This is a genomic window from Sphingomonas psychrolutea, assembly GCF_014636175.1.
Classification (GTDB): domain Bacteria; phylum Pseudomonadota; class Alphaproteobacteria; order Sphingomonadales; family Sphingomonadaceae; genus Sphingomonas; species Sphingomonas psychrolutea.
The window spans coordinates 229,764-286,042 of sequence record NZ_BMDW01000002.1; the positions used below are offsets into that span (position 1 = coordinate 229,764).

General features: G+C 63.6%; 45 protein-coding genes and 1 pseudogene (1 of these 46 only partly in view). 23 read left to right on the forward strand and 23 right to left on the reverse strand.

All coding sequences use genetic code 11. The features are described from left to right. Nucleotides 1-1,603 carry the 3' portion of a xanthine dehydrogenase family protein molybdopterin-binding subunit gene (locus tag IEV62_RS02565; protein ID WP_188445264.1) on the forward strand. Its footprint begins 698 nt before the window's first position, so 1,603 of the gene's 2,301 nt are visible here — the last part of the coding sequence; its start codon lies beyond the left edge, outside the window; the stop codon is at nt 1,601-1,603. A gap of 527 nt (nt 1,604-2,130) precedes the next feature. Here IEV62_RS02565 and IEV62_RS02575 read toward each other — a convergent pair. Continuing rightward, nucleotides 2,131-3,045 (reverse strand): FecR family protein, encoded by a 915-nt coding sequence (locus IEV62_RS02575; RefSeq protein WP_188445266.1) that lies wholly within the window; start codon nt 3,043-3,045, stop codon nt 2,131-2,133. Next, nucleotides 3,042-3,698: an RNA polymerase sigma factor gene (locus tag IEV62_RS02580; protein WP_229732773.1), complete on the reverse strand. Its 657-nt coding sequence runs from the start codon at nt 3,696-3,698 to the stop codon at nt 3,042-3,044. The genes IEV62_RS02575 and IEV62_RS02580 overlap by 4 nt, the downstream gene beginning before the upstream one ends. A 56-nt stretch (nt 3,699-3,754) precedes the next feature. Between IEV62_RS02580 and IEV62_RS02585 the strand changes: the two genes are divergently transcribed. Genes IEV62_RS02585 through IEV62_RS02595 form a run of 3 tightly spaced genes read left to right on the forward strand, consistent with a single transcriptional unit; the run spans nt 3,755 to nt 10,344 of the window. Beyond that, the gene (locus IEV62_RS02585; protein WP_188445267.1) at nt 3,755-7,132 is read left to right on the forward strand and encodes a TonB-dependent receptor; all 3,378 of its coding nucleotides are present in this window, start codon (nt 3,755-3,757) and stop codon (nt 7,130-7,132) included. Beyond that, complete coding sequence (gene ggt / locus IEV62_RS02590) at nt 7,132-8,868, forward strand: gamma-glutamyltransferase (RefSeq protein ID WP_188445269.1); 1,737 nt, start codon at nt 7,132-7,134, stop codon at nt 8,866-8,868. Before IEV62_RS02585 ends, ggt begins: the two co-directional genes overlap by 1 nt. A gap of 12 nt (nt 8,869-8,880) precedes the next feature. Continuing rightward, nucleotides 8,881-10,344, forward strand: a complete 1,464-nt coding sequence (locus IEV62_RS02595; RefSeq protein ID WP_188445271.1) for an amidohydrolase — start codon at nt 8,881-8,883, stop codon at nt 10,342-10,344. A gap of 308 nt (nt 10,345-10,652) precedes the next feature. Here the strand turns inward: IEV62_RS02595 and IEV62_RS02600 are convergent, their stop codons facing one another. Further along, entirely contained in the window at nt 10,653-11,957 is a 1,305-nt protein-coding gene (locus IEV62_RS02600; protein WP_188445273.1) for a sensor histidine kinase, read from the reverse strand. Further along, nucleotides 11,954-12,628 (reverse strand): response regulator, encoded by a 675-nt coding sequence (locus tag IEV62_RS02605; protein ID WP_188445275.1) that lies wholly within the window; start codon nt 12,626-12,628, stop codon nt 11,954-11,956. Before IEV62_RS02605 ends, IEV62_RS02600 begins: the two co-directional genes overlap by 4 nt. 88 nt (nt 12,629-12,716) lie before the next feature. Here IEV62_RS02605 and IEV62_RS02610 point away from each other — a divergent pair, with 88 nt between their 5' ends. The 5 genes from IEV62_RS02610 to IEV62_RS02630 are packed head-to-tail and all read left to right on the forward strand — an operon-like array spanning nt 12,717 to nt 19,843. Continuing rightward, nucleotides 12,717-13,979, forward strand: a complete 1,263-nt coding sequence (locus IEV62_RS02610; protein WP_188445342.1) for an efflux RND transporter periplasmic adaptor subunit — start codon at nt 12,717-12,719, stop codon at nt 13,977-13,979. Then, nucleotides 13,976-17,167 carry an efflux RND transporter permease subunit gene (locus IEV62_RS02615; RefSeq protein ID WP_188445277.1) on the forward strand — a complete coding sequence of 1,064 codons (3,192 nt, stop codon included), beginning with the start codon at nt 13,976-13,978 and terminating at the stop codon, nt 17,165-17,167. The genes IEV62_RS02610 and IEV62_RS02615 overlap by 4 nt, the downstream gene beginning before the upstream one ends. Then, nucleotides 17,164-18,594 carry an efflux transporter outer membrane subunit gene (locus tag IEV62_RS02620; protein WP_188445279.1) on the forward strand — a complete coding sequence of 477 codons (1,431 nt, stop codon included), beginning with the start codon at nt 17,164-17,166 and terminating at the stop codon, nt 18,592-18,594. The genes IEV62_RS02615 and IEV62_RS02620 overlap by 4 nt, the downstream gene beginning before the upstream one ends. Then, nucleotides 18,594-19,235, forward strand: a complete 642-nt coding sequence (locus IEV62_RS02625; RefSeq protein ID WP_188445280.1) for a hypothetical protein — start codon at nt 18,594-18,596, stop codon at nt 19,233-19,235. The genes IEV62_RS02620 and IEV62_RS02625 overlap by 1 nt, the downstream gene beginning before the upstream one ends. A gap of 44 nt (nt 19,236-19,279) precedes the next feature. Further along, entirely contained in the window at nt 19,280-19,843 is a 564-nt protein-coding gene (locus tag IEV62_RS02630; protein WP_188445281.1) for a DUF4337 domain-containing protein, read from the forward strand. 196 nt (nt 19,844-20,039) lie between these two features. Here the strand turns inward: IEV62_RS02630 and IEV62_RS02635 are convergent, their stop codons facing one another. The 5 genes from IEV62_RS02635 to IEV62_RS02655 all read right to left on the reverse strand — a co-directional run bounded on the left by IEV62_RS02635 (nt 20,040) and on the right by IEV62_RS02655 (nt 28,425). Next, nucleotides 20,040-21,497 carry an MFS transporter gene (locus tag IEV62_RS02635; RefSeq protein ID WP_229732774.1) on the reverse strand — a complete coding sequence of 486 codons (1,458 nt, stop codon included), beginning with the start codon at nt 21,495-21,497 and terminating at the stop codon, nt 20,040-20,042. A gap of 304 nt (nt 21,498-21,801) precedes the next feature. After that, nucleotides 21,802-23,265: an aldehyde dehydrogenase family protein gene (locus IEV62_RS02640; protein WP_188445283.1), complete on the reverse strand. Its 1,464-nt coding sequence runs from the start codon at nt 23,263-23,265 to the stop codon at nt 21,802-21,804. A gap of 23 nt (nt 23,266-23,288) precedes the next feature. After that, nucleotides 23,289-24,086, reverse strand: coding sequence for an SDR family oxidoreductase (locus IEV62_RS02645; RefSeq protein WP_188445285.1), 798 nt, complete (start codon nt 24,084-24,086; stop codon nt 23,289-23,291). Then, complete coding sequence (locus IEV62_RS02650; RefSeq protein WP_188445287.1) at nt 24,083-25,903, reverse strand: flavin-containing monooxygenase; 1,821 nt, start codon at nt 25,901-25,903, stop codon at nt 24,083-24,085. The genes IEV62_RS02645 and IEV62_RS02650 overlap by 4 nt, the downstream gene beginning before the upstream one ends. A gap of 8 nt (nt 25,904-25,911) precedes the next feature. Continuing rightward, nucleotides 25,912-28,425 (reverse strand): TonB-dependent receptor, encoded by a 2,514-nt coding sequence (locus IEV62_RS02655; protein WP_188445289.1) that lies wholly within the window; start codon nt 28,423-28,425, stop codon nt 25,912-25,914. Between the two features lie 247 nt (nt 28,426-28,672). Here IEV62_RS02655 and IEV62_RS02660 point away from each other — a divergent pair, with 247 nt between their 5' ends. The 4 genes from IEV62_RS02660 to IEV62_RS02675 all read left to right on the forward strand — a co-directional run bounded on the left by IEV62_RS02660 (nt 28,673) and on the right by IEV62_RS02675 (nt 30,857). Beyond that, the gene (locus IEV62_RS02660) at nt 28,673-29,215 is read left to right on the forward strand and encodes a TetR/AcrR family transcriptional regulator (RefSeq protein WP_268234224.1); all 543 of its coding nucleotides are present in this window, start codon (nt 28,673-28,675) and stop codon (nt 29,213-29,215) included. Nucleotides 29,216-29,322: 107 nt separating this feature from the next. Beyond that, the gene (locus tag IEV62_RS02665) at nt 29,323-29,691 is read left to right on the forward strand and encodes a hypothetical protein (protein ID WP_229732776.1); all 369 of its coding nucleotides are present in this window, start codon (nt 29,323-29,325) and stop codon (nt 29,689-29,691) included. Nucleotides 29,692-29,803: 112 nt separating this feature from the next. Beyond that, nucleotides 29,804-30,178 carry a hypothetical protein gene (locus tag IEV62_RS02670; RefSeq protein WP_373868533.1) on the forward strand — a complete coding sequence of 125 codons (375 nt, stop codon included), beginning with the start codon at nt 29,804-29,806 and terminating at the stop codon, nt 30,176-30,178. Between the two features lie 430 nt (nt 30,179-30,608). Further along, nucleotides 30,609-30,857 carry a hypothetical protein gene (locus tag IEV62_RS02675; RefSeq protein ID WP_188445291.1) on the forward strand — a complete coding sequence of 83 codons (249 nt, stop codon included), beginning with the start codon at nt 30,609-30,611 and terminating at the stop codon, nt 30,855-30,857. 64 nt (nt 30,858-30,921) lie between these two features. Here IEV62_RS02675 and IEV62_RS02680 read toward each other — a convergent pair whose 3' ends face one another. The 5 genes and pseudogenes from IEV62_RS02680 to IEV62_RS02695 form a co-directional block, all read right to left on the reverse strand. Continuing rightward, nucleotides 30,922-31,059 carry a hypothetical protein gene (locus IEV62_RS02680; RefSeq protein ID WP_188445293.1) on the reverse strand — a complete coding sequence of 46 codons (138 nt, stop codon included), beginning with the start codon at nt 31,057-31,059 and terminating at the stop codon, nt 30,922-30,924. Between the two features lie 265 nt (nt 31,060-31,324). After that, a complete protein-coding gene (locus IEV62_RS02685; protein ID WP_188445294.1) occupies nt 31,325-31,522 on the reverse strand; it encodes a hypothetical protein in 198 nt (65 codons plus the stop codon). A gap of 218 nt (nt 31,523-31,740) precedes the next feature. Continuing rightward, nucleotides 31,741-31,884 (reverse strand): annotated as a pseudogene (locus tag IEV62_RS18180) (IS3 family transposase); the annotation flags it as partial. A gap of 49 nt (nt 31,885-31,933) precedes the next feature. Beyond that, nucleotides 31,934-32,524 (reverse strand): DedA family protein, encoded by a 591-nt coding sequence (locus IEV62_RS02690; protein WP_188445297.1) that lies wholly within the window; start codon nt 32,522-32,524, stop codon nt 31,934-31,936. 134 nt (nt 32,525-32,658) lie between these two features. Beyond that, the gene (locus IEV62_RS02695) at nt 32,659-33,027 is read right to left on the reverse strand and encodes a hypothetical protein (protein WP_229732777.1); all 369 of its coding nucleotides are present in this window, start codon (nt 33,025-33,027) and stop codon (nt 32,659-32,661) included. Between the two features lie 788 nt (nt 33,028-33,815). Here IEV62_RS02695 and IEV62_RS02700 point away from each other — a divergent pair. After that, nucleotides 33,816-35,069 (forward strand): hypothetical protein, encoded by a 1,254-nt coding sequence (locus IEV62_RS02700; protein ID WP_188445299.1) that lies wholly within the window; start codon nt 33,816-33,818, stop codon nt 35,067-35,069. Between the two features lie 488 nt (nt 35,070-35,557). Here IEV62_RS02700 and IEV62_RS02705 read toward each other — a convergent pair whose 3' ends face one another. Further along, on the reverse strand, nt 35,558-36,841 hold the full coding sequence (locus tag IEV62_RS02705) for a DEAD/DEAH box helicase (RefSeq protein WP_229732778.1): 1,284 nt from the start codon (nt 36,839-36,841) through the stop codon (nt 35,558-35,560). A gap of 442 nt (nt 36,842-37,283) precedes the next feature. On the opposite strand from IEV62_RS02705, the gene IEV62_RS02710 reads away from it, so the two are divergent. The 8 genes from IEV62_RS02710 to cobA all read left to right on the forward strand — a co-directional run bounded on the left by IEV62_RS02710 (nt 37,284) and on the right by cobA (nt 47,960). After that, nucleotides 37,284-37,862, forward strand: a complete 579-nt coding sequence (locus IEV62_RS02710) for an ANTAR domain-containing response regulator (protein WP_188445300.1) — start codon at nt 37,284-37,286, stop codon at nt 37,860-37,862. Beyond that, a complete protein-coding gene (locus tag IEV62_RS02715) occupies nt 37,859-39,073 on the forward strand; it encodes an ABC transporter substrate-binding protein (RefSeq protein WP_188445302.1) in 1,215 nt (404 codons plus the stop codon). Before IEV62_RS02710 ends, IEV62_RS02715 begins: the two co-directional genes overlap by 4 nt. Before the next feature lie 184 nt (nt 39,074-39,257). Continuing rightward, complete coding sequence (locus IEV62_RS02720) at nt 39,258-40,541, forward strand: nitrate/nitrite transporter (protein WP_188445304.1); 1,284 nt, start codon at nt 39,258-39,260, stop codon at nt 40,539-40,541. Continuing rightward, complete coding sequence (locus tag IEV62_RS02725; RefSeq protein WP_188445306.1) at nt 40,541-41,758, forward strand: alginate export family protein; 1,218 nt, start codon at nt 40,541-40,543, stop codon at nt 41,756-41,758. The genes IEV62_RS02720 and IEV62_RS02725 overlap by 1 nt, the downstream gene beginning before the upstream one ends. Beyond that, nucleotides 41,755-44,223 carry a nitrite reductase large subunit NirB gene (nirB, locus tag IEV62_RS02730; RefSeq protein ID WP_188445307.1) on the forward strand — a complete coding sequence of 823 codons (2,469 nt, stop codon included), beginning with the start codon at nt 41,755-41,757 and terminating at the stop codon, nt 44,221-44,223. Before IEV62_RS02725 ends, nirB begins: the two co-directional genes overlap by 4 nt. Further along, on the forward strand, nt 44,220-44,564 hold the full coding sequence (nirD, locus tag IEV62_RS02735) for a nitrite reductase small subunit NirD (RefSeq protein ID WP_188445309.1): 345 nt from the start codon (nt 44,220-44,222) through the stop codon (nt 44,562-44,564). Before nirB ends, nirD begins: the two co-directional genes overlap by 4 nt. Continuing rightward, complete coding sequence (locus IEV62_RS02740) at nt 44,561-47,143, forward strand: nitrate reductase (RefSeq protein WP_188445311.1); 2,583 nt, start codon at nt 44,561-44,563, stop codon at nt 47,141-47,143. The genes nirD and IEV62_RS02740 overlap by 4 nt, the downstream gene beginning before the upstream one ends. Continuing rightward, complete coding sequence (cobA, locus tag IEV62_RS02745) at nt 47,136-47,960, forward strand: uroporphyrinogen-III C-methyltransferase (RefSeq protein WP_373868534.1); 825 nt, start codon at nt 47,136-47,138, stop codon at nt 47,958-47,960. The genes IEV62_RS02740 and cobA overlap by 8 nt, the downstream gene beginning before the upstream one ends. 435 nt (nt 47,961-48,395) lie before the next feature. On the opposite strand, the gene IEV62_RS02750 is transcribed toward cobA, so the two are convergent. The 7 genes from IEV62_RS02750 to IEV62_RS02780 form a co-directional block, all read right to left on the reverse strand. Then, nucleotides 48,396-48,746 (reverse strand): response regulator, encoded by a 351-nt coding sequence (locus IEV62_RS02750; RefSeq protein ID WP_188445314.1) that lies wholly within the window; start codon nt 48,744-48,746, stop codon nt 48,396-48,398. A gap of 203 nt (nt 48,747-48,949) precedes the next feature. Then, a complete protein-coding gene (locus IEV62_RS02755; RefSeq protein WP_373868537.1) occupies nt 48,950-49,945 on the reverse strand; it encodes a glycoside hydrolase family 43 protein in 996 nt (331 codons plus the stop codon). A gap of 8 nt (nt 49,946-49,953) precedes the next feature. Next, nucleotides 49,954-50,604 (reverse strand): 2-dehydro-3-deoxy-6-phosphogalactonate aldolase, encoded by a 651-nt coding sequence (locus IEV62_RS02760; protein WP_188445318.1) that lies wholly within the window; start codon nt 50,602-50,604, stop codon nt 49,954-49,956. Beyond that, on the reverse strand, nt 50,601-51,476 hold the full coding sequence (locus tag IEV62_RS02765) for a 2-dehydro-3-deoxygalactonokinase (RefSeq protein WP_188445319.1): 876 nt from the start codon (nt 51,474-51,476) through the stop codon (nt 50,601-50,603). Before IEV62_RS02765 ends, IEV62_RS02760 begins: the two co-directional genes overlap by 4 nt. Continuing rightward, nucleotides 51,469-52,395 (reverse strand): Gfo/Idh/MocA family protein, encoded by a 927-nt coding sequence (locus IEV62_RS02770; protein ID WP_188445320.1) that lies wholly within the window; start codon nt 52,393-52,395, stop codon nt 51,469-51,471. The genes IEV62_RS02765 and IEV62_RS02770 overlap by 8 nt, the downstream gene beginning before the upstream one ends. Then, nucleotides 52,395-53,387, reverse strand: coding sequence for an AraD1 family protein (araD1, locus tag IEV62_RS02775; RefSeq protein ID WP_188445321.1), 993 nt, complete (start codon nt 53,385-53,387; stop codon nt 52,395-52,397). The genes IEV62_RS02770 and araD1 overlap by 1 nt, the downstream gene beginning before the upstream one ends. Before the next feature lie 44 nt (nt 53,388-53,431). Further along, nucleotides 53,432-54,997, reverse strand: coding sequence for an aldehyde dehydrogenase (NADP(+)) (locus IEV62_RS02780; RefSeq protein ID WP_188445322.1), 1,566 nt, complete (start codon nt 54,995-54,997; stop codon nt 53,432-53,434). A 128-nt stretch (nt 54,998-55,125) separates the two neighbouring features. On the opposite strand from IEV62_RS02780, the gene IEV62_RS02785 reads away from it, so the two are divergent. Next, nucleotides 55,126-55,872 carry a FadR/GntR family transcriptional regulator gene (locus IEV62_RS02785; protein ID WP_229732791.1) on the forward strand — a complete coding sequence of 249 codons (747 nt, stop codon included), beginning with the start codon at nt 55,126-55,128 and terminating at the stop codon, nt 55,870-55,872. Nucleotides 55,873-55,906: 34 nt separating this feature from the next. Here the strand turns inward: IEV62_RS02785 and IEV62_RS02790 are convergent, their stop codons facing one another. Beyond that, a complete protein-coding gene (locus tag IEV62_RS02790; RefSeq protein WP_229732779.1) occupies nt 55,907-56,209 on the reverse strand; it encodes a glycoside hydrolase family protein in 303 nt (100 codons plus the stop codon). Nucleotides 56,210-56,279: the final 70 nt, after the last annotated feature.

The following is a 56,279-nucleotide window of genomic DNA, read 5'->3' on the forward strand; positions in this document are numbered from 1 at the left end:
GGTGTATGCACGCCCGAAGCTGCCGCCGACACGCAACGGTTCAAAGGTCGTGTCGATCGATGACGCCGCAGCGAAGAAGGTGAAGGGCTATCTGCGCTATCTGGTGCTCGACGATCCGTCGGATACCGTGCCCGGCTGGGTGATGGTGATCGCCACGTCGTATTATGCCGCGCTCAAAGCGGCCGATCTGCTTGAGGTGACGTGGACCGCCGGCCCTGGTGCGGACATGACCGAAGCATCGTTGCAGGATCATGCCCGCGCGCTGGTCGGCAAGGCCGATGGCGGTGTCACGCTCGACATCGTCAACGCTACCCCCGCCCCCACCTCGGCGGCGAGCACGATCGAGCAGATCTACACCACGGCCACCGTGCTGCATTTCCAGCTCGAGCCAGTCAACGCGCTCGCGTTCGAGAAGGACGGCGTGTTCGAGATCCACACCGGCAACCAGTGGCAAAGCCTGATCCTGCCGACGCTCGCCAAGGCGCTCGGCGTGCCCGAGACCAAAGTGGTGCTGCGCAGCTATTTGCTCGGCGGCGGCTTCGGGCGGCGGCTCAACGGCGACTATACGATCCCCGCCGCGCTCGCGACCAAGGCGCTCGGCCGACCGGTCAAGATGATCCTCACCCGTGAAGACGATGCGCGCTTCGATTCGGTCCGCTCGCCGTCGGTGCAGCGCTTGCGCATGCAGTTCGACGGCAGCGGCCAGATTCAGGCGATGGAGCACCACGCCTGTGCCGGCTGGCCGACACAAGTGATCGCCGGGCCGGCGCTGCTCGCAAAAACCAAGGCAGGCGGCCAATATGATCCGTTCGCAATTTCGGGTGCGGACCATTGGTACGATGTCGGCCACCAGACCGTCCGCGCGGTCGCCAACGATCTCGCCAACGCGACATTCCGCCCGGGCTGGCTGCGCTCGGTCGGACCAGGCTGGACCAACTGGGCGCTTGAAAGCTTCATCGATGAGGCGGCGCACCACAGCAAGACTGATCCGGTGGCGTTTCGGCTCAAGCTGCTGACCGGTAAAGGCCGCAACGCCGGCTCCGCGCCAAACGCAGTCGGCGGCGCGCTGCGCCAGGCCGAGGTGGTACGCCGCGTCGCCGCGAGGGCTGGCTGGAGCGCAAAATTGCCTGCCGATACTGGGCTCGGCATCGCGACCAGCTTCGGGCAAGAACGCGACATGCCGACCTGGGTGGCCTGTGCGGCACAGGTCCATGTCGACCGCAAGACCGGGATCGTCCGCGTCGAGAAACTGACACTGGTGGTCGACGCCGGCACGATCGTCGATCCCGACGGCGCGCTGGCACAGGTGCAGGGCGCCGCGCTATGGGGCCTCAGCATGGCGCTGCACGAAGGCACCGAATTCGCCGCGGGCCAGGTGAAGGATACCAATCTCAACACCTACACCCCGCTGCGCATCGCCGACGTGCCGGAACTCGACATCGGTTTCGTCGAAAGCGGGAACGTGCCCGTCGGGCTGGGTGAGCCCGCCACCACCGTCGTCGGTCCCGCGATCGGCAATGCGATCTACGCAGCGACCGGGATTAGATTGCGGCACATTCCAATCACGCCGGCCGCGGTCCTGTCGGCGTTGAACGCAAGTTAAATTTACCGGCACCGCGACACTGCAACATGCGAACCCGATGGCAAGCGACCAAGCCGTCGCTGTCTGCTGGCGGTACGACCCGCGTGCGGTCATCCAGGCCCGCGTTGCCGCGTCTCGAAAGGAATACTCCGCTCGTGTGAGAAAAATGGGAGCTTTGCGGCCGAAGGGCGTGCGGCCCGAACGACAAACATTGGTGGGAACGGCCGCTTTTGAGTGACATATCGGATGATTGACGTTCGTTTCGGATGATTGACGTTCGTTCTTCCCAAGGTCGTGGGTGCTGGCTATCAAGCGCTGTTCTTTCCTGGTCGGAAACCTGACTCGATATTGCAGCCAGCTGTTTCGCCTATCGATCCGCCTATCTGGCGCTTGGTCGAAGTGCCAACCTCCATCACCGTCAAAGCCCCGCACGATATCATCCAAGTCACCATCGGCTGTCTGGATTACCACCGGGACTCTCGCAGCGACCACACAACCTATGGGCTGCCCGTGAGGGAGGATTAGGCTCCATCCCCGCGCAATCTTGATTAATCGTGCTGATCGGGTGCGACCGCGTTTGGGTTGGCGATCAATCCGCGGACCGCCTCGGTATCCCCCTGGTTCACGACTCCATAAACGGGCGTTGCCCCCGCAGCGGGGTCTGTCAGCACGATCTGCTGCTTGGCGTAAAGATTAACCTTGGCGATGACCTCGCGCAGCGGCTCGCCGCGGAAGACGAGCTGGCCGCGAGTCCAGGCGACAGCGGTGTCGGCATCGACGTCGGCGACTTGGCGGATGAAGCTGGTGCTGCTGCTGTTCTCGTTGCTGACGCCGAACGACAGACGCTCGCCCTTGCGCGCCACCTTCTCGATCGGCTCGGCAGATTTGCCTTTTCGACCCTCGGACACGGCGATTCGGATGACGCCTTCGACGACGGTCACTTCAGCCTCGGGTCCGCTCACGCTGACATCGAACGCAGTGCCTACGGCGCGCACTTCGCCGTGGCGCGTCTCGACGATGAATGGCCGCGCCGTGTTATGGGCGACCTTGAACAGCGCCTCGCCCGCGGTCAGCCGCAGACGGCGTTCGCCGGGCGCGAAGGCCACTTCGACCCGGCTGTCGGCCGCGAGAGTAACGACCGAAGAATCGCTTAGGACGATCTTCCTACGTTCGGCGTGCCCGGTGGCGAACGCTTGCGCCACGTCCAGCGGCCCCTGTCGCGCCGGCCACAGTGCCGCAAATCCACCGCCGATCAGCGCAACCGCAGCGACGCTCGCCGCGATCTTGCGCGGCCATGTGGCTCGGGCCGGACGGGTCGCAATCTCGGGTGGTTCCAGTTCGCCAAGCCAGGACCAGAAGGCGGCGGCTTCTGCGCGATCAGCGGGATGGAGTGTCGACTCCGCATCGCCGAAAAATGCTCCGAACACGGCACGAGATCGCTTGCGAAATTCGGGCTCGTTCACGCGCCGCGCTCCATCAAATGCGCCAAGCGATCGTAGAGATGCGCCACCGCATGGGTGAGATGTTTTTGCACCATTCGTGGCGATATCCCCAATGCACGTGCGATGTCACCCGTGCCGCGTTCGTCAAAGCGCCGCATTACGAACACTTCGCGACAGCGCGGAGACAGTTCTCCGAGCGCCGCCTCGAGCGCTCCCTGCAAGTCGGCAAGGCGGCGTTGGTCCTCCTGCGCGGCGCGCACGGGCGGATCGACGTGCGCTCCAAGCGGAACGGTGCGCTGAACGCGGCGATGGCGGTCGACGATGAGGTTGGCGGCGATCCGAAACAGATAAGCTTGCGGTTCGTCGAGGGTCTGCTCTCGCGCGGTCGCTATCAACCTTGCACACGCTTCCTGCACTAGATCATCGACCTCGGCGGGATCGTTGACACGCCGCGCCACGAACGCCCGCAGCGCAGCGCGGTAATTTGTGAATGCATCGTCCGCCCGCAAGGATACCGGCATATTTTCTGATCGCCCGGTCGCCGCCAACGCTCCTCCCCCACCGCACTGTTTGCATGCGCTCAAATATGACGGTTCGAACCCGAAGTACGAACCTTGCTTTTGTGCAACACCGAAAGAAATTTTATTGCGACTGGTTCGCGTGAGGTGTTGCACCGCGTCGTATACGTGCCGTGCGCGAGTAAGGCACGAATTATCCGGGGGAAAAGTTCATGAATGTACGTCAGTTGCTCCTCGTCACTGTTGCGACCTTCTTCGTGGTGCCGGCCGCGGCCCAATCCGCCACGACAACGCCGCACGAGATCAATCTCGCCGCGGGCAGCCTCGACACCGCGCTTCTGCAAGTCGCGCAGCAGACCGGCGTGCAACTGGTGTTTACCGACCCGGCCATCGCGACGACCAAATCCCCGCGACTGAGCGGCCGCTACACGGCGCGCGGCGCGCTCGATCGGCTGCTGGCGAACACGCGCTTTACCTATCGCTACACCGGGCCGAACACCGTTCGCGTGATGCCGCGCGCAGGAACCCACGCGGCGATGCGTCCAACCGCATTCTTCCAGGAAACGCCCGCGCCGAAGCTCTCGCCAACCGATGATCAACAACTTGCCGCCCAAACCGCCAGCGTTGAGGAAGCCGTGGCAGGGGAAGAAGGAGCAGCCCCCGATATCGTCGTCGTAGGCTCGCAAATCCGTGGCAGCAAGGCGACCGCGGCACTGCCGGTGACAGTGCTCGACGAGGCGCAGATCGGCGTGACTGGCGCCACGTCCGGGGACGAGTTGTTTCGGTCGATCCCGCAGCTCGGCGACGTCACGTTTAACAGCTCGTATCTGCCCAACAGCTCGAATGCGGCGCGCGGCGACGTCGGCTCGGTAAATTTGCGCAATCTCGGCATCGGCAACACCTTAGTGCTGCTCAACGGCCGCCGCGTGGTCAACCACCCAACCAGCCGCGCCGACGACAACCTCGTGCCCGTGCTGACGGTCAACACCAATGCCTTGCCGGTGTTCGGACTCGAGCGTTTGGAAGTGCTGCGCGACGGCGCGGCGGCAATCTACGGCTCGGATGCGGTCGCGGGCGTGGTCAACACCGTGCTCAAGACAAACTTCACCGGCGTCGAGCTCGAAGGCCAAGTCGGCTGGGGCCAAGGCTCGCAATTATTCGAGACCAATGCGCATTTGCTCGTCGGCCACGATTTCGGCGATCGCGGCAACGTCACGGTGTTCGCCAGCTACGACAAACGCGACGGCGTGCTCGCGAGCGATTTCGACTATACCCGCTCGGCTGACAAGCGTCCGCTGTTCGTCGGTACGCGCTTCGACGGTGCGACCTCGCTCGACGGCCGCTCGACCATCACTCCGTGGGGGTCCTTCCAGACGCTGAACAGCGTCGTAGTGAAGCAAGGCGCGGCCAGCATCACCAACGCGTCAGGACAGTTTCACATTCAGCCGACGAGCTATGCGGGTTGCGCCGCCGGCGGTGCCGGCGTGGTGGGCGCGAACTGCATCGCCACCGGCACCAACAGCGCCGCCGCGATCCGCGACTTGCGCTTCGATGCGCCGCTTGCGTTCAATACCAACGTGACGCCGGACATTCAGCGCGTGAATCTTTTTATGAACGGCCATTATGAAGTGACCGACGGGCTCGAGGTCTTTGGGGAGGCCGGCTATTACAGCGCCAAGACCCATAGCGTACAATCCTCGACCGGCACATTGTCGTCAGGCCCGCTGACAATTGCAGCCAATGCCTATTACAATCCGTTCGGCCCGATCGGCAGCCCCAATCGCCTCGCCAACATCAACGCGCCCGCGGGCGGCGTGGCAGTTACGCTGTCGAGTTACAATTTCGTCGACGTGGGGCCGAACATCATCGACGTGCTCAACACGCAATATCGCTTGCTCGGCGGCGTGCGTTTCGATGCGTTGGGCTTCAAATGGGAAAGCGCGGCGCTGTACTCGGAAGCGCGCGTGCGCGACACGTCGGACGGCATCAGCCAGACCTTGCTCCAGCGCCAAGTCAATCTGACCACGCCCGATGCCTATAATAGCTTCAACGGCAGCGGTTTGACACCGGCAAGCGGTGTGGATGGAACTCCGAGTAGCGCGGCGGCGATTGCGGCAATCAAGATCAAGACCACGCGCGTCAGCAAGACGTCGCTGGCGATGTGGGATTTGAAGGGTTCGACCACCAATCTCGTGCATTTGCCGGGCGGCAATCTCGGCCTTGCGATTGGCGGCGAAGTGCGGCGAGAGACGCAATTCGACGACCGCGACCCGCGCGTCGATGGCACGATCCAGTTCACCGATTCAATCACCGGCGCGGTCAACGGGTCCGATCTGGTCGGCACCAGCCCGTCGCCTGATACGCGCGGGCGCCGCACCGTTGCTGCGGCGTATATCGAACTCGCCGTGCCGGTAATTTCGCCGGATATGCATATCCCGTTCGTCCGCAACATCGAGTTGCAACTGGCCGGGCGGTTCGAAAACTACTCGGACGTGGGTTCGGTCGCGAAGCCGAAAATCGCCGGCGCCTGGGATATCATTCGCGGCATCCGTTTGCGCGGGTCTTATGCCGAAGGGTTCAAGGCTCCGAACCTCGAACAGATTAATGCGACGATCGTCACCCGTTCCAACACGCGTACCGATTACGTCCGGTGCGAAGCGCAACTCCGTAACAAGGCGATCACTAGCTTCGCCAATTGTTCGCAGGGCTTCGCCACGACGGCGCGGCGCTCGGGCAATCCCGATCTCAAGCCGGAAGAATCGAAGACGTGGAGCGCGGGCGTCGTGCTCGAACCGCATTTCCTCGATTCGACCATCGGCCGAATTTCGCTGACCGCCGATTACTGGCACATTGACCAGACCGGCATCGTCGGATTGTTCGGTGAGGGCAATGCGTTGATCAACGACTATCTGCTGCGTGTCAGCGGGACGAGCGATTCCAACGTGATCCGCGCCGCGCCGACCGCCGATGACATCGCGCTCTTTGCCGGCTCCGGAATCGCACCGGTCGGGCGCGTGCTGTACGTCAACGACACCTATGTGAACTTGCTGCCGCAGCAAGCCGCCGGAGTCGATCTGGGGCTGAGCTGGCGTTTGCCGGAGTTCGGTCTCGGGCGCTTCACGGTGAATGCCAACGCGGCCTATCTCGACAAGTTCTTCCTGCAACCTTCGCCGCAGATCCAGGCGCTGATCGACGCGCGTGCGGCGGGCACGATCAACGCCGGCACGACGATCGCCGATGCCGGCAACCTGATCCGCCAGAACGGCAAGCCGCAGTGGAAGGTCACCGGATCGGTGACGTGGGTAAAGGGGCCGTTCCAGATTGGCGGATACACACAATACACCGGTGACGTGGAAGATACCGGTCTGATCGATTCCACGGGGGCCGCTTGGTTGGTCAAAGATCAGATGACCTTCAACCTCTACGGTCAAGTCAGCGTCGGTGACCGCAACCAGAGCCGCTATCGCGTCCGTATCGGGGTACGCAACTTGACCGACGCGGGCCCGCCGCTGAGCTCGAACGGATATCAGGGATCACTCTACAATCCCTATGGGCGCTATTGGTACAGCAACGTACGGGTGAGCTTCTGATGCGGCTCGCCCCCTGGCTCGCGCTCGCCGCGCTGCTCACGCCGCTCTACGCGACCGCGCAGGAAACCGAAGGTGCCGCGCCGCAGCGCGGCACCGGCGGCGACATCGTCGCGTATGATCAAATCCACAAACCGTCGCCGGCGCGCGGCGGCATGGTGGTCAGCCAGAACAAGATCGCCGCCGCCGTCGGCGCCGAGATTTTACGCAAGGGCGGCAATGCGGTCGATGCCGCTGTCGCCACCGCCTTCGCGCTAGCGGTTACTTTGCCTCGCGCCGGAAACATCGGCGGCGGCGGCTATATGCTGGTCCACATGACGGCGAAGGACGGTAAGCCGGCGCAGACCATCGCGATCGACTATTACGGTCAGGCCTCGCGCAACACGCTGCCCGATCTTCTGCTAGGGGCAACCGGTAAGTTCGACGCGGCCAAGGGGTATTCGATGAAGGGCGTGGCCATCCCCGGCACCGTCGCTGGCCTATGGGAAGCGCATCGGCGCTTCGGCACACTGCCTTGGGGCACGCTGATCGCACCGGCCATCGCCATGGCGAGCAACGGCGTGATCCTGTCGGACGATGAAGCGCAAGCCAATGCCGAGCAAGAGAAGGCGATGAGCGACGACCCCGCCGCGCTCGCAGTGTTCTTCAAGCCGGATGGCAAGGCCTATGCGCCGGGCGAGCGCTGGAAACAGCCAGATCTAGCCGCAACCCTCAAGACGATCGCCGCGAAGGGTCGCGACGGCTTTTATCTCGGCCTGGTCGCGCAGCACATCGCCGCGGGCATGAAAGCGGGCGGCGGCGTAATCGATGCGACTGATCTCGCCAACTATCGCCCGATCGTCTCCAACGCGATCGTTTCAAGCTATCGCGGCCTTCCAATCGCGTACATGCCGCCAACCGCCTCCGGGGTCAGCGTGGCCGAGGCGATGAACATTCTGGAGACTTTCCAGGTGCGGGAGCAGGGCTGGGGCAGCGTCGCCAATTTGCACTTGCTGTCCGAGACGATGAAGATCGTATCGGCCGACCGTCGATTGGTCGGCGGCGGACCCGACTGGAAGACTCCCGCGATCGGTCTAACCAGCAAGCGCTATGCGGCGGAGCGCGCCAAGCTGATCCGGCCCGACGCCTCGCTGGGCGCAAAGAGCTTGCCCGACGGCAACCCCTATCCGCACGAAAGCACCGACACGACGCACTTCTCGATCGCCGATTCCGCCGGCAACGCGGTAAGCAACACCTACACGTTGTCGGCTTCGTACGGCGCGCACGTTGTCGCGCCGGGCACAGGCATACTGCTCAACAATTCGCTCGGCAACCTCGCTTGGGGGCACCGCGGCGAGGAAGGCAAGGCGACGCTGCCCGTTCCCGGCAAGCGTGTCGGATCGACGATCACGCCGTTGATCGTATTCAAGAACGGCAAGCCGTGGCTCGTCACAGGCACGCCCGGCGGCGGCTACATCATCGCGACGATGGTGCAGATGCTGTCCAACGTGATCGATCACCGGCTGAACGTCGCCGAAGCGGCCGAGCGGCCACGGATCAACCAGGCGGGCGGCGATGCGCCGCTCGAGCTCGAAGAGGGCTTCTCGCCCGATATCGTGCCGCTGCTGGTGGCAAAGGGGCACAGAGTGCGGCCCTCAAACACTATGGGATCGGTCCAGTCGATCATGATCGAGGGCGACACTTTTCTCGGCTCGGCAGACACGCGGCGGCCCGATGCCGCGGCGGTCGGCGTCAAATAAAAGGCGGATACCATGACATTGAAACACGTATTGCTCGCCGCCCTCGTCCTGCCGATGCCGGCGTTCGCCCAAGTCGCGCCCGATGCGCGACGCAGCGCGATCGTGGCAGACGTCGATGCCCGCACGCCAGCGCTGGCGGCGACGGCCAAGGCAATCTGGGGCTGGTCCGAGGTCGGTTACCAGGAGGCCAAATCGTCCGCGCTGCTGCAGGCGCAGCTCAAGAAAGCCGGCTTCACGGTCACGCCGGGCGTCGCTGGCATGCCGACTGCGTTCGTCGCCAGCTTCAAACAGGGAAGCGGGCCCGTGATCGGCATCCTCGCCGAATATGATGCGCTACCGGGCCTTGCGCAGACTACTGCGTCGTCCAAGACCCCGATAGAAGGCAAGGCCGCCGGCCACGGCTGCGGCCACAATCTGTTCGGCGCGGCGAGCATCACCGCGGCGATCGCGGTCAAGGACTGGATGGTCGCCAACAAGGTGCAGGGCGAAGTACGCGTGTTCGGCTCGCCTGCCGAGGAAGGCGGATCGGGCAAAGTCTATCTGGTGCGGGCCGGCCTGTTCAAGGACGTGTCGGCGGTGCTGCACTGGCACCCCGCCGACGCCAACAGCGTATCCGTCGGCAAGAGCATGGCCAACATTTCGGGCAAATTCCGCTTCCACGGTGTGAGCGCGCATGCCGCCGCCTCGCCCGAAATGGGCCGTTCCGCGCTCGACGGCGTCGAAGTGATGGACGTCGCGGTCAATTTTATGCGCGAGCATGTGCCGTCCTCGACCCGCATCCACAACATCATCACCGCCGGCGGCGAAGCGCCCAACGTCGTCCCTGATTTCGCGGAGAGTTACTATTATGTCCGCAACGTCGATCCGACGATCGTCAAGGAGGTGTGGGGGCGGGTGACCAAGGCGGCCGAAGGGGCTGCGCTCGCGACCGGCACCACGGTTGATTTCGAAGTCACCGGCGGGGTTTATTCAATGCTCGCGAGCAACACCCTGGCCAAGGTGATGATGCGCAATCTCGAATCCGTCGGCGGGGAGCAATGGACGGCGGAGGAAACCGCCTGGGCGACGCAAATGCAGAAGGCCCTGCCGACGCAACGGCCGCTCACGTCAGTCACGGACGTCAGCCCGGGCGAACGGGGGGCGGACGGCGGCGGATCGACCGACGTGTCCGACATCAGCTGGAGCACGCCGACGATCGGGCTTAATACCGCGACCTGGGTGCCCGGAACGCCGGCACATAGCTGGCAAGCGGTCGCCGCCTCGGGCATGTCGATCGGCGTCAAGGGCGCGGTCGTTGCCGCCAAGACAATCGCACTCACCGCTGCCGATTTGATGCTCGACCCGCAAGCCCTGGCCGACGCGAGGGCCGAGCTGGAAAAGGCGCGCGGGGCAGACTTCGCCTATGCCGCGATGCTGGGAAGCCGCGCACCGGCGCTAAACTACCGCAAGCCGGTGCCGGCGTGGGGGGGCAAGTGATTTTGGAATGACACTGGTACATTACTAATTTTTGGGATTCCCATCACGCTTGCGCTCCCGGATGTGACGACCGACCAGAACCTGACTATCTGGCTCGGCAAGCGCAAGATCATTGTTGAACTAGCGCTCGGCCACACCGGGGCGACCTGATCGCGACCGTGCCTGATGCGAAAACTTCGTCCTGCGCTGACATTGTGTGGCGCCCTGTTTCGCCCCGCATTATCGACGGTGATGGCGCCAGTTGGATCAGCACAGTCGGAAGGCTAGGCGTGCGGTGACAACGGGGTCCCACGCGCCAAGCCGCTGCCTCAATCCTCGCCGATCATGATCTCACAGATCAAACCTCGCTCGCCTGGGCCGGCGCGCACGCTGAGCCGTCCGCTATGCGCGCGCGCGACCCGGTTAACGATAGAAAGCCCGATACCGGATCCCTCGATGCCCGATCCCGCGCCGCGCCAAAGCCGGTCCGTGAGACGCAAAAGGTCGGCCGTGGGAATCGGCGCGCCGTCGTCGCTCACAGTAAGTCGGGGGCCTGGGCCGCTTGTGACCACGATCGCTGTGCCCGGCGGGGTGTGGCGCGCCGCATTGTCCACCAGATTTTCAAGCGCCAGTGTAAGCGCCTCGGGATAGCCATGGGGGCAAACAGGCGCGCCGTCGGATTGAAGCGCGATCGTCCGGCCGGACGCGAAAATGCCCGGTGCGCGGTCGCTGACAACGTGCTCTGCAAGCGCATGGAGGTCGACCGTTCTGACGCTTGACTCAATCGGTCGTTCCAGGTCCGCAAGCGCCAGCAACTGGCCGATCACCCTCGCCGCGCGATCGACGGACGTCAGGATTGCCGCACGGATGTTGGGATCTCCCACGCCATCCGCATGGAGACGAATGACCGCCAAGGGCGTTCGTAATTCATGCGCCACGTCGGCGGCAAAGGCCGTTTGTACCTGAATGGCAGCGGCGAGCCGATCGAGCGCCGCGTTCGTGGCCTCGGCCAGAGGTTCCGCTTCGAGTGGCAGCTGTCCCCGCGGCAAGCGGATGTCGAGCGATTTCGGGCCGATCTGTCCAGCGACAAGCGACACGGTGCGCATGCGCAGGGTCAGTCGTCGGGCCAAGAGCGCGCCGATCAGCGGCACAAGCGCCGCGATCGGCAGGCAGATGAGCGCAAAGCGCAGGAGAAAGCTGCGGACGATATCGTCTGTGATGACGGCCGGGTCTGCGTCATCCTGCGACACAATAATCCAGCCATGCTTTCGGGGCACGCTCAATCCTTCGATCGCACGCGTGCGAAAGAATTGGGCTCGCGTGCCCAGCGGAGCGGCGGCCAACACGTCTGTACGGACAGCGCCATAGGATTTCGCGACGCGCCGATCGCTGCCGATCACGCTCACCGCCATGCCGTTCGACAGTGTCACGATGCTGGCATTGGGCGGGTCCGTCTCCAACGCCACCGACGATGCCGCGGCCTGACGGCGCAAAAGATCGCGCTGAAAATGGTCGGCGGTCTGATGCAGCAATGTGGTGGCACTGGTGAATAAGGTGATGGCGGCAGCCACCGCGATCACCGCGTGCAGCGCAATAAACTGACCGAGCAGCGAACGCGGTGCGCCTACTTTCATGCGACCGGAACGAGCATGTAACCAACACCGCGCACCGTCTCGATGCGAACGCCGCTGGCGACGTCTTCCAGCTTTTTGCGCAGGCGATGCACATAAACCTCGACGGCGTTGGACCCCAAATCCCCGTCTAGGCCGAACAACTGGTCTTCGACGACGCGTTTGACGACAACCTTGCCGGCGCGGCGCATCAACTGCTCCAGCAACTGCGTTTCACGCACGGAAAGCGCGAGCGGTTTGGATCCAATCGACGCTGTCCGGGTCTGCATCTCGAGTTCAAGCGCGCCACAGCGCAGGGATTTGCCCGCATATCCATCGCGCCGCCGCAGGACCGCGAGCAACCGGGCATGCAGCTCGTCCACATCGAACGGTTTGACCATATATTCGTCGGCACCTTCGTTGAGACCAAGGATGCGCGCATCGATTGAACCGCGCGCCGTCAGAACGAGTACCGGGCGATTGTCGCCGTTGCGGCGCATCCGCGCAAGCAGCGCGATGCCGTCCCCATCGGGCAAACCGAGGTCCAGCAAAATAGCGGCATAGTCGATCGCGGCCAGACAGTCTTCGGCTTCCTCGGCGCGGCTGGCGCGATCGACCGACACCCCCCTTCGTGAAAGGGCGTCGATCAGCGGCGCAGCGACCGTGTCATCGTCCTCGATCAGCAGGATCCGCATCGTCTGACTTTCCGCAATGCAGCAATTTGTAAGCGCGCTGTAAGCCAGCGTGCCTAGGGGTGCCAGTCCCGACGTAACAGGACTCATGATGCACGCATCCCTTCCTCCTCAATCTCTACCGGCGACGCGGGCGCTCTCGCGACGCGATCAGGTCCGTTGGCTCATCCTGTTTGCAGCCGTCGGGATTGGCTTGCTGCTGCTGTGGCTGGCAATTGCGGCGCTGATGCAGCGCGCGCCCGTTATCCCGCCGACCACTCCGGCTGGCACGTTGCGGTTGACGGGTGATCAGATGGCCGCCCTGAAAACGGTGCGAGTCGGCTATGCAGCATCCGAAGATCGCACGCTGGCGAGCGGCGCTATCACGGTCGATGGCGATCGCAGCACACCGGTACTGATGCCCTACGCCGGTCAAATCGTCCGCGTCCTTGCCGACGCCGGACAATATGTCCGAGCGGGGCAGCCGCTGTTGCTGGTCAAGACGAGCGATTTCGTCGATGCGCGTAGCGCCTTGTTCGTGACGCGCGCGGCGTTTCAGAATGCGCAGGCCCAGCTCGCGACCGCAACGCGCAATGCCGAGCGACAGCGCCAGATCTTCGAAACCGCCGGCGGTGCACAAAAGGATTTCCTGCAAGCGCAGACCGACTTGATCGCGGCGCAAGCAACCGCGCGCACGACCGCCGCGGCGCTGGGCGCGGCGCGTGACAAGCTTGCGATCTTGGGCAAGTCGCCGGGCGAGATCGGGCGGCTCGAAGCGGCCAGCGAAGTTTCCGGGATTCACGACCGCACAACGCTCCACGCACCGATCGCGGGGCTGATCGCGTCGCGTGACGTCTCGGCCGGCCAATATGTCTCGCAAGGCGGCGACAAGCCGGTGATGACGATCACCGATCCATCGCATGTCTGGCTGATCGCGCAAATCGCCGAAGGCGATGCCAACGCCGTCCATGTCGGCGACGCGGTCACTGTAACGACTCCCGCCCTGCCCGGTCGGACGTTTCACGCGACGATCGATCTGGTGGGCGCTGCCCTCGACCCCCAAACACATCGCCTTCCGGTGCGCGCCACCATCGCCAATCCCGACGGTGCGCTCAAACCTCAGATGTTCGCCAGTTTCTCGATCCAGCGGCCGCAACGTGGCACTTCCTTGCGTCTGCCGGCTGCCGCCGTGATTCACGAAGGCGATCGCGCGCGGGTGTGGGTGGTTCGCCCCGACAGCCTGTTGCAAGCACGAACGATCGTCGCCGGCGACGAGCAGGACGGTTCGATCGTTATCGTCTCGGGACTCAATCCGGGTGAGCGCGTCGTGACGGCGGGCGCGCTGTTCGTCAACGAGGCGGGCCTGGGCGCGTGAACCGCATCGTCGAATTCGCGCTGCGGCAGCGGCTGCTGATCGTCGGCATCTTTGCAGCGATGCTCGTCGCCGGTGCGGTAGGCTTTTGGAACCTCAACATCGAGGCCTATCCCGATCCCGTGCCGCCGATGGTCGAGGTCATTACGCAGACCCAAGGCCTTTCGGCCGAAGAGATGGAGCGCAACGTCACCATCCCGATCGAAGTCGGGATGGCGGGCATTCCGCATTTGACCGCGATCCGCGCGATCTCGCTGTTCGGCCTGTCCGACGTAAAAATCCAGTTCAGTTACGATGTGACCAACGATGCGGCAAAGCAGGAGGTCATCAACCGCCTATCGCAATTACCGCCGCTTAGCGGCGGTGCGCAGCCGACGCTCTCGCCGACGAGCCCGGTCGGCGAAATCTATCGCTACAAGATCAGTGCACCGCCGGGCTATTCGGTGATGGACTTGAAAACCTTGCAAGATTGGGTGTTGCAACGGCGCTTCAAGCGAATTGCCGGCGTCATCGACGTAACCGGCTGGGGCGGCAAGCTGCGCGCCTATGACGTCGTGATCGATAGCGATCGGCTTGCTGCGCATGGCGTCGCGATCAGCCAGGTGCTCGCTGCGCTGGGTAAGAGCGACGGCAATGTCGGTGGCCAGACCATCAATTTCGGCGCGCAGTCGGCAATTGTCCGCGGGGTCGGATTAATCCAGTCGGCAGCAGGGATTGAAAACGTGCTGGTCGGCACCGCCAGCGGCCAGCCGATCCTGTTGAAAGACGTGGCGCACGTCCAGATCGGCAACGCCCCGCGCCTCGGCATCGCGGGCTATAATAATGAGGACGACATCGTTCAGGGCATCGTGTTGATGCAGCGCGGCGCCAAATCGATGCCGACGATCGAAGCGGTGCAGCAGGAAGTTACCGACATCAACGAGTCGGGGATCCTGCCGCCCGGCGTCCATCTCGACCGCATCTACGACCGCTCCGATCTCATCCGGCTAACGATCCACACCGTCCTGGAAAATCTGATCGCTGGGATCGCGCTGATCTTTTTCCTGCAATGGGCCTTTCTCGGCAATCTGCGCAGCGCGATCATCGTCGCGGCGACGATCCCCTTCGCACTCGCTTTCGCGATCCTGATCCTCGTGCTGCAGGGCGAAAGCGCGAATTTGCTCTCTGTCGGCGCGCTCGATTTCGGGCTGGTAGTCGATGCCAGCGTCATCATGGTCGAGAACATCTTCCGCCATATGGTCGAGCGCTCAGGTCATGTCGAAAGCGGACGGGGGCACTACACCCCTGCCAGCCGCTTCTCGGCCGTGCTTGGGGCGACCAGCGAAGTCAGCCGCGGCATTTTCTTCGCCGCCGCCATCATCATCGCCAGCTTCCTGCCGTTATTCACGCTGACCGGTGTGGAGGGCCATATTTTCGGGCCGATGGCCAAGACCTATGCGTATGCCATCACCGGCGGTCTGATCGCGACGTTCACGGTCGCGCCGGTGCTCGCGACCATGCTGCTCCCCGACACATTGTCGGAAGCGGAGACTTGGATCGTCTCGCGGCTGCGCCGCTGGTACGAGCCCGCCGCCGCGTTCGCGCTCAGCAATCGCGTGCTCTCGATCGGCGGCGGCGTGCTGCTTCTTGGCGCCGCAGTGATCGGCATGCGGTCGCTCGGGATCGAGTTCCTCCCACATTTGGAGGAGGGCAATTTGTATATCCGCGCCAGCCTGCCGCCCTCGATCAGCCTCGAGGCCGGGCAACCCGTCGTGAACGGCGTGCGCCGGATGATCGCCGGGTACCCCGAAGTTGAATCGGTTCTTTCGGCGCATGGCAGGCCCGATGACGGCACCGATTCGACGGGCTTTTTCAACGCAGAGTTCTTCGTGCCGCTAAAGCCGTTCGGCGATTGGCCCGCCGGGGTCACCAAAGAGACGCTGACCGCCGAGCTGTCGAAGAAGTTGCAGGCACAATACCGCGGCGTCGATTTTTCCTTCTCCCAATATATCGAGGACAATGTCGAAGAAGCCGCTTCGGGCGTGAAGGGTGCCAATTCGATCAAGCTGTTCGGCCCGGACCTGGCGACGCTGGAAAAATACGCCGATTCCATCAAGGATCAAATGGCGAAGGTGCCGGGTATCGTCGATCTCGGCGTGTTTCAGTCGCTCGGTCAGCCAACGGTGCGGATCGACGTGGATCGCGCTCGTGCCTCGCGCTACGGCCTGACGCCGGACGACATCAATACGACGGTGGCGGCCGCAATCGGCGGACAGTCGAGCGCGCAGCTCTTTGAAAAGGGCACCGATCGCCACTTTCCGATCGTGGTTCGGCTAAAGCCAGAACAACGCGACGGCATCGATGCAATCCGCCGCATCACCATCGGCGCGCCCGCGCCGAACGGTTCGGGAACGATCCAAGTGCCCTTGTCCGAAGTCGCCGATGTGAAGCTCACGTCAGGCGCGTCGTTCATCTATCGCGAGCATCAGGAGCGCTACATCCCGATCAAATTCTCGGTGCGCGGGCGCGATCTCGGCGGTGCGGTCGCGGAGGCGCGAGCGCGGATATCCCGCAACGTCCAGTTGCCCTCAGGCTATCATCTCGAATGGGCCGGTGAACTCGACAATCTCAACAATGCGGTCGCCCGCCTCGAAATCGTTGTGCCGATCAGCTTGTTGCTGATTCTGCTCCTACTGTACGCCAATTTCGGCTCGATCCGCGACAGTCTGTTGGCCTTTTCGGCGATCCCGATGGCGATCATCGGCGGCGTCCTCGCGCTGGCGCTGACCGGGACAGCGTTCAGTATTTCGTCTGCAATCGGCTTCGTCGCGCTATTCGGCATCGCGGTGATGGACGGAATCCTGGTGGTCACCACGTACAATCAAGCGATCGACGAGCATGCCGACCGGCAAGCCGCGCTGGCGACGACCGTCCGTCACAGTTTGCGCCCGGTCGTGATGACATGCCTGGTCGCTGCGATCGGCCTGCTGCCAGCGGCTTTGTCAAACGGGATCGGTAGCCAGGTCCAGAAGCCGCTCGCGCTGGTTGTCGTCGGCGGCATGACACTGGCGCCTCTGTTGATCCTGCTGCTGCTGCCGGTGTTGATCGATCGATTCTCGCGGCGGGTGAAGCCCGAAGATCGTGGCGCACACGGACGTGACGTCGGACATCATCCGACGCAAGGTATGGATTCTCAGGAGACGCCGGCATGAAGCGCTGGGAGCTCCCACTTTTCGCAACGGTGCCGATGCTTTTGGGGTGCGCGGTCGGGCCGCGCACTCAGGACGCCTACGCGGTGCTACCACCGCCCACCCAGCCACAACGTCTGGCCCCTCGCGCCGGACCTGAGCAAATCACGCATGATACCGAAGTGGCACAGGCGTGGTGGCAGGCGTTCGCCTCGCCCGAACTCGACGCGTTGGTGGACGACGCGTTACACCACGCGACCGACCTTTCCATGGCCGATGCGGCCTTGCGTCAGGCGCGCGAACAAGCAGGGGCGGTCGCCGGATCGGCCTTGCCGCAAGTCGACGCAAGCTTTCAGACGCAACGTGCCCGCGTCTCCAATACGCTCGCTCCAGCGGTGACCGATGCCACGCAATATCTCTACACGTTGCACACCGCGCAAGTTACCGTCAGCTATGGCCCGGACGTGTTCGGCGGGAACCGCGCGCGAATCCGCTCGGCGCGGGCCGCGGCCGATGTCGCGCAATACCGGCGCGACGCGGCGCGGGCGATGGTGGTCGCCAATCTGATCGCTGCGGTGATCCAGCGCGCCTCGCTCGCCGATCAAATCGACGCGGCACAGGCAAGCGTGTCGATCAATCAAGATATCCTGCAAAACCAGCTGCGGCGGCAGCGGCTCGGCGCGATCGGTGCCGCCGATATCGCCACGCAGGAGACAGCGCTCGCCACGGCAGAGGCCGCCCTGCCATCGCTGGTCCGCGCAGAAGCGCATCAACGCGTGCTCATCGGCACGTTGCTTGGTCGGGCGGCTGGGAGCGATCTGCCGCCCTTGCCAAGTCTTCGCGCGCTGGCCTTGCCGCATGATGTGCCACTGGCGCTGCCGTCCGAGCTCGTTGCGCGCCGCCCGGACGTGCGTGCCGCCCGCGCGCAACTCGAAGGCGCTGGCGCCGATGTCGGGGTCGCGATCGCCGCGCGATTGCCGAACTTTCAATTAAGCGCGAGCGGCGGCGGCGCGGCACAGCATGTCTTCGACCTGTTCCAGAACGGCAATCCGTTCTGGACGCTCCTCGGCGCGGTGGCGCAGCCGATCTTCCACGGTGGAGCACTGCGCCATCAGCAACGCGCGGCGGAAGCGGCACTTGACGGGGCAAAGGCGCAATATCGGGCATCTGTTCTCCAGGCGTTTGGCGACGTATCCGACGCTCTGACCGGGCTTCGTACCGATGCAGACGCGCTCGATGCCGCAGTGCGAGCCAGCGACGCTTCGGCGCATGCGCTCGGCTATATCCGGCGACAATTGGCGCTGGGCGATGTCGGCACGCTGGCCTTGCTCAACGCCTCATCCGCCGATGCGCAAGCGCGCGTGCAGCTCATCCAGGCGCGGGCGGCCCGTCTGAGTGATACCGTTGCAATGTTTCAAGCTGCCGGTGGCGGCGTTGTTGGAGAGCGATAATGGGCGGGCCGATCGGAGCGACCAGCGGCAGTTTTATCCTGATGGGGGCGGCCTTGGTGTTGAGCGGCCGGGTTGACGACAAGACGGTCCGCGTTGCGATCGCGCCGGGCACGTGGACTTCGGCCATCGACCCCGCCTTATCGGATTGGATCAAAGCCCGTCACGGAAGTTCGGACCTGAAGATCCACCTCCGCGCTGAGACCTTTCACGCCCAGGTTGCGGCAGTCGAAGCGCAACCGAGCGAAAGCGCACAGATCCGACTGGGCCAGGATGTGCTCGGCGAAAATCCGATCGAGATCGATTTCGCGCACCACGCACTGCAGCCGCTCTCGGCGAGCGAGGCGACCCATTTTGAGCGCCGCTCGAACCCGATCACCCTCCGCCGCGAGCCGGACGGCAGCCTGTCCGTCGCGCTCGCGGCGGCAAGTGGCGCTCCGGTGCGTGCCATGCTCGACCTGTCCCGGGCAACCGGCGTGGCCATGCCGGGATTGGCTGCGGGGAGCCCGGTAACGGTCGGAGGGGTCGCGTTCGCGAATGTCGATTTGAGCGATGGACCAAAACCAATCGTCGGCCTCTACGCATTCCGGCATGTCCGCGTGATTTTCGATCTGGGGCACGACCGCATCTGGGTGCACCGCTGAGCGCAGCGCGAACCCCGATAGTATTGAGACGATAGGACAGCGGCATGCCTGAGGACGATTACGATATTCGCGGCGCCCATGAGGAGGCTGTCGAAGAGCATGCGCGCCATCACGAACCGCTGAGCCAAAGGATCGCGCTTTTTTCGGCCGTGCTCGCCACGCTCGGCGCGATCGTCAGCTTTCTTGGCGGGCACACCCAGAACGACGCGCTTTATTACAAGAATGAAGCGGTGCTGATGAAGGCGCGGGCATCTGACAGCTGGGCCTATTACCAAGCGGAGGATATCAAGCGCCATCTCTCGGAGGCGATCGCTACGTTGGCCCCGGCGTCCGCAAACGCAGGCGCTGCCTACGCGAAAAAGTACGCGGACCGTGCTCGAGCCTTGCGTACCAAGGCAGAAGCCTATGACCGTAAATCCGAGGACGCCGACGCCGAGTCTCGGCGTGCCTTGTCACCTCACACCAAGCTCGCGATCGCCATGACCTTCATCCAGGTTGCGATTGCGCTGGCGTCGATTACCGCTCTTACCAAACGCCGCTGGTTGCTGTGGGGCGCGGGTGGGTCAGCGGCGGTTGGGGTTTTGCTCAGCATCATCGCCTGGTTGTGACCGGCGGGGAAATTCGGCGCAGCGTGACAGTATCGACGAGTGTCGACATGGTTCGTCCCGCATAACAGCAATATTGCCGGTCCCACCACTTTTAGCCCAGACGATCACGATCGTCCGGGTGGGTCGAGCGTCCTCTCATCAGCAATTTGATCTTCTTGGGGTTCGCCCTGCTTTGAGGGCAAAGTCGAACAGCTTATCAGGGTTCCAACGGGCTGCCGCGTCTCAAACCCCATCGCTTGATATTCACCAACCCGGCATCAACGCAATTTTTGTTCTCACCGCGCACCAATTGCAGAACCATCAACCCGGTGACTAAGAGACCAGAAATCGGCAGCAATCCAGCACGTTGCGAACCGGTCGCGGCCGTCGCGAGCTGGACCAGAAGCGGCCCCAGCCACATGGTTGCGGATCCTGCGATGACGAACAGTCCAAAGAAAACTCCAACCTTGTGCGCAGGCACGACACGCGTGAGCATCGTCCGGCTTGAGGCGTATGCCGCAGTGACGGTGACGGCACCGAGCATACCACATGCGATCAGTCCAAGTTCGGGGGCGGTGCGGAACATCGGGCCGCTCCAGATCGTCGCTTGCGTGATTGTATCGTACGGCTGATAAAATAGCAGCGCCTTGGTATTGCCGAGCGACAGCAGCTGCGAGATGACGACGCCGCAGATTTCGAACGTTAGCGCGCGTTTTGGTCCGATCCGCCCATCAAGCCAGCCGGCCAGCAACCCACCGCCGACCGCGAACACGCACAGGATCATGCCGTAAGCGAGGAGTTCTAGCGACTGCCATCCCATCACGCCCGCGGCATAGACGCCGCTGAAGATCAGGATTCCGGTCAGCCCATCGGTGAACAGCAGCGTCGCGCCGAGATAAACGAGCCCATCGCGGTGCCCCCGTGCTTCGAGCACCAGCGATTTCAGATCGGCCAGCGCCAGCCGGATTGCGGCAGCGAAGCGAACGCCGGTGCGGGCGACATCCGGCACGAACGCCAGCAACGGAAGGGTTCCGAGTGCCAGCGCGAGCGCGGCAAGTACAGGCACGATGCGGTCCTGCTGGTGGCTCGCGACATCCAACTCGAACAGCGGCGCGGTCGGCACAAAGCTCCACGCGACCTTGCCGGGGAGCGCGAACCCCCATAGCACGAACGCCAGCATTCCAACCGAAACGAAGTTGCCGAATGCAAGCGCCAGTCCCGAAGCCGCGCCTGCGTGCCGCGCCCCGGCTGCTGGCAGCAGCAGCGCGTTGTGCAAGATCTGGGTATAAGCGAACAATCCGCCGAGCGCCGCAAGGATCGCGATGATAATGCCGACCGAAAGCCCGGTGCCGCCCGGCTTGGCCCACCAAAGTGCGAGCATCAATGGGAGCATGAGCGCGACGGTGGCAATCAGCCATGGCTTGCGAGGTCCCATCCGGTCGACCACGGCACCGAGTAACGGTGCGGTCAGCGCGACGATCCAACCCGCATATTTCGCGCCGCTCGCGACCAGCTCCTGCCCATGCACCGGATCGGCGATGATGCTGGTGACCAGATACGGCACGAACACGTAGATCGTGACCAGGATGATGTAGGGATCGCGACCACCCTGGAACAGCGCCCAGCACCATGCGGCCCTGCCGAGTTTCGCGTTCTGAACGGTGGCGATGGTCACTCTCCGTGCTTGTCGGATAGCAGCCGGGCGAGCGTGTCAGCCTCGTCGGCAAACCATCGCTGGTTGGGGACTGCAATTCGCTCGACCCTGCGCTTGAGAAGTGCGCTCGATCCCAAAGTCACAGGATGCCTCGGAGCGAGGCGGCCGCGATCCCTTGCGACGGGTTGGACACATTGCGCGCATCGAAAAATGCGATCAGCGAACTCCCCGTAGCCGGGGTCCAATGTCCACGCATATTCACCCGGAAAAGACCGCGCGCTGCATCTGTGCCGATGTCGAAGTGCCCGCTTTGCCGGTCATCAGCTCACGCGCCGGACAGGACGGCCTGCACAAGCCCCGCCGCCTTGGCATAGGGGGCGTAGAAAACGTCGATCAGATCCGCCTCGCCGCGCACGACCACCCCGCGCGGGTTCGAGAACTCCCGAAACCCCTCGATGCCGTGGTGGCGTCCCATACCACTCATACCCGAGCCGCCAAATCCCATCGATGGCAGCGCGCTCTGGATCGCGCACGTGTTGACGGCCGCGCCGCCGGAGTGCGTCGAATCCAGCACGTGATCGGTGAGCGCCGCATCGGCACCGAACACGTAGAGCCCGAGCGGACGCTCGCCTGCGTTGATGGCATCCAGTGCGAGATCGAGGTCGTCATACGGAACGACCGGTAGAATCGGCCCAAAAATCTCTTCCTGCATAATCCGCAGGTCGTGGGACGGATCGATGACCAGCGACATCGGCATGCGTCGGGTTTCACGATCGACTTGACCATCGTCTTCCAGCGTCACGATCCGGCATTGCCGATCCAATGCCTCGGCCAGCATGTCCTCGATGCGCTGGAGATGTCGCGGCGAAATCATCCCCGTGCACTCGTCGCCGCGCGAATAGTTCGGCGCGGCCCTGGCCATAAAACTCTGTGCGTGCGTGACGAACGTCTCAAGCTCCGCGCGCGGCACCAAGGCGTAATCGACCGACACGCACATCTGCCCGCTCTTGATGAGTTTCGTCCCAATGACGGATTCCACGTTCGTCTCGGTCACAGAGCCAGGGGTCATTATCGCAGGGCACTTGCCACCGAGCTCGAGCGTCACGGGCGTCAAATTGGCAGCGGCAGCCCGCATCACCTGCCGACCGACCGCGGGGCTACCTGTATAGAGCAGATGATCCCATGGCATGGACGAGAAGGCGCGGGCGAGGTCGAGCCCGCCGACCGCGACCGTGACCAGGTCCGAATCGAAGGTGGCGGCAATCATCTCGGCCAGCAGCTCGGCGCACGCGGGTGTGTATTCGGACGGTTTGACGATGACGCGATTGCCTGCCGCGAGCATGTCGACCATCGGCCCGACCGAAAGATCGAACGGGAAGTTCCAGGGAACGATGTTCCCGACGACGCCCTTGGGTTGATACTCGATATAGGCTTTTGCCGTTCCCAGCATCGCCGGATCGGTATGCCGCGGGCTCGGTGCCATCCACGCCTCAAGATTTTCGAGCACGTGCTGCGCGCGCCCGACGACGCCCAGTACCTCGATCAAATCGGAAGCAGGAACTGGATGCGCGCCAAAATCCTGTGCGATCGCCGCCGAGATGCGGTCGCGGTTGGCGAGCATCATACCGATCAGCGCGCCGAGCCGCTCGCGGCGAAGGTCGATCGACGGGCGGCGGTCCTTGGCGAACGCCGCGCGTTGCAAGGCAAATGCCGCTTCGAGCGATCCGATCGCCACCGCGTCGCTGGCGTCAGCTGAAATTGTAATGGCCGGTATCTCAAGTGTCGACATCGCGCTTTTCCGTTCCTGATCGATCAGCCGACTGCGGTCATCGCGGCGAGCAGTGCGGTGCGTTCCTCGCGCACAACCTCCGGCTCGGCGACGACCTGCAAATGGAAGTCGCGGAGTTCCTCGGGGATGTACCAATGCACTCGGTCCGCGCCATATGCTTCCCACACGGTTTCCGCGACTTCGCGCGGCTTGACCAGCCGCCACATCCCCTCGGCTGGAGCCATCTGTCGCAGGCCGTCCGACAGCAAAGGCGTGTCAATCAGACCGGGGAGAAGATCGGCTGCGCGAACGCCGTAGCGCTTCAACTCGATCGACAGCGCCTCGGTCAAACCCCGAACTGCGTGCTTGGTCGCCGAATAGACCGGGATGCCGGCCGTGCCGAAGATCGCCGAAGATGACGAGGTGATCAGGCACAGCGACCCCGGTGTGTTTTTCAGGAGCGGCACGCCCGCCCGCACGCCGAGCATCACGCCAATGAAGTTGATATTGACGATGCGCATGACGTCGTCCCACGCCTGTTCGTCGAGCAGGCCGCTATTGCCAATGCCGGCATTGTTGAACAGCAGATCGAGCTTGCCGCCCGTCGCGATCGCGAACAGGTCGATCGCCGTTGTCCATGCCGTGCTATCGGTGACGTCCAACACCTCGAACATGCCATTGCCGCTGCCGATCTCGTCGCGCAACGTGTCGAGGCCAGAGCGGTTGACGTCGTAGGCCCCGACGAACCAGCCCTTCTCGGCAAATAGCAACGCGGTCGAGCGCCCCATGCCCGAGGCAGCACCGGTGATGAAGATGGATTTGCGGCCAGCAGCGGTGCTCATGCCGTCCGCTCCCGCGCGTGATCGCCGTCGAGTTCCATGCCAGCCAGATCCCCTTGTTCGCGCCATTCGCGCAGCAAATTTACGAAGACGACAGGCCCCGCGCCGAACACCGAGCTCCGCGCAGCGGCATCGGACGCCCGACCTTCATTATTGTAATAGCCCGGCGTGCACGCCTCGATGAACTTGCGACGCGATTCGGCCAATTGGACGATCGTCTCGACCCACGCTCCTTCCGCCTCGGCAGTCGGTTCGACTGTTGCCACGCCCCGCTTCACGCACTGTTCGACGATATGGGCGAGGTGCAGAGTCTGCTCGCTCAGCATGTGCGGAAAGTTCGGCGACATGCCCGACTGCGCTTGGCTGATGATGAAACAGTTGGGGAAACCGCGGGTGTGCATGCCATGGAGGGTCGAGAGTCCGTCCACCCATTTCTCGGTCAGCGATAGCCCGCCGACGCCGCGGACCTCCATGCCCGAGCGCTTCGCATAGCTGCCCGCGACCTCGAAGCCGGTGGCATAGATCAGGCAATCGAGCGGATATTCGCGGCCCGCGACCACCAGCCCGGTCGGCGTAACGCGCTCGACACCGCGACCCGCGGTATCGACCAGGGTCACATTGTCGCGATTGAAAACTTGGAGGTATTCGTCGTGGAAGCATGGCCGCTTGCAATACAGGCTGAACCACGGCTTCAGGGCGTCCGCGGTGGCTGGGTCGGCGACGATTGCGTCGATCCGGTCGCGGATCTGGACCATCTTCTCGAAATCAGCTTGTTCGAGTAGCGCTCCGGGATCGAGGCCTTCGGGATTGTTGCCGAGCTTCTTGCGCACTGCGCTTGCGAGCACGGTCCAACCGTCATGCACCGAGTCGTGCGGCGGCAGTTGGGCCGTGAACTGCGCGGTGAAATTCTCCATCCGCTCGCGTTGCCAGCCGGGCTTTAGGCTTTCGACCCATGCGGGATCGGTCGGGGCGTTGTCGCGGGCATCGACCGAAGACGGCGTGCGCTGAAACACAGAAAGATGCCCGGCCGCGCGCGCCAGCGGCGGCACGCACTGGATCGCGGTCGCGCCCGTACCGATGATGCCGACGCGCTTTCCCGCCAAGCCGTCCATGGGTTCCGTCGCGCTGCCGCGGGTATAGTCATAGTCCCAGCGGCTGGTGTGGAAGCTATGGCCGGCGAACGTCTCGATGCCGGGGATCTCCGGCAATTTCGGTCGGTTCAATGGCCCGGTGGTCAGCACCACAAACCGCGCTCGGACGCGGTCGCCGCGGTCGGTGACAATGATCCACCGCGCGGCCTCGCCGTCCCAGTCGAGCGACGTCACCTGGGTGGAGAACAATGCCTTGGGATAGAGGTCGAACTTCTGCGCGATGCGCACGCAATGCTCGCGGATCTCTGGCGCCTTGGAATAGCGCTCGACCGGCATATAGCCGGTCTCCTCGAGCAGCGGGAAGTAGATGTAGGATTCGATATCGCAGGCAGCCCCCGGATAGCGGTTCCAATACCACGTCCCGCCGAAGTCGCTACCGGCCTCGGCGATGCGGATGTCGTGGACGCCGCTCTCGGCAAGGCGAGCAGCCGTCATCAGACCGCCGAATCCGCCGCCCACGACGAACACCTCCACGTCCTCCGCAACCGGGTTGCGCGGCGGGGCCGTGCCATACGGGTCGTCGAGCATGCGGCCGAACCCCAAGGCGGGGTCACGGTAACGCCGCTCCGCCGGGTCGGTCGCGACCCGCCGGTCGCGCTCGATCCGATATCGCTCCCGCAGACCCTCAATGTCGAGCGCGGGGGCTTTGTTCGTCTGATCGTCGGACATGTGTTTCCTCAAAAACGCTTGGTCAACGTGATGCCATAGGTCCGGGGATCGTTGACGTAGCCGGTATAGCTGCCGTCCTGCGCGACCGTCGGGAAGGCGCCGATCAGGGTGTTGTTCTTGGTCAGGTTCCGAGCCCAGAACAGCACATCGATCTTTGCCGCCGCGCTGGTCAGCCCCAGGCTCGCACTCACGTTGTTCAGGCCATAAGTGGAGAGCGCCGGGGGGGTCGTCTCGGTCAACTGGACCTTGCTGGCATAGTCATACTCGCCCCGCAGGAAGCCGCTGATGTCGGTCGTGATGTGATGCGACAGCGTCGCCGAGGTTGAGAAGCTCCATTTCGAGATACCCGCGGGGCGATCGCCCGAGAGATCGCGGAACAGCGGTCGCTGGCCGGTGAGCGGATTGAGCGGGCAGCGCGCGGTGTCATAGTTGACGCACGGAGCGCGCAGGAACGAGTCGTATTTCGGATCGAGATAGGTGACGCTTCCGGTCACCGCCAACCACGAGATCGGCTTATAGGCGGCGTCCGCCTCAAAGCCGCGCACCGATTCCTTGCCGGCGTTGACGAGGCTGTAGCCCGTGCCGGTATAGGCATTCGACTGGAAACCCTTAATGTCCTGCTTGAACACGGCGAGGTTGAAGAAGCCGCCGCGGAACGCCGCCTTGAGGCCCGCCTCGTAGAGCGTAACGTTCTCAGGGGCGGCGGTACGGCCAATGCCATTCGCGTCAGGCGCCCGCGCATCGGTCGACAAATTATAGGCACCCGCCTTCCAGCCGGTGGAGTAGCTGACATAGGCGTTGAGAAAGCCAAAGTCGTAAGCGGCACGCCCGAGATAGGTGACCTTGTCGCCCTTCAGGACACCGGACTCGGTCGCATTGGGATAATTGACCGGCCCGTGGGTTGGCGCATTGCCATAGAAGAACTGCAACGCACCCAGCGCGCCGAAGGCGTTGGCCGGCACACCCAGGAACGGAAGTTCGGGCACGTTCTGCAGGTTGAGACGCGAGAACGGATCGGTCAGCACGACGTTGGAAGTCGAGGCCTTGCGGTCGCTCAGATACGACACGCCACCGGTTAACGTCAGTCGCGGCGTGACCTTGAAGTCGGCCTGACCGAAGATCGAATAGGAATCCTGCTTGAGAGTGTAAGGTGCCGTTACCGCCTGTCCTGCGGCAAAATAGGTCGCACCCGGACGGACAGCCGGGTTCACCAGGCTCTGCAGATATTCGAGCGCAAACAGGTTTGACCGGCCCGGGAAGCTTGCCGAAGCTCCGCTCAGCGCGTCTGCATAGGCGCGAATCTGGCTACCGAAATTGATCGTGCTGCGCGTGTCGAGATTTTCGTTGGCGTAAAAACCGCCGACCAACCAGTTGAATCGGCCCTTACCGTTGGACGCAACGCGGAACTCCTGCGTGAAGGTCTTGATGCGGGTGCGGTCCGCACGGTTAGCCAAGTCCGCGCCGGTGAAGTCGACATCCTGCGCCCCGCTATCGAGCTGATCACGATAGGCCGAGATCGACGTGAACTTCGCGAACCCTGCGTCATAGTCAATCTGCCCCGACACACCCTTGCCGATGATGCGGTTGGTCGGATCCTGGGTAAAGGCGACGTTGCGATCGAACTTGGTCGCCGGGTTGCTGACCGCGGCGCCAAGTCCGAACGGCGCGGGGGCAGCGATGAATTGCGTCGCCGGACCGTTGAGGAGTTGCACTGTGCCGCAGCACCGCTCGGTGATTTCACTATAGTCGCCGATGATGCGGACCGAGAGGTCTGCGTTTGGTGCCCACAGCACGTCGGCGCGAAACGATCCGCGGTCGCGGTTGTTCACATCCTTGCCCGTTACAACATTATTGTAAAAGCCGTCGCGCTGGTTGATCGCGCCCGACAGGCGTACGGCGATGGTCCGCGAAAGCGGGCCCGTAGCCGTCGCCTTTGCGATCATTTGGCCATAGTTGCCAACGGTCAGGTCTACCCGACCGCCAAAGTCGAACTGCGGACGCTTGGTGATAATGCTGATCGCGCCGGCCGACACGTTCTTGCCAAAGAGGGTCGACTGCGGGCCGCGCAGCACCTCGATGCGCTCGATCTCGGGAAGATCGTTGAGCGAGGCAGCGCTACGCGAACGGTAGACACCGTCGATGAACACACCGACCGATCCTTCGATCCCGAAATTGCCGTTGCCATTGCCAAAGCCGCGGATGATGAAGTTGGTCTGGCCGACCGCGTTGAACTGCGCGACCTTGAGTGATGGCACGACCGATTGCAGGTCGATCAGATCGCGGATCTGCGCCCGTTCGATCGTCTGGGCGCTGGTGACCGAGACCGAAATCGGCACGTCCTGCAGCGTCTGTTCGCGCTTGGACGCCGTGACGATGATGTCGTCCGAACTCGCAGTATCCGGCGCCGTTTGCACCGGAGCCAGGGCAGTCGCGACGGGTGGCGTTGCGACGACCTGCCCGAATGCAGGGCCGCTGGCGATCAGCGCGATGATCGACGCGCCAAGGAAGTGAATGGTTTTCATGATCTCTCTCCTGATGGCGGCTTCCCCACGTTTTCTGGGGTTCGACCGTCCATTCTCTATTCCATATTCAAAAACCTAGGACAAGCTAGATAATTGAAGGAGACTTGCGGGAAACACGCGTCTGATCAATGAGGGTGTCGCAAAGCGCCTTGGTCGATGAAAGGATGCGGCGATCGACACCCCCGAGTTCTTTGAGACGCGGCCGCGCGCCCGAGGCCGCAAATCCGCAAAAAAGCGTGACGCCATCATTCGCGCAGCGATCGAAATCATCAATGCCAAGAGCTTCGCGCTGGCGACGATGAGTGACATCGCCGCCAGCCTCGATCTGCGCGACGCGACGCTATATTACTATTTTCCCAACAAGCAGGCGCTCGTCTACGAATGCCATGTCCGCTCGCTCGAGCGCTTCGAGCGCCTGATCCGCGAGTCTGACGCCTTCGACGGTACCGGTATTGCCAAGATACGACACTTCGTCGCGGCGCTGGTCGAGGATTCCTACGTCAATGGACCGCAGCTCTATTTCGGAGACTACTCCTATCTGGAGCCGCTGCAGCGCGAAACGATCGCGATCTGGGCTGAGCGCTCGCGCGCCATGCTGGAGGGCATACTTATCCGGGGTATCGACGATGGCAGCATCGTTCCCTGCGAGACTGGTCCCGTCGTGCAACTCCTCCTCGGTATGCTCATCTGGCTCGCAAAATGGGCGCCCGATGTCAAAGGGCTAACCGCCGACCGCCTGATGCGCGCGATCGAGGCCTTCGGGTTCCATGGCCTCGAAAGCAGACCGTGAACAGACGCTCAGGCGGGTCCTTGAACGCCGTCTTGGGTTGATTCTGTGGTCCGATTGATCGAGCCAGGTGTGCATCGGCGCGCAAAAAGGGCTCTGACGCAGTTTTGATGATCGGCGATCATCGGTCGACGGAGTCGGCCTGCATTGCCAGCCGCAAGGCTTCGACAATCGAAACCCGCCAACTCAAGCGCGAGCCGCCTTTCACGGCAGACGGCTGGAAGGGCATGATGGCCTCATTTCGGCAATTAGAGCCCCTCCGAGAATTCCCCACGCAGAAGCGCCTGTTGACGGGGTTACCCAAGGTCCGTTCCCAAAAAATGAAGCAATTGCTGGCCCGGGCATTCGGGCAGCGCTATCATCGCGGAGGGAACCGGCATCGCGCGGCAAGCCGGCGGTTTTCCTGGTCGATGCAAACGGTGAATAAACATCGTCTCTCGCGCGACCACTTTGCTGCGGTGAGGATCAAAAAGCCATGAGGCGCTCGGCCCTTTGAGCTTGCCAGAGCTACGCCCTCGTGCAGGTTTGTAATGCGCGCCCGACGTCCTAATCCAGGCCGTCGGCTTTACGATGGGCAGGTTGGGATCAGGATTGGAAAGCATCATGGGCGAGACGCCGAAGCCGTGGGATCGTGAACTCGTTCGCAAATGGCTGGAAAGCCGCCTCAAAGCTGCCAGGCTCGAGCAGGCGGTGGCGGACAAGCGAGGGTATGAGGCCCAGGACGACTATGACAAAGCTGCCGCCGAAGAATGGGTTTGCCGGAGTCTGCAGACCGCCGGAAGCACCGATGACCAGGCGGCGTTCGCCGAGCAGATCAAGGTGTTAATTGTCCAGGAAGAGTATCAAATCGCTGGCATATATGATGATCGTCGCTTTGACCGACACGTCCGCGCCTGCCTTCGAAAAATCGCGAAGATGACGAAGGCGAATGATGGGTTTGCGAACACGTTGCGCTATCAAGCCTGACGCCCCGGTACTTGGGCCGACGCGCGAGCTAAGGCAGATCAGTTGAACGTATGGCGCGCAAACAGTCGAAACATGATCCATAGGTCGATTTGGAACGGGAGGATGCCCATCACCGACCGTCTCAAATTGGGCGGCTCCTGCCGGACTGCTTTTCGTGCCGAAACCGGCCAGTCGGCTTTCAGTCGACCCGCGACGATCGACCTGATTGGAACGGCGAGAGGTGGTGGATTACTGTCCGGCGGCTTTCTGAGCGTGATCGTGAAAAGCGGGCGACGCGCGTCACGCGGCGGTTCCGGAAGGCTGCGGCGTAGCGCCGGCTCTACTCGTTGTCTGGTCGCGTCCAGGATTTAGCCCGTGCGTAACCGGTGGGGCGGCGCGTCAGTATCCGCTTGTGTCGGGTGCAATCGCCCGTCGTGATTAGGATTTACCGATGACCAAGCTTCCCGTCACGCTCGGCGCGTTCGCCCTCATCTTCGCCGCGGCGACCCCGGCGGTTGCCGCCGACAGCATGATTACCAAGGCTCAGATGAGCACGCTCGCCAAGTGCAAGGCGCAGTCCAAAAAGAGCGCGAAGTGCGCCGCCTTCATCAAGGCGCATCCCGAATCGTCGATGCAGGCCGAGGGCGCGATGATGAGCGACGGCGGCGGCATGATGAGCGCCGAGAAGCCCAAGAACTAAACGACTTCCCCTGGCCGAAGCGAAGGGCCGCCGGACGCACCCCCGTCCGGCGGCATTCGTCGTCTTAATGGCAGCGCATGTCGCGATTGTTGTCGCTATCGACCGCCGCGCCGACGGCTGCACCGCGGCCTGCCCCGAGCAGCTTCGACCCGTTCAGCGCGATCACATTGCCGAGTATCCCGCCGACCGCAGCGCCCCCCACGAGGCCAGTCGTGCCGTCCTGGCGGCGGCAATAATAAGGTCCGTTGCTGCCGCGATAGAGGCGGTCGTTGGAGGACAGCTTTCCGTTCCGAGACCATCCGGTCGGCTTTCAGCCGTTTCGATTGCGATGGCGCTGCGGGAACGTCGCGACGGGCTCGGTAGCGGTCTGACAGCTTTTGGCGTGAAAGCGGGTTATAGCATCTGCCATAAAAAACGATCGGTCCTCAGGAACTGAACTGGACGCAAGGAGCTTTGCTTGCTTGGACCTAAATGTCGTCGGAGCAACCGCAGCCACCCCTAATCATCCATGCGAGGCCGACGATCGCCAATCCAATCGAAACGCCCATCGCCGCGGCGAGCATATTGGCCGGAACATAATTTCTCATCGCCGGCATCACTACAGCTGGCAGTATCGCAGGGATCATGACGATCGGCAGGAACCGCACTCTGGAGTTTGTCGTCATTTTATCCTCCTATCTCGCGGCGGCCAACGTCTCAAATTGCAGGATGACCGACAAGACGCGTTTAGAGCGCCGACGTCAAATGTCCCTCATGGTCTGCGTGTTAGTCGATGGCGACCTGATCTGACGTCGAGTGGAGCCCTGTGAGAGTGACCGGGACTGGACGACATGAGCCGGACGGAACCGCCCCGGGATCGCCGGAGGCCCTTTGGTTTAAGGTATGCCGCCATCGAGACATCGTCCAACATGGCATAGTATCGTTGCTCGGCTTCTGCGGTAGCAATGTTGCAGACCGGCTCTGGCGCTAAGCGATGGTTGAACGAGTCGAGCCATCTTAGCGTGGCAGACTCGACAGCTTTGAGGTTGAGCCTTGCCGGTGTCGTCTCCGGTTAGGCGGCACAAGCAATTCCGGCGCTAGGCAGCGCGCTTGCCTTTACCGCCAGCGATGCGATGGCACCGCCCCCGTCTAATGGCCAATATTAGTAGCGTGCTCGCGCCAATAACCACGAACGCAATGCCGATGTGCGTGGGAGTGAGCAGCTTGCCGAGCAGCGCCTCGAGCGCGTGGCCAAACAGATAGCCGATGCTGGTAAAGGTTATTGCCCAGACGATCGCCGACGCCGCGTTCACGAGGAGATAGGTGCGCATTCGCACATGGGTCGTTCCAATTGCGATCGGGCTGATCGTGCGCAGGCCGTAAAGAAAGCGGAATGCGAAGATGAACCCGATCGGATAGCGTTCGATCAGGATGATCGCGCGGCCGAATGCGGGCTTGGCATGCAGACCCACAACCCAGCGATGCGTTCGAAACCTGCGACCTGCCAGAAACAACAGCTGGTCGGCAAGAAACGAACCGGCCGCAGTCGCGGTCATTGCGCCGCCGATCGGCACGAGGCCGCGATGCGCGAGCACGCCGCCGGTGATTACGACGGCTTCGCCCTCTAAACCAGCTCCGAGCAACAGCGCTACCAGCCCGTAATGTTCGATCAGCGACTCGATGCTCACGCCAATGACCCGCCGATGCCAATGTTCGTTGCCACCGTTGTCACGTTGACATGCCTACTGAGCCGCCTGATCGAGGTCGAACGCCCGCTTCACACGCCTGCCCTGCTATGACGAATGGCGGCGCCGTTCTTCGATTAGCATCCGTTTCGATTTCTGTTGCGATCCCGCGTGTTGTTCTTATCCAGCGTTCTTCCAAGCAGGGCGCCGCCGACGCCGCCTGCAACTGTACCGAGCGTTCCGCCACCCAATACGTTTCCAAGCACAGCACCGCCAGCGCCACCGGCGATCGTGCCCACCGCGCCATTCCCGCTTCCGCAATGACGATCATCATACTGGCCACGGTCGGAGTTGCTGCGGTAATATTGGTCACTGCCGTCGTACGCGCGATGATGGCGATAATGATGACGGCTTTGAGCAAGCGCCGGATCCGGCAGAGTGACAACGCCAGCAGTGGCAAATGCCGTTAAAACCAAAACAGCCGACCGGGTGAAATCTTTAATCATAATGTTGCTCCTTTGCTCCGCCTGGCGCGTCATTGAAAAACAAATTATGTGCTTGGATGACCGAAGCTGACGCAGGGTTTCCATACTCTGAATCAACGCAACCACAGCGCAACCAGAATGTTCCGTTACCAGTTGCCAATCTGTCTTCGGCGCTCAGGGCCAAAAGGAGTTCCTCACCCGCTCTAGAGCTCGAGACCTGATTCTGTGGACGGTCCCTGCACAGGCGTATGCGGCTCTGAAAATAAAGATGGGAATGACCGAAACTGGGCGGTGGCCGCAGGTCGGCTTCTCATACCGAAACCCGCCGGTCAGCTTTCAGGCGCACCAGCGCGGCGGGGATGATCCCAACGGCGATACGTGGTGGTTAGTTCTCGATCCACTTTTAGGCTGGCCGCTTAGCAAAGCGGACACTCGTCGCCCGGCAGTGGCATGACTGCCTTCGACCATCTTCCGCTGTTTCAATGCGGTGAACGGGATGTCGGCTTACGCCGAAATCGGCCATTAGCCGCCGGAGGTCTCGGGCAGTTTCCGGTCAGTCCTTGGTGATCAACCTGAAGAAGTTGATCGGGTTGCCATCCAGATCTCGGAACAGCATTGAGCGGGCGCTTCAGGGCACATCCTTGGGCTGCTGAAATTAGTCCGTCACGAACGGATCAATCCGCGTGCGGACGATCCGATACCGTCTCTCGATCATTGATGCGGCGAAGCGGCGTCATTATGCTTCCCAACGATCAGAGTTATCGGCCTGTCCTTGGCTGGATTACATTCTTGATCGGGGGATTCGATGAATGGCGAAGAAACCGGCGGCAGGGACCTCAGGCAGACACGAATTTTTGCCCAAAACCAAAAAGCTAATAGCGGAACGGGCCTCGTACAGATGCGTCGTTCCGGGCTGCAAAGTGCCGACAATCGGTCCCGGAGCAAAATTTGATGACGTATCCAATGCAGGTTCAGCGAGTCATATCTACAGCGCCGCAGAGAACGGTCCCCGAGGCCGCGCTGGCTTAACGCCTACACAGATTAAGTCTCCTCAGAATGGCATCTGGACGTGCCGCACTCATGGAACAGAAATCGACAACAACAAAGGCGAACGTTATCCCGCCGCCCTGTTGCTCGGATGGAAAGCGTTGCAAGAGGCCCAGTTACGCCGCGAGCAAGATGGTAGACATACGCCTGTCGGCTGGATTCACGAATTGAAGATTATCCAAAGTTGGCTCTTCAAAAGCGACGAGGCTTTGACCCTTGGCAAGGCAACGCTGCTTCAAGGGCCGCCGTTCGGAAAGAGTGCCTTGTGTGACTGGATTTCCACCTCGCTAGGAGGAAAGCATGAGGACCGCTGGATCAGCAGTCTTGGTCTCACTATTCTAAATCTGAAAATATTTGCTCCAGAAGAACAAGCGATCGAACTGAAGTTCGATAACCAGCAACGCACGTTCGCGGCGAATGGAGTGCCTGTCTCAGAGGCGCCCAAGCGTGGTAGCGCTGTTTTTTTTCGTCAGTCAGCATGGTCCTTATATCCGCGAAGCGATGACGACGACGACGACGAGCTAATTGGGCAGTTGCTTGGCTTCGAGCGAGATGTGGTCCGTGGCTTAATCCATGACATTCAACGGAATGGCACAAAATGGGGAAGATTGATCGCGTTCTACCACGAAGAGGATTTTGAAGACGACGATCATGGCGAACCGGTTCCAACGGGTGGTAGAACTTGGACGCTTCGGAGAGGTGGGCCGACGGGTGTAACATTTCGAGGCTTGGCAGGTAGCGAGCAAGAGCGGATACTTATTGAGTTCGCAGCAGCATTGGCCAGAGAGCGAGCAGCTTTTAGTCCTACGGTTCTATTGTTAGATGGTAGTGGCTGGAACTTCGATGACGGCAACATGGCTCTGCTAGCCGAATACCTGATCGGCCAGCCATTTCAGACTATTTTGACAATGCGCGGAGGCTGGCAGCCAAATCAGGCCGCCCCCTGGTGGGGGTGGTCGCGTGTTGTCCTCATCGGAAAACAATATTCGGCGCAGATTGCCTCGCACGACTGGTAGCATATGCCGAAACGATCGCGTCGCTCTTTGATGATCTCGATGACCTCACTTAACGACAATAATGCCGAGTGGAGGGCGGCAGCTTTTTTGAGGCGCCGTTTTATCGGATGCCAGCCCGGTCGCGGCGACTTTTTCCCACGCAGAAAATAAACGGCTCAGTACAATGAATGTCAAGTACAGCCGGAACCTGCCATAGCCGCTCGTGCTCGCAAACGGCCGCTTTGTCCCCATGACTTGCCATTCGCCAGTCGACTCATCCAAGATATCCACCGGCTGATTTTTTCGGTCCCAAGTGCAGGCTGGCGGGCATAGATTACATGATGCGGGATAGCTGCCATTGAAACGCCCCGCAGTGAACAGGCTCCGCGCGGAAAGTTCAGGTCGTCGGACACCGATTCTGGATTGGCTAATTTCAGCGCAAAATGCCGCTGATTCGTCGAAAATAGGTCGATCGGCTTGGACCCTCCTCACCGCCAAAAAGCGTCTGCTCAGGCGGCCCTTGCTGCCTCTCGCGCGGCGAGCTTTTCTTCCTCGGTCCAGGCCTTGCGCACGCGCTCCTTGGGCTGTTTGACCTGCTTGACCGGGCCGCCGCCCAGCACAGGCGCGCGTTTGGTCGAATGTCGCGCCACTTCGCAATGCCAGTGATGATCGTCCTTCACTGTCAGGGTGCGACCGATTGTCCGCTCCACGTCATGGAGCCAGGCGCGCTGCTCGGCGTCGCACAGCGTGATCGCAAATCCGCTTCGCCCAGCACGGCCGGTGCGGCCGATCCGGTGGACATAACTTTCCGGGAGGCTCGGCAGATCGTGATTGAAGACATGCGTCACCGTGTCGACATCGATGCCGCGCGCCGCGATATCCGTCGCCACAAGGACCTGCACATCACCGGCGCGGAAGGCGTCGAGCGAGCGCTCCCGCTGACCTTGGGACTTGTTGCCGTGCAAGGCCTCGGCCGTGATGCCCGCCTCACTGATGAAGGCGCAGACCTCGTTGGCAATATTCTTTTGCAGCGTGAAGACGACGGCCTGGCCCATCTCCGGCGTTTGCAAAAGCGCCAGGAGCGCCGCCTTCTTGTTGGCGGCGTCAAGGAACATCACGGACTGTTCTATCCGATCCACGGTGGTCGATGGCGGGGCGATTTCGACATTGGCCGGATCGCGCAAAAGACTGTCGGCCAGCGCAGCTATAGATGTGGGCATCGTTGCCGAAAACAGCAAGGTGTGCCGATCCTTGGGCAGCGCGGCGACAATGCGTTCGATCGGCTTGGCAAAGCCCATATCGAGCATCTGATCGGCCTCATCCAGCACCAGCGCCTCAAGCGCGGACAAGTCGCAAAGGCGCTGCTCGATCAGGTCAAGTAAGCGACCCGGCGTCGCCACGATAATGTCCACTCCAGCTTTGAGCGCATTGACCTGATGGAACTGACTTACGCCGCCAAAGATCGTCGTCACGCTGGGCTTCAGATGGCGGCCGAAACGCTCAAAGCTGGCGGCAATCTGCGACACGAGTTCGCGCGTGGGCGCAAGAACCAGGACGCGGGCACCGCCCTTGGGCGCCGGGCGGGGATCGGCGGCAAGGCGATGCAACAGCGGCAGCGCGAAGGCCGCCGTCTTGCCCGTGCCTGTCTGCGCCATGCCCAGCATATCGCGGCCCTGCAGCAGGAACGGGATGGATTGCGCCTGGATCGGTGTAGGACGGGTATACCCCTCCTCAGCTAGCGCCTGCAGCAAAAATGGCGCGAAGGAGAGATCGGCGAACGTCAGATTCATCATAGAAAGGCGCCTCCAACGCTCGGCAAGGCTGCGCCTGATCGGGCTTAGCGCGTTCAATGAGCGCGCTGTTAGAGTGTGATGCTGCACTGCGTCAATGTGGAAAGCTGGAGGTACCGATATATGCCCGGCGGCTCATCCCGCCTGGTCTAGCAAACCAATAACTTGCGCGCCGAGGTACCGACCTCTCGGCTATTCCGTAAGATGTCGACCAGAGCCGGTCATTCAAATCAGCTTCGGTTAACCTCTGGTGCTGACGGAAGCTGCCGATCGGGCTGCGCGGAGCGGCCGGTCGGCAGTGCGCCCACGATCGCCGCTCCCATGACATATTTGCAGTCCCAGAAGCTGTCGTCGTACACGCGCTCACGGTACCCGCGGATCGTCCGCTCAATCAGCTTTGGTCTCCCAGGTCATCGGTCTAAGGGATGTTACGAGGGATACGCATTTGAGAATTGCGATTGTCGATGAAAGTGCTGCGCGCGCGGCCGTGATCGAGGAAGGTCTGCGCGATGCGGGGCTGAGCGACGTCACGATCTTCATCGATCGCCGCGGTATCGCCGCGCGGCTTGAGGCATTGTCGCCCGACGTCGTGCTGATCAACCTCGCCAATCCGCACCGCGATGAGCTCGAGGAGCTGTTCGCGCTGTCGAAGGCGATGGCGCGGCCGGTCGCGATGTTTGTCGACCAGAGCGATGTCGCCGGGATCGAGGCGGCGATCGACGCTGGCGTCTCGGCCTATGTCGTCGACGGGCTCAAGAAGGAGCGCATCCGTCCGATCCTCGAACTCGCGATCCGCCGCTTCCGCGCGTACTCGCGGCTGCGCACCGAACTCGACGAAGCCCGCAGCGCGCTCGCCGAGCGCAAAGCGATCGACGAGGCCAAGGCGCTGCTGATGAAGAAGCGCGGGATCGACGAGCCTGCTGCCTATGCCGCGCTGCGCAAGGCGGCGATGGATAGCGGGCGGCGGATCGGCGACGTTGCCGACGCGATCGTCACCGCTAACCGGCTGATGGGGGATTTATGACGACCACGCCGTTCCGCATCGGTTTCCTGCCGCTGGTCGACGCCGCCTTGCCGATCCTCGCGCGCGAACTTGGCTTTGCCGAGGCCGAGGGAATCTCTCTCGAGCTCGTGCGAGACATGAGTTGGGCGACGGTCAACGACCGTTTGCTCTACGGCCATAGCGATGCAGCGCATCTGCTCGCGCCGCTCGCGATCGCTACTACGCTGGGGCTGGGGCGTCCGGCGACGCCGCTGTCGGTGCCGTTCGTGCTGGGCTTGAACGGCAATGCGATTACGCTGCGGCCCGATCTTGCGGCACGCGTCACCGCGGTGGGTTCGCCGGGCGACGTCGCGGCAATCGGTGGGCGGCTTGTCGAGGTTGCGCAGGCGGCACGCGAGCGCGGTGCGCCGCTGCGCTTCGGCGTGGTGCATCGCTATTCGAGCCACAATTACATGCTGCGCTATTGGCTGATCGGCTGCGGTATCGATCCCGATGCTGACGTCTCGATCGTTACCGTCGCACCGCCCTTCGCCGCCGATGCGCTTGCCGCCGGGGAGATCGACGGGATCTGTGTCGGCGAGCCGTGGAACAGCGTCGCGGTCGACCGCGGCGTCGGGGTAATCGTTGCGGTAACCTCGCAAATCTGGCTTCGCGGCGTCGAGAAGGTGCTGGCGATGCGCACCGCGCGGATGGAGGAAGATCCCGACCTCGCGCATCGGCTGCTGCGCGCGCTGTACCGCGCGGGCGTCGCCTTCGTCGATCCGGCGCGGCGTGAGGAAATCGCCGCGATCCTCGCCGGGCCCGCCTATCTCGACGGGTCGGCGACGCTGATCGGCCACGCTATTTCCGACCGAATCGTTTTCGCGCAGGGCGCCGATCCGATCGACGTACCCGATTTCATGTTCCAGCATCGCGAGGCGGCCAATTTCCCTTGGGTCAGCCAAGCGGCGTGGCTCTATGCGCAGATGTGCATCGCCGGCCACGCGTCACCGAACCCGGCCGATTATGATGCGGCGCAACGCGTTTTCCGCCCCGACGTCTATCGCGCCGCGCTGCGACCGCTCGGCGTACCGCTGCCGGGGGCGAGCTCGAAGCTCGAGGGCGGGATCGCCGGATCGCTTGGTGTCGGTACGACGCAGGGGCGCCTGATCCTCGGTGCCGACCGATTCTTCGATGCGCGGAGCTTCGATCCGGCCGATCTCACCGGCTATCTTGGCGGATTCGAAGCATAATCGACCGCGCTGCAGAAAATTGTTGCGTTGCGGCGCAAATCGATGCAGCTTTCGGTCATCGTCGAGATGCTGCAACGGGGTAGCGTCTTCGGCACCACCAACAATCTGGCAAAGTCGCCGTCGCGTCTCGAATGATCGAGCGCCGCGGCGGCTTTTTTGCGTTTGCTCGAGGGGAATCGGGACGATGACGCAGTTGCAGACAGAGTTTGACGCCGGGCTGGTGGGGACCAGCGCGCGACCCAAAGCGAAACCGAGCGCATCGCGCGCCACCGGCTTCTGGCAGAGCGGGCACCGCCCGACGCTGATCGCCGCCTTCCTCTATTTCGATCTCGCCTTCATGGTGTGGGTGCTGCTCGGTCCGCTCGCGCCGATCATCGCCAAGGAACTGGCGCTGTCGCCCGCCGAGAAGGGCCTGATGGTCGCAGTGCCGACGCTCGCCGGCGCGGTGCTGCGGCTCGTCAACGGCCTGCTGGTCGACAAGATCGGGCCGAAGAAGACCGGCGCGATCGGGCAGATCATCGTCATCGTCGGCCTGTCGATCGGCTGGCTGTTCGGGGTCCACAGCTTCGAGGGCACGCTCGCGCTCGGCGTCGTGCTCGGCTTTGCCGGGGCGAGTTTCGCCGTCGCTTTGCCCCTGGCGTCGCGCTGGTATCCGGCCGAGCATCAGGGCAAGGCGATGGGGATCGCTGGCATGGGCAATTCGGGCACCGTGCTCGCTTCGCTGTTCGCGCCGATGCTCGCCAAGGCGTTCGGGTGGAACGCGGTGCTAGGGCTCGCGGTGATCCCGCTCGCGATCGTCTTCGTGCTCTACATGGCGATGGCGAAGGATTCGCCGAGCCAGCCCGCGCCCAAGCCGTTCGCCGCCTATCTGTCGGTGCTCAAGGAAGCCGACACCTGGTGGTTCATGCTATTCTACGGCGTGACGTTCGGCGGGTTTGTCGGGCTTGCCGCCAGCCTGCCGGTCTATTTCACCGACCGTTTCGCGCTGACCCCGGTGATGGCGGGCTATTGCACCGCGGCGTGCGTCTTTGCCGGATCTTTGGTGCGGCCGATCGGCGGCGCGGTGGCGGACAAGATCGGCGGGATCAGTACACTAACCGCGGTCTATCTGCTGGCGGCGCTCACGCTAATCGCGATCAGCACCGCTCCCGCCTCGCTGGTCGTCTCGCTCGGGCTGTTCCTGCTGGTGATGGCAACGCTCGGCTTCGGCAATGGCGCGGTGTTCCAGCTCGTGCCGCAGCGCTTCCGCAGCGAGATCGGCGTGATGACGGGCCTCGTTGGCTTCGGCGGCGGGATCGGCGGATTTTACCTCGCGTCCTCGCTTGGCTTCGCCAAGCAATGGACCGGCAGCAATTCGCCCGGCTTCCTGATCTTCGCCGGGCTGGCGGTTGTCGCCTTGCTCGGGATTCTCAAGGTCAAGAGTCACTGGCGCGGCAGCTGGACCGCAACGAACGGAGCGCGGATCTGATGCGCGCGCTGTCGCTCCTCACATTGGGAGGGCTGGTGGCGACACCGGCCCTCGCCGACCCGCTCAAACTCGCCCCGCTGATCGATGCGCGGCTGCGCTACGAACATGTCGAGCAGGCGCCGTTCGCCCAGGATGCCGACGCGGTCACGCTCAGGATCCGCAGCGGGTTCGAGGCGAAACTGAACGATTTCAGTTTCCTCGCCGAGGCCGAGGCAACACTGGCGATCAACCCGGCGTACAATAGTGGGGTCAACGGCAAGACTACCTATCCGATCGTCCCCGATCCGCAGAATGTCGAGCTCAACCGTCTGCAGGTGCAATATCGCGGGCTCAAGCAGACCGTCGTCACTGTCGGGCGGCAGGCGATCAACCTCGACGACCAACGCTTCGTCGGCGCGGTCGCGTGGCGCGACAATGAGCAGACCTTCGATGCGGTGCGGGTCGAATGGTCCGCGATCAAGAACCTCAAGGCCGATGTGACCTATGCGAACAATGTCCGCACGATCTGGGGGATCGACGGCGGCAATCGCTTCGGTCCTGCAAAGCTTGCGGAAATCGGCGGCGACAATGTCTTTGCCAACCTGTCGTACAAGACCAGCCTCGGCACGCTGACCGGCTTTGCCTATATGGTCGACCAGGACCAGCGGCAGGTGTTCGTCAATTCGAGTCAGAGCTACGGCGGCCGCTTCGCCGGAGCCTATCCGCTGAGCAAGACGGTCAAGCTGACCTATCTGGCGAGCTTCGCGTCGCAGAGCGACTATCACCGCAACCCCAATCGCTATCACGCGGAATATTATGCCGGCGAGCTCGGCCTTGCCGTCAGGGCGCTGTCGCTGATCGGCGGGTATGAGGTGCTCGGCGCGGACCAGGGTGTCGCGGTCACTAGCTTCCAGACCCCGCTCGCCACGCTCCACAAGTTCAACGGCTGGGCGGACAAGTTTCTCGTCACCCCGGCCAATGGCCTGCGCGATGCCTATGGGTCGGTCGGTTATAGCTGGAAGAAGATCGCCGGGTTCGACGCGATCGGCCTGATCGCGAGCTACCATCGCTTCGACAGCGACCGGCTCCGCCAGCATTATGGCAACGAGATCGACGCCCAGCTCAGCGTCAAGAAGGGCAAATACACCGCGCTTATCAGATATGCCGACTATCGCGCCGACCGCTTCGCGACCGACACCAAGAAACTCTGGCTCTCGCTGGATTGGGCCTTTTCATGACCAAACCGCATCTCATCGTCATCGGCAACGGCATGGCGGGCTGCCGCGCGATCGAGGAAATCCTCGCGCGCGACGCCGACCGTTATCGCATCACGATCTTCGGCGCCGAGCCGCACGTGAACTACAACCGCATCATGCTCTCGCCGCTGCTCGCCGGCGACAAATCGTTCGACGACATCGTGATCAACGATCTCGCCTGGTATGCCGACAATGCGATCGATCTGGTCGCGGGTGATCCGGTCGTGGCGATCGACCGCAAGATCCAGACTGTCACGGCACGATCCGGTCGAGTCGAGAGCTACGAGAAGCTGATCCTCGCGACTGGGTCGGACCCGTTCATAATCCCGGTGCCGGGGCACGATCTGCAGGGCGTCGTGACCTTCCGCGATATGGACGATGTCGGCGCGATGCTGCGCGCGGCCGACGCCGGTGGCGACGCGGTGGTGATCGGCGGTGGGCTGCTCGGGCTCGAAGCCGCGCATGGCCTTTCGCTGCGCGGCATGAAGGTGACCGTGCTCCACATCATGCCGACGCTGATGGAGCGCCAGCTCGACGAAGCGGCTGGCTGGCTGCTCAAGGAAGCGCTCGAAGCGCGTGGCCAAACGATCCTGACCGGCGCCGATACCGCCGAAATCTACGGTCAGGGCAAGGTCGAGGGCGTACGCCTCAAGTCGGGGCATGAGATCCCGGCGTCGCTGGTGGTGATGGCGGTCGGCATCCGCCCCAACGTCAAGCTGGCGCGCGGCGCCGATCTCGCGATCGGGCGCGGCATCCATGTCGACGATCACCTCGTCACCTCGGACGCCAACATCCTCGCAGTCGGCGAATGCGTCGAGCATAATGGCCTAGTTTACGGCCTGGTCGCGCCCTTATGGGACATGTGCCGCAGCCTCGCCGACGGGCTCGTCGCGACGCCCTCGGGCTATACCGGCTCGGTCACCTCGACCAAGCTCAAGGTCTCGGGGATCGACGTCTTCTCGGCGGGCGATTTCTCGGGTGGCGAGGGGTGCGAGGATATCGTCATGCGCGATGCCGCGCGCGGCATCTACAAGCGCGTCGTGGTCAAGGACGACCGCGTCATTGGCGCGGTGCTGTACGGGGATACGCAGGACGGCAACTGGTATTTCGACCTGCTCAAGAAGCGGCAGGATGTCGCCGAGATCCGCGACGCCCTGATCTTCGGCCAGGCCTTTGCCAGCGGAGGAGCGGCATCGGCAAACCCTAATGCGGCAGTCGCGGCGCTGGCGGACGACGCCGAGATCTGCGGCTGCAATGGCGTCAGCAAGGGCAAAGTGGTCGGCGCGATCGCAGGGGGCGCCTGCACACTTGATGCGGTGCGCGCCTGCACCAAGGCCTCGGCCTCGTGCGGGTCGTGTACGCCTTTGGTCGAGGGGTTGCTCGCCGTCACGTTGGGCGACGCGTTCGACGGCGAGCGCACCGCGCCGACATTGTGCAAATGCTCCAGCTTTACGCATGAGGACGTCCGCCGGCTGATCCCCGAGAAAGGCCTCAAGGCGATCCCACAGGTGATGCAGGCGCTGCACTGGACGACGCCGGACGGCTGCTCGTCGTGCCGCCCAGCGCTCAATTACTATTTGCTGTGCGCATCGCCGGGCGAATTCGTCGACGACAACCAGTCGCGCTTCGTCAACGAGCGGATGCACGCCAACATCCAGAAGGACGGGACCTATTCGGTCGTCCCGCGGATGTGGGGTGGGGTGACGAACCCCAAGGAATTGCGCGCGATCGCCGATGTCGCAGAGAAATACCAAGCGCGGATGGTCAAGGTGACCGGCGGCCAGCGGCTCGACATCTTCGGGATCAAGAAGGAGGATTTGCCCGCGGTGTGGGCCGATCTTAACGCTGCGGGCATGGTCAGCGGCCATGCCTATGCCAAGGCGCTCCGCACCGTGAAGACGTGCGTAGGCTCCGAATGGTGCCGCTTCGGCACACAGGATTCGACCGGGCTCGGGATCAAGACCGAGCAGATGACCTGGGGCAGCTTCATGCCGCACAAATTCAAGATCGCGGTGTCGGGCTGTCCACGCAATTGCGCCGAGGCGACCATCAAGGATTTCGGCGTAATCTGTGTCGACAGCGGGTACGAACTGTCGATCGGCGGGAATGGCGGGATCAAGCTGCGCGGCACCGATTTCCTGTGCAAGGTGGCGACCGAGCAGGAGGCGCTCGATCACTGCGCGGCGTTCATCCAGCTATACCGCGAGGAAGCGCGCTATCTCGATCGCACCGCGCCGTGGGTCGAGCGCGTCGGGCTCGACTATATCAAGGCCCGGATCGTCGAGGACGTCGAAGGCCGCGTGGCGCTGACTGCCCGTTTCCATTTCTCGCAGCGCTTCATGCAGGACGACCCGTGGGCGAAACGCGCGGCGGGGGAGGATTACAAACTCCACCAGCATCTCGCCGAAATCCGTCCTCTCGCGACGCCTTCGCTGGTGGCGGCGTGAGTGCGGTCGGCGAATGGCTCGACATCGGTCGAGTCGACCAGCTTCCCGCGCTCGGCGCGCGCACGCTGCCGGTGCGCGGCGGGCGCGAGATCGCGATCTTCCGCACCGCCAATGGCGAGATCTACGCGCTCGCCAACCAATGCCCGCACAAGCAGGGGCCGCTCAGCCAGGGGATCGTCCATGACACCACGGTGACGTGCCCGCTGCACAATTGGCGGATCTCGCTGGTGACGGGCGAGGCGCTGGGCGAGGACAAAGGGTGCGTGCCGGTGATCCCGGTCAAGATCGACGGCGGGCGGATCCTGATCGGCCGGGCGGCGGCGCTGGAAGGCGTGGCTTGACCACGGTCAAGACCACTTGCGCCTATTGCGGCGTCGGCTGCGGCGTGCTCGCCACCCCCACCGGCGCGCGCTCGGCGACGATTGCGGGTGACCCGGAGCACCCCGCCAATTTCGGCAAGCTCTGCTCCAAGGGCGCGCATCTCGGCGAGACGATCGGCCTCGAAGACCGGTTGTTCCACCCGATGATCGGCACCCGCCAAGCCAGCTGGGACGATGCGCTCGACCATGTCGCGCAGCGGTTCGCCGCGACGATCGCCGAATACGGCCCCGACAGCGTCGCCTTCTATGCCTCGGGCCAGATGCTGACCGAGGACTATTACGTTGCCAACAAGCTGATGAAAGGCTTCATCGGCACCGCCAATATCGACACCAATTCGCGCCTGTGCATGGCGAGCGCGGTCGCGGCGCATGTCCGCGCGTTCGGCGAAGATGTCGTGCCGTGCAGCTACGACGATCTCGATGCGGCAGACCTGATCGTGCTGGTCGGATCGAACACCGCGTGGTGCCATCCGGTGATCTGGCAGCGGATCGAGGTGGCGCGGGCGGCGCGCGGCACCAAACTCGTGGTGATCGACCCGCGCCGCACCGAGACCGCCGAGCGCGCCGACCTGCATCTCGCGATCGCGCCCGACAGCGACGTCGCGCTGTTCACCGGGCTGCTCGCGCACATGCGCTCGAGCTGGCGGCTCGACGGCACGGCGCTGGCCGAGCGCGTGCACGTCCCCGACGGCTTCTGGAAGACGCTGCCGAACCCCGACGTCGCGCGCACCTGCGACATCGCGCCCGCCGACCTGCAGGCGTTCTACGACCTGTTTGCGGATCACCCGCGCACGATCACGCTGTTCAGCCAGGGCGTCAACCAGTCGACCAGCGGCACCGACAAGGCCAACGCGATCATCAACCTTCATCTCGCCACCGGTCGGATCGGGAAACCCGGCGCGGGGCCGTTCAGCATCACCGGCCAGCCCAACGCGATGGGCGGGCGCGAGGTCGGCGGTCTCGCCTCCACGCTCGCCGCGCACATGGGCTTCTCCGACGCCGAGCGCGACCGCGCCCAACGCTTCTGGCAGTCGCCGACGATCTGCTCTGGACCGGGGTTCAAGGCGGTCGACATGTTCGACGCGATGGCCAAGGGTAAGATCAAGGCGGTGTGGATCATGGCGACGAACCCCGCCGTCTCGATGCCCGATGCGCGGATGGCGCGCGTCGCGCTCGCCAACTGCCCGTTCGTCGTCGTGTCGGACTGCATCGCCGAGACCGATACGCTGCGCTTTGCGCAGGTCAAGCTCCCCGCGCTCGGCTGGGGCGAGAAGGACGGCACGGTCACCAATTCCGAACGTCGCGTGTCGCGCCAGCGCGCGTTTCTCGCCGCCCCCGGCGAGGCCCGCGCCGACTGGTGGCAGGTCGCCGAGGTCGCCACGCGCATGGGCTTTGCCGGCTTCGACTTTGCGAACGCCGCGAGCGTTTTCCGCGAATTCGCGGCGCAGACCGGCTTCGAGAATGGCGGGACGCGCCTACTCGATATCTCCGGCCAGGCAACGATTTCCGACGCCGCCTATGCCGCGATGACGCCGTTCCAATGGGGCGGCACCTCGCCCTTCGCGGATCGCGCCTTCCCAACGCCCGACGGCAAGGCGCGGCTCGTGCCCGTCGTCCACGCGCCGCGCGACGATGCCAGCCGCGCCTATCCGTTGCGGCTCAACACCGGCCGCTACCGCGACCAATGGCACACGATGACGCGTACCGGGCTGTCGCCCAAGCTGTCTCAGCACCGCCGAGAACCGCTGGTCGAGGTTCATCCCGACACTGCACGGCGGCTCGGCATCACCGATGGCGCGCTCGCCCGCGTCGAGACGCCGAACGGCGCAAGCATCTTTCGCGTCGCCGTCACCCCCGACCAGCGCCGCCGCGACCTGTTCGTGCCGATTCACTGGAGTGATCAGACCAGCGCCGGCGGCCGCGCGGGGCTGTTGCCGGGGCCGGATCGTGATCCGATCTCGGGCCAGCCCGGCTTCAAGAACAGCCCCGCGCGCGCCGGATCGTACAAGCCCGACTGGACCGGCTTCCTCGTCTCGCGCGAGCGGCCGGGCATCCCGGATTGCGTCTATTGGACACGAATTCGCACCGCGCATGGCTGGCTGGTCGAACTGGCGGGCGAAGGCGATCCCGCGGCGATGATCGCGCTGATGCCCAAGGGCGAGCGCGCGGAGATGATCGATGCACGCCGGGGCGTGGTACGCTCTGCGATGCTGGCAGAGGGGCAGTTGCAGGCGGCGTTGTTCGTCTCGCGCAGCGCCGGCCTGCCGCCGCGTGACTGGCTGATCGGGCAGCTCGGCACGGACGAAGCATCTTCGTTCGAAGTGCTTGCCGGGCGCCCGGCTACCCCTGCTCTCGATCGCGGCGCGATCGTTTGTGTCTGCTTCGACGTCGGCCTCAATAGCCTGTTAGCCGCGATCACCGAGCAGCGACTCGTCACCGTGGAGGCGGTCGGCGCGGCGATCAACGCCGGCACGAATTGCGGCTCGTGCCGTCCTGCCATCGCCAAGCTGCTGCCCGTCCAGGAGAGTGTCCATGTTTGAACTGATCGCACCCGGCGAAGTCTGGCTGGTCGGCGCCGGCCCGGGCGACCCCGATCTGCTCACGCGCAAGGCTGAGCGACTGATCGGCGCGGCCAGCATCGTCTTCTACGATGCGTTGGTCGGCCCGGGTGTACTCGATTTGATCCCTGCGAATGTTACGCGCGTCTCGGTCGGCAAGCGCTCGGGCCGCCATTCCAAGACCCAGCCCGCGATCGACGCGCTGTTGGTCGAGGCTGCGCTCGCCGGGGAGCGGGTGGTGCGGCTGAAGGGCGGCGATCCCTCGATCTTCGGCCGCTCGACCGAGGAAATTGACTCGCTTGCCCACCACGGCCTTAGCGTCCGGATCTGCCCCGGCATCACTGCGGCGAGCGCCGCAGCGGCCAGCGCCGGCTTGTCGCTGACTCTGCGCGGATCGGCGCGTGAACTGCGTTTCGTAACCGCCCACGCGCGTGCTGGCGAGCCGCTGGATCTTGACTGGGCGGCGCTTTCGGATTCCTCCGCGACCCTCGCCTTTTACATGGGGCGCGGTGCGGCGGCAGATATCGCCAGCCAGCTTATTGCAAACGGCCTCGCGCCAGTTACCCCGGTGCTGATCGCGAGCGATGTCAGCCTTGCGTCGGAACGTCTCGTCCATACCAGACTCGATTTGCTGGCGCTGGTGGTCGATCGTGCCTCGGGTGCCGGCCCCGCGTTAATCTTGGTCGGAGAAGCAATGCGCGCCCAAACCGTGCCGAAACTTGCTCGGGCGGCGTACGAGGCTAGCGGCAGCGGCACTTTCGCCGTCGATATGCTCGCGGTGTGGTCAGCAGCGATTTGATCGCTAGACTGCTAGCGGTCACTCATTTGTTTGCCATGCCGTGGGTCGCATGCAGCTTTGATGTCAGGTGTGATTTGAAGCTGCCGTTCGCAGGGCAAGCAGCGAATGGCGGCAAAGTGCCAGGGGCCGCCGTTCGGCATTGCGCGACGAGCAGATAATTGTTGGCGGCTTTTGGGATTGGCTGAAGGTGCTTTCTATGGCGAAGATTGGGCGATTGCGGTCAGGTCGCCACTTCGAGAGATGGGAAAAGCGGAAATTACCGTACGCTAGTCGCCCGGCTCTTTGCCCATTCCACATCAATCATCGTTTAGCGGGGCGCTTTCATCGGATAGGCGAAATACCGCGTCGGCAACTCCCTGGTCTTCCCAGGCAAAGCCATCGCATGTGGTCATGGCATCCGCGATATAGCTGGCAGCATTCATGGGTATCTTACTCTCAGCAAGCGCAGATATGAGCACCGCCACCTGGCAACGTGAGATTTGCGTCTTTGGCGCGCCCGAAATTGACGGCCCCCGCACCACCCTTCGCACAGGGCGCGACGCAGTCTTTTACCTCCGGCTTGATCTCTCGCCACAGCTCGCTGCGGACGACTTCGACAGCGAGTGATCCCGTGCCTTCGGTGAGCACAACATCCGATAGGATAAAGTCCTGCGGGTGCGGGTTGATGCGGGACTCATCGATGGCCGCTTGCTGGCTATTCGCGAAACTGAAGCTATGTGCCCCATTCCTTTTAAGCAAATCCTCAAGATCTAGCGCGATCAGCGGCTCGTCCTCGATAATCAACACGTGGCACACACCGCTTCTCCCGACCAATGGCCTTGGAACGCGCCAGCTCGGGAGTGTGGTACGTCGAATCCGAGGCGGTTCGTTCATCGCGCTACAGTGGCCGACATTCTGGTCCCAATACTGATAACTCACTGTGTTTGACCGCGGGAACCTGATGTCATCGTCGATTTCGATCGGCCGAGCTGGTTATCGCTTCCACATCGTCACTTCTGCAGCACAAATTCAACTCTTGCGGCAGTCGGCCGCGCAAACATTGGCATTCCAGATTGCGACCAAACAAAGCGCTGGATATACGGTGCGCGCGCGGATGTGCATTTCATGCCCGGTGCCGAATTGGCGTGATAGACGATCCAGTTCGTCCCGTCGCGCGCGGTGAAGAAGCCGTTATGCCCCGGTGCATAGACACCCTCGTCGGGTGCCTTGGCGATGACGGGCTGTGGCATCTTGGTCCAGGTGCCGGGGTTGAGCGGGTCGCTGCCGGCAGGTGCGCTGAGCATGCCGATTGCATAGTCGTCCGACCAGCAGGCACTGGCCGAATAGCTCAGAAACAGATCGCCCTTTGGTCCGGCGAGAAATTCCGGGGCTTCCAGAATTGGCCGCCCGCCGCGCCGTTCCCAATCGCGGTCGGGCCGCGCGATGATCGTTTCTGGGCCAGTCAGCGTCCAGGGGTTTGCCATCTCAACGATCGCCAGATCGCTGTCTGGCCCCACATAGGGGGAATAGACGAAATACCGTTTGCCAGCGTTGACGAACGTCGTGCCATCAATGCCGCTATGCTCGGTTTCAAGCCGACCGCGATCGGTCCACGTGCCTTCCGTCGGATCGTCGCCTTTGTTTTCGATCACAAAGATGCCGCGATGGGCATCCTCGTCGTGTCCACCCTCGGCGGCGGTATAATAAATGTACCAAGCGCCGTCGATCCGGTGCAACTCAGGGGCCCAGATCGATTGTGCGTTGGGACCGCTTGAAGGTGGCGTCCAGACCGTTATTTCCGCCGCCTCGGCTAGCCGCGCGAGGTCGGTCGTCTTGCGAATCGTCAGCCGGGTTCCCAGCGTGTTCATGTAGTAAAAGGTATCGCCCTGCCGCACGATCCACGGATCAGGCCCTGACGGCAAGATCGGATTGGTAATCGATCGCGGCGTGCGGCCTGCAGTCGCTGAGCTTGCGACTGCGAGGCCGAGCATCAGCGCGGGCAGCATCCGCGGCATCAGCGGCTTGGCCGTAAACCGAGCGCGTCGAGCGCCGCGGCAAAGGCGCGCGCGTTGCCCGCTACGGTCGCTGCCGTATCACCCTTTTTGTAGAGCGCCGAGCCCAGCCCGAACCCGCCCGCGCCCGCAGCGACCCAGGGCTGCATCGTCTCCGGCGTGATGCCCCCGACAACCAGCTTCGGCACCGCCGCTGGCAGCACTGCAGCAAGAGCCTTTACGACGCTGGGGTTGATCGCCTCGGCCGGGAAGAATTTGAGCGCGTGCGCGCCAGCGGCGAGCGCGGCAAACGCCTCGCTTGCGGTGCCACAACCGGGCAACGAAGCGAGCCCCGCAGCGGCCGAGGCGGCGATCACCTGGGGATTGGTGTTGGGTGAGACGATCATTCGCCCGCCCGCCGCAGCGACCTCAGCGACGTCAACCGGGGTCAGAACAGTGCCCGCGCCGACCACCGCGACGCCATCGAGATGCCGCGCCAGACGTTCGATCGAGATCAGCGGATCGGGCGAATTGAGCGGCACCTCGATCAGCGTGAAGCCCGCCTCGACCAGCGCATCGCCGACCGCAAGCACCTCGGCCGACAGGATACCGCGCAGGATCGCGACGAGCGGGAAGCGATCGAGCGCGGAGGCGAAATCGGCGGGCATGGTCATGACAGGGTGTTCCAGATGCTGGTGATGCCGCTGACGAAGGCAGCGTGGCTGTCGATCAAATGCGCGCGTGCGCCCGCCCCTTCGATCGCCGCGGCATAGAGGCCGCCGAGCGTCGTATCGGCGAGCACGAACACCTCCCCTGCCCGATCGCATACTTGTGCGCGAACATCGGTGCCGATCAACAGCCCGCTGACATAGGCGGCGGCGGTCGGGCCGCGCCGCCCGGTGACGAAATCGGCGCGGACGCCGAACAGCCGCGTGAGCAGCACACCGTCGGCGGAGTCACGCACACCGCGCCGGAAATCGTCGTTCGGCGCGATCGTATCGTTCATCTGCGCCGCGAGCAAGCTGTGGTGCTGCAGCAGCGCGAACAGCTCACCGGTCATCGCGGTAGCGAATGACGCGATGCTGCCACCCGCCATCATGGCCCACTTGCAATGCGTGCCCGGCTGGCAGAGCAGCGAGTTCTCCGGCACCAGCCGCGCCGCGACCGCCCCAAGCAATTGCACCTCTTCGCCGCGCATCACGTCGCTGTGATCGGAACCGCGCCGCGCGACGCCGGGGACGATCGCGGTGCGCCCAGGCTCGACCCACGCGACGCCAGCCGCCACGCTGGCGAGATCGGCGGGGCAGTCGACATACGGCACCTCGATCCAGCCGCGGTTTGACCCGACCATGCCGGCGCACAGCATCGGCAAATCATCCATGCGCGCCCGGATCGCCGCCGCCTCGCTGGCAAAACCACCCTGCCCGACCGCCAGAATCCCGCGATCGTCACGCTCTTCCTGTTCCACAATCCCGCCAACGATGCGGTACACCCGGCGGTTGGTCGTGCCCCAATCCACCGCGAGAAACGCGCGTTGATCAGTCATAAAAGGCTTCGGACGTTTCCCGCCGCCCGCGCAGGAACGCATCCGCGACCAGACGCAACGGATCGGTATCGACATCGCTGCGCCCACCCTGGATCAGCGTCGCGAAGCGCGCGTATAGCCCAGGATATTCGCGGTCTTCGCTATGGTCCGTGCCGGTCGGCAGCGCCAGCACCGCGCCGCCGTTGGACAGTTTCAACGTACCCGCATCGGTTTCGACGATGATATCCCAGCTTTGCGGCCCGGTCTGCCGCCAGTCGAGGTCCATCAGGATCGGGGCGCCACCGGTATCGCGAAATTCGATCTCGGCAGCGATCGGCGCGGCGCGGTTGGCGGGGATGGTCAGCGTCGCCGCCTTGAGGAAGAACGGGCGCGGCAGGATGTGCGTGGCGATCGACAGCGCGTTGATGCCGGGATCGAACACGCCGAGGCCGCCCGGCTCCCAGATCCACGCCTGACCCGGATGCCAAACTCGCACGTCTTCGCGCCAGATGATCGAAACCCGGTCGACCCTGCGCTCCGCGAGCCATGCCCGTGCCGGCGCCACCCCGGCGGCAAAGCGCGAATGCCAAGCCGCAAACAGCGTGACGCCAACCTTGCGCGCCTGATCGTCGAGCGCGGCGACCTCGGCCAAGGTCGCGCCGGGCGGCTTTTCGAGGAACACATGGACGCCGCGCGCCAGGGCCTGCGCTGCAAGATCGTAGCGCACTTGCGGCGGGGTGCAGAGCGCCACCGCGTCCACCGCCGGCCCCTCGACGAGCAGGGCCTCGAGGCTGCGATGATGCGCCACGCCCTCGACACCCGGATCATGCGGAGAAACCGTGGCGGCAAGTCCGAACGCTGCGTTGCCTGCGATTGCCGGCAAATGCTGGTCACGCGCAATCTTGCCCATGCCGATGACGGCGATGCGGATCGGCTCCATTACAGCGCCCGGACGACGACCGGCGCGGCCAGCGCACGGCCGAGCGGATTGCGCAGCGGCAGCGTGAAGGGCGCGGCTGCGATCTCGAACACGTCGCCGACCTCGGTCTTCACCGCATCACTGAACGACAGCGTCGCGGTGCCGAAGAAATGGATATGGATGTCGCCGGGGCGGCGGAACAGATCGTATTTGAAGTGATGCGCCTCGAGATTGGCGATGCTGTGCGACATGTTGTCTTCGCCCGACAGGAAGGGCTTTTCCCACAGCGTCACGCCCTCGCGTACGATCCGACTGGTGCCTTGGACATGCGCGGGCGGCACGCCGACCAGAAGTTCGGGGCCAAGCGCCGCCTGGCGCAGCTTGGAGTGCGCGAGCCACAGATAATTGTGCCGCTCGGTCACATGGTCGCTGAATTCGTTGGCGAGGCAGAGGCCCAGGCGGAACGGCGTGCCATCGGGGCCGATTAGGTAAATGCCGGCCAGCTCCGGCTCTTCGCCGCCGTCCTGCGCGAAAGCGGGCATCATCAGCGGTGCACCGGGCGCGACGAGTTGTGTCCCGTCGCCTTTGTAGAACCATTCGGGTTGCTGGCCGGTCTCGCCCGCCGGCGGCTTGCCGCCTGCGACGCCCTCAAGAAACATCCGCATCGAATCGGTCTGCGTCTGCGCTTCTGCGGCGGCGCGGTGCATCTTGTCGCGCCCCTCGGCCGAGCCAAGATGCGTCAGGCCCGTGCCGGTCAGCAGGACATGCGCCGCGTCATCATGGTCAATCGGCGCGATCAACCGCCCGGCGGCCAATTCGCCCGCCAGATCGACTGTATCACCGGATCCGCACGCCGCGACGGCCTCGGCCAGCGTGACGCCCTGTTCGATCGCGCGCGCTGCCAGCAGCCGGACGCTCGCCACGCCCGGCACAAAAGCCGCATTGTCCCCGTCGGCGGCAATCACCGAGCGTGTGCCGTCGTCGGCGCGATGCTGCAAGAGCCTAATAGCCATTTCATTTTCCCCTGATCGTTTGCCGACGTTGCGCCCTTTTCAGCTCAATCGAGCGAAGGCGTTCCATCGCGCAAGCACGGGACGCCGTCCTGCGCGGCGGCGTCGCGCAGTTCGGGCGGCAACACGCCTTGCGCCAGATTTTGATAGGATACCGGCCGCAGGAAGCGATCGATCGCCAAGCTGCCGACCGAGGTCGTGCGTGCGTCCGAGGTGGCGGGATAGGGTCCGCCATGCACCATCGCATGGGCAACCTCGACGCCCGTCGGCCAGCCATTGGCAAGGATACGCCCGACCCGGCGCTCAAGCATTGGCAAGAGCCGCGCCGCCGCTGGTTCGTCGTCCGCGTCCATGTGCAGCGTCGCGGTCAATTGCCCCTCAAGGCCAGCGATCACCCGGGCCAGTTCGGCCTCGTCCTGGCATTTGACCAGGATCGACGAAGCGCCGAACACTTCATGGCCCAGCGCCTTCTCCGCCAGGAAAGCAGCGGCAGTGGTCGAGAAGAAGGCCGCTTGACCGCGCGTGATGCCATTGCCCGCTTTGCCGCGTGCGACCGTCTCGACCTCCGGCCGACCGGCCAGCGCATCGACGCCGTGCTGATAGGCGGCATGGATCCCCGTCGTCAGCATCAGCCCGGCATCGGCTTCGACCACGGCATGGCTCGCCGCCGTCACGAAGGCGTCGAGGCCCTCACCATCGATCGCCAGCACAAGGCCGGGATTGGTGCAGAACTGGCCCGCACCCATCGTCAGCGAACCGACGAATGCCGTTCCCAGCGCTGCGCCGCGCGCCTTCAACGCAGCCGGCAACAGGACAACGGGGTTGATGCTCGACATCTCGGCATAGACCGGGATCGGCACCGCGCGTGCCTGCGCCAGCGCGAGCAGCGCGAGACCGCCGCCGCGCGACCCGGTAAAGCCTACCGCGGCAATCCGCGGATCGGTGACCAGCGCCGTGCCCAGCGCGTTGCCCGGCCCAACGAGGTGCGAGAAGACGCCTGCGGGCAAACCACACGCCGCCACTGCGCGACGGATCGCGTCTGCCACAAGCGCGCCCGTCTGCGGATGCGCCGGATGGCCCTTGACGACGACGGGACACCCGGCCGCCAGCGCGGAGGCGGTGTCGCCACCGGCGGTCGAGAAAGCGAGCGGAAAATTCGATGCGCCGAACACCGCAACCGGCCCGAGCGGGATCATCCGCAGGCGAAGGTCCGGGCGTGGCAACGGCTGGCGCTCGGGCATGGCCGGGTCGATCCGGAGGCCGAGCCACGCCCCGCTGCGCACAACGCCGGCGAACAGCTTCAACTGCCCGACGGTACGCCCGCGTTCGCCCTCCAGTCGCGCCCTTGGCAGGCCGCTCTCACGCATCGCCGCAACGATCAGATCGTCGCCAATCGCGACGATCTCCTCGCCGATCCGCTCCAGAAAGCGCGCGCGCGTCTCGCGGTCGGATGCGCGGTACGTATCGAACGCGTCCTCGGCTGACGCGCAGGCCGCCGCGACATCGTCCGGACCATGCGTCGCAAACGCCGCGCCGACGGGCTCGCCGGTCGCGGCGACAACCGAGCGGAAGCTGCTGTCAGCGCTGTCGATTGTGGCGGAATCGGCGGTCATATCACTCTCCTGAATTACTCGGACATATGGCTGAGACGAGCGAAACGCAATGATTTGTCTTTTGGACTTGAGGACGGCCCTGTTAGGGATGCGGATTGGAGGGTTAAGGAATGCGTGACGACAGTGCCATGGACGATCCGAACCAACCTCCGGTCGAACCGACGCGCAAGCCGCGCGGCACCGGCCGTCGCCTGAACGGGGCGGTGGCGCACAAACTTGGCCTTGCGATCCTCGCGGGCGAATATGCCCCCGGTGATACCTTGTCGGGCGAGATCGCCTTCGCCGAGGAATTGGAGGTCTCCCGCAGCGCATACCGCGAGGCGGTGCAAGTCCTGATGGCCAAGGGGCTGGTCGAAAGCCGCACCAAGACCGGCACGCGCGTGCTGCCACGCAGCCGCTGGAACCTGCTCGATCCCGACGTCCTGGCCTGGGCATTCGCTGGCGAGCCCGACGTGGATTTCGTCCGCAATTTGTTCGAGCTGCGCGCGATCGTCGAACCGGCCGCAGCCGGGCTCGCCGCCGAGCGTCGCGACAAGGTGGATCTGAAGGTGATGAAGGACGCACTCGCCGAAATGCGTCGCCACACACTGTCGAGCGAGCTGGGTCGCGCCGCTGACCGCGACTTCCACACAGCGATCCTGCAAGCAACGCGCAACGATGCGCTGCTGACGTTGAGCGCGAGCATCGGCGCAGCGGTCAACTGGACCACGCAGTTCAAGCAGCGCGGCCGGACGCTGCCACGCAATGCGCTGCCGGATCATTTGCGCGTCTACGAAGCGATCGCCGCCAGCGATGCGAGCGAAGCAAGCCAGGCGATGCGCGTGCTGGTTGATCTCGCGCTCGACGATACCCGCGCAGCGATGGGCCGGAGGTAGCAATCCACCCGATCCTCCGTTCGGCTCTGGTAGATTATCGCTCCGGAAACGCTGCCACGATTGCGGTGTACTCGGTGCGCGTGATTGCGATCATCGATCCATGACGCGTGCCCGCCGGCATTTCGTAGCGATTCCATGCCGGCACACCACTATTGCCCGACACCTGATACCATGGCCCCGCGAGCGTCGGCGCCGTCGACAAGCCATAACTCGTACCGGCATATTGCTCGTAATAGAGCAGCCAGTCCTTGCCGCCCGGCGCGCGCACGATCGTCGGCGCTTCGCGGAAATTGGGGCTGAGCGGGGCTTTGTTGCAAAACTGACGTTGGGGATTCACGTAGGGAATCGAGTGGGATAGATGGGCGTGATGCCCAAACCTGCCGCACCTGTGTATCGCACGACGAACT

Excerpts from the sequence above, each read along its gene's own strand:
- IEV62_RS02705 (WP_229732778.1), bottom strand. The coding sequence starts at position 36,841 with ATGATGAATCTGACGTTCGCCGATCTCTCCTTCGCGCCATTTTTGCTG.
- IEV62_RS02685 (WP_188445294.1), bottom strand. The coding sequence starts at position 31,522 with ATGACGACAAACTCCAGAGTGCGGTTCCTGCCGATCGTCATGATCCCT.
- IEV62_RS02585 (WP_188445267.1), top strand. The coding sequence starts at position 3,755 with ATGAATGTACGTCAGTTGCTCCTCGTCACTGTTGCGACCTTCTTCGTG.
- IEV62_RS02610 (WP_188445342.1), top strand. The coding sequence starts at position 12,717 with ATGCACGCATCCCTTCCTCCTCAATCTCTACCGGCGACGCGGGCGCTC.
- IEV62_RS02720 (WP_188445304.1), top strand. The coding sequence starts at position 39,258 with ATGACGCAGTTGCAGACAGAGTTTGACGCCGGGCTGGTGGGGACCAGC.
- IEV62_RS02650 (WP_188445287.1), bottom strand. The coding sequence starts at position 25,903 with ATGTCCGACGATCAGACGAACAAAGCCCCCGCGCTCGACATTGAGGGT.
- IEV62_RS02725 (WP_188445306.1), top strand. The coding sequence starts at position 40,541 with ATGCGCGCGCTGTCGCTCCTCACATTGGGAGGGCTGGTGGCGACACCG.
- IEV62_RS02595 (WP_188445271.1), top strand. The coding sequence starts at position 8,881 with ATGACATTGAAACACGTATTGCTCGCCGCCCTCGTCCTGCCGATGCCG.
- IEV62_RS02630 (WP_188445281.1), top strand. The coding sequence starts at position 19,280 with ATGCCTGAGGACGATTACGATATTCGCGGCGCCCATGAGGAGGCTGTC.
- araD1 (WP_188445321.1), bottom strand. The coding sequence starts at position 53,387 with ATGGCTATTAGGCTCTTGCAGCATCGCGCCGACGACGGCACACGCTCG.
- IEV62_RS02605 (WP_188445275.1), bottom strand. The coding sequence starts at position 12,628 with ATGCGGATCCTGCTGATCGAGGACGATGACACGGTCGCTGCGCCGCTG.
- IEV62_RS02695 (WP_229732777.1), bottom strand. The coding sequence starts at position 33,027 with ATGATTAAAGATTTCACCCGGTCGGCTGTTTTGGTTTTAACGGCATTT.
- IEV62_RS02625 (WP_188445280.1), top strand. The coding sequence starts at position 18,594 with ATGGGCGGGCCGATCGGAGCGACCAGCGGCAGTTTTATCCTGATGGGG.
- IEV62_RS02600 (WP_188445273.1), bottom strand. The coding sequence starts at position 11,957 with ATGAAAGTAGGCGCACCGCGTTCGCTGCTCGGTCAGTTTATTGCGCTG.
- cobA (WP_373868534.1), top strand. The coding sequence starts at position 47,136 with ATGTTTGAACTGATCGCACCCGGCGAAGTCTGGCTGGTCGGCGCCGGC.
- IEV62_RS02655 (WP_188445289.1), bottom strand. The coding sequence starts at position 28,425 with ATGAAAACCATTCACTTCCTTGGCGCGTCGATCATCGCGCTGATCGCC.
- IEV62_RS02700 (WP_188445299.1), top strand. The coding sequence starts at position 33,816 with ATGGCGAAGAAACCGGCGGCAGGGACCTCAGGCAGACACGAATTTTTG.
- IEV62_RS02715 (WP_188445302.1), top strand. The coding sequence starts at position 37,859 with ATGACGACCACGCCGTTCCGCATCGGTTTCCTGCCGCTGGTCGACGCC.
- IEV62_RS02785 (WP_229732791.1), top strand. The coding sequence starts at position 55,126 with ATGGACGATCCGAACCAACCTCCGGTCGAACCGACGCGCAAGCCGCGC.
- IEV62_RS02665 (WP_229732776.1), top strand. The coding sequence starts at position 29,323 with ATGATCGGCGATCATCGGTCGACGGAGTCGGCCTGCATTGCCAGCCGC.
- ggt (WP_188445269.1), top strand. The coding sequence starts at position 7,132 with ATGCGGCTCGCCCCCTGGCTCGCGCTCGCCGCGCTGCTCACGCCGCTC.
- IEV62_RS02640 (WP_188445283.1), bottom strand. The coding sequence starts at position 23,265 with ATGTCGACACTTGAGATACCGGCCATTACAATTTCAGCTGACGCCAGC.
- IEV62_RS02770 (WP_188445320.1), bottom strand. The coding sequence starts at position 52,395 with ATGGAGCCGATCCGCATCGCCGTCATCGGCATGGGCAAGATTGCGCGT.
- IEV62_RS02755 (WP_373868537.1), bottom strand. The coding sequence starts at position 49,945 with ATGCTGCCCGCGCTGATGCTCGGCCTCGCAGTCGCAAGCTCAGCGACT.
- IEV62_RS02780 (WP_188445322.1), bottom strand. The coding sequence starts at position 54,997 with ATGACCGCCGATTCCGCCACAATCGACAGCGCTGACAGCAGCTTCCGC.
- IEV62_RS02765 (WP_188445319.1), bottom strand. The coding sequence starts at position 51,476 with ATGACTGATCAACGCGCGTTTCTCGCGGTGGATTGGGGCACGACCAAC.
- nirB (WP_188445307.1), top strand. The coding sequence starts at position 41,755 with ATGACCAAACCGCATCTCATCGTCATCGGCAACGGCATGGCGGGCTGC.
- IEV62_RS02620 (WP_188445279.1), top strand. The coding sequence starts at position 17,164 with ATGAAGCGCTGGGAGCTCCCACTTTTCGCAACGGTGCCGATGCTTTTG.
- IEV62_RS02675 (WP_188445291.1), top strand. The coding sequence starts at position 30,609 with ATGACCAAGCTTCCCGTCACGCTCGGCGCGTTCGCCCTCATCTTCGCC.
- IEV62_RS02645 (WP_188445285.1), bottom strand. The coding sequence starts at position 24,086 with ATGAGCACCGCTGCTGGCCGCAAATCCATCTTCATCACCGGTGCTGCC.
- IEV62_RS02760 (WP_188445318.1), bottom strand. The coding sequence starts at position 50,604 with ATGACCATGCCCGCCGATTTCGCCTCCGCGCTCGATCGCTTCCCGCTC.